This window comes from Leucobacter japonicus, from assembly GCF_001273855.1.
GTDB classification, from domain to species: Bacteria; Actinomycetota; Actinomycetes; order Actinomycetales; family Microbacteriaceae; genus Leucobacter; species Leucobacter japonicus.
The window spans coordinates 1-57,671 of sequence record NZ_JHBX01000106.1 but is presented as its reverse complement, the minus strand read 5'-3'; the positions used below and the strand labels follow the sequence as shown (position 1 = coordinate 57,671).

Sequence of the window (57,671 nt, the reverse complement as noted above, 5' to 3'; positions counted from 1 at the left end):
CGGTGGTCTTCGTCGAGCAGTCGCAGCGCCGCATCCCGGTGCAGTACGCGAAGCGAGTCGTGGGCCGGCGTACCTACGGGGGCAGCAGCACCTACATCCCGATCAAGGTCAACATGGCGGGTGTGATCCCCGTGATCTTCGCGTCGGCGATCCTCTACCTGCCGATGCTCATCACGCAGTTCAACCAGCCCAAGATCGGTGAAGACCCGAAGCCGTGGGTCGTCTGGATTCAGAACAACCTCGTGCTCGGCGACCAGCCGTTCTACATGCTCGTGTTCTTCCTGCTCGTCATCGGGTTCACCTTCTTCTACGTGCAGATCACCTTCAACCCTGAAGAGGTCTCCGACAACATGAAGCAGTACGGCGGCTTCATTCCCGGTATCCGTGCTGGTCGTCCGACTGCCGAGTACCTCAACTACGTGCTGACGCGCATTACGAGCGCTGGCTCGCTCTACCTCGGTGTCATCGCACTGCTTCCGCTCGTCGCCCTGTCGTTCTTCGGTGCGAACCAGAACTTCCCCTTCGGCGGTTCCTCGATTCTCATCATCGTGGGCGTCGGCCTTGAGACGGTGAAGCAGATCGACGCCCAGCTGCAGCAGCGCCACTACGAAGGGCTTCTCAAGTGACCGAGACCACCACCACGCGACTGCTCATCATCGGCCCTCCCGGGGCCGGCAAGGGCACGCAAGCCGGCAAGATCGCGGAACGCTACGGAGTGCCGGCGATTTCGACCGGTGATATCTTCCGCGCGAACATCAAGGGTGGCACGGAGCTCGGCAAGCAGGTGCAGGCCATCATCGAACAGGGTGAACTCGTCCCCGACTCGCTGACGAATGACATCGTCGCCGACCGTCTGACGCAGGCCGACGCGGCCGCCGGGTTCTTGCTCGACGGGTATCCGCGCACCGTTGATCAGGTGCACTCGCTCGACGGCATGCTCGACGGCTCTTCGCTCGATGCGGTCGTGCTGATCGAAGCCGATGTCGACGAGGTCGTTGCCCGTTTGCTCAAGCGAGCTCAGGTCGAGGGCCGCGCAGACGATACCGAAGAAGTGATTCGCCACCGGCAAGACGTGTACGCCGCGCAGACTGCGCCGCTCATCGAGCTGTTCTCGGAGCGGGGCATTCTCGTCTCCGTCGACGGAATCGGCAGCGTGGATGTTGTCGCAGAGCGTATCGCCAGTGGGCTCGACGCTCAGCTCGGCGCCCGCGTCGCCTCCTAGATCGTGAGTCCGCGCGGGTTCCTGCGCCGGTCGATCTACAAGTCTCCGGCGCAACTCCGATTGATGATTGAGCCCGGGCTCGCGACAGCTGCAGCGCTTACCGCGATGCGCGAGGCGGTGCGACCGGGAATCACGACGCTCGAACTCGACGCAATCGCGGAATCCGCAATTCGCGCTCGTGGCGGTGCGCCGAACTTCATGCTCGAGCCCGGGTACCGACACACCATATGCGCGAACGTCAACGAACACGTGGTGCACGCGATCCCGACCGAGCGTCCGCTCGCCGCGGGCGACATCGTGGCGCTCGACGCGGGTGCGGTGGTCGGCGGGTGGCACGGCGATGCGGCGTTCACCGCGGTGCTTCCTGACTTTGCCGACGATGCGCGCACTGCGGCGAACCAGCGTCTCAGCGAAGTGACCGAGCAAGCGATGTGGCACGGCATCGCGCGGCTCGCCACTGCTAAGCACCTCAACGAGGTCGGGGCCGCAGTGTCGAGCTACGTGCGGGCACAGAGCGACTACGGGGTGCTTGAGGACTACATCGGGCACGGTATCGGTCGCGCCATGCATGAAGACCCCCCGGTGTTCAACGTGCCGACGCGACGCCGGGGCCCCGAAGTCAAGCCGGGACTGGTGGTCGCGATTGAGCCCATCATCTCCGCAGGGGGCATCGAGACGGACATCGAAGACGATGACTGGACCGTGACCATGTCTGACGGATCGATGAGCGCTCAGTGGGAGCACACAGTCGCCGTACATGAGCGTGGCATCTGGGTGCTGACGGCCGAAGACGGGGGAGCCAGTGGGCTCGCTCCACTGGGCGTGCATCCGGTGCCGATTCCCTAGCCCTGCTGAACCATTCGTTCGCAGCGCGACGGGCCGTTCTCGGCTTTACAAAATGAGACACGCCCGGTACGCTTGATCTTTGGTGCTTTGCGCCTGTTTTTGCGTTCTCGTTTTCGAGACGGTTGAGCAGGAGTCAAGCATTCGCATGACCAGTACACCTACGCAAGCGATAGTGAGGCTATGGCCAAGAAAGACGGCGTCATCGAGATCGAGGGACACATTGTCGAGGCTCTGCCCAACGCGATGTTCCGCGTCGAGCTGACCAACGGACACAAGGTGCTCGCTCATATCTCGGGCAAGATGCGCCAGCACTACATCCGTATCCTCCCTGAGGACCGCGTGATCGTGGAGCTGACGCCCTACGATCTGACCCGCGGCCGCATCGTCTACCGCTACAAGTAGGTCGCTGGGAAGTAACGACTCGCGGCACCCCGCGAGTACGAGGACAGCGAAATACACGAAGGAAACATCATGAAGGTCAACCCCAGCGTCAAGCCGATCTGCGATCACTGCAAGGTCATCCGTCGCCACGGGCGCGTCATGGTGATCTGCAAGAGCAACCCGCGCCACAAGCAGCGCCAGGGCTAAGTCCCGGCGATGGCGGCTGAGGATTCGTCCGCAGTCGGCACGCGCTCTCGCAGAGCACACAACTGAATTACCGATCCAGCGCATCGAAGAACCCACCGGGTCACCGGTGGGGGACACCTCGGGACAGAGGCCCGGACCCCCGGTGCGCACCACACCTCTACAATCCGCAAGGAGAGCCAACATGGCACGTCTCGCAGGAGTAGACATCCCACGCGACAAGCGCGTTGAGATTGCACTCACTTACATCTACGGCGTCGGGCGCACCAGCGCACTGAAGACCCTCGCCGACACCGAGATCGACGGCAATATCCGCGTCAAGGATCTGTCCGACGAGCAGCTTGTCGCGCTTCGCGATTACATCGAAGCCAACTTCAAGGTTGAGGGCGATCTCCGCCGCGAGGTCACTGCTGACATCCGCCGCAAGGTTGAGATCGGCAGCTACCAGGGGCTCCGCCACCGTAAGGGCCTGCCTGTGCACGGTCAGCGCACCAAGACGAACGCTCGTACCCGTAAGGGCCCGAAGCGCACCGTCGCCGGCAAGAAGAAGTAATCGCCGGTCCGTTAGACCTACACACAGAGCTTTTCAGGAGAACACTCAATGGCTGCACCAAAGACCGCGGCTCGCAAGCCGCGTCGCAAGGATAAGAAGAACGTTGCTGTGGGCCAGGCCCACATCAAGTCGACGTTCAACAACACGATCGTTTCGATCACTGACACCACCGGTGCTGTGATCAGCTGGGCTTCCTCGGGCGGCGTGGGCTTCAAGGGCTCGCGCAAGTCGACCCCGTTCGCCGCGCAGCTCGCCGCAGAGTCGGCTGCTCGCAAGGCACAGGAGCACGGCATGAAGAAGGTTGACGTCTTCGTCAAGGGTCCGGGTTCGGGCCGCGAGACCGCGATCCGCTCGCTGCAGGCCGCCGGCCTCGAGGTGGGCTCGATCAACGACGTGACGCCGCAGACCCACAACGGCTGCCGTCCGCCGAAGCGTCGCCGCGTCTGAGTGGAACGCTGCGCCGGCTCAGGCCGGCGCAGCTGCCGCTCCCGGCGGCGATCCGCCTCTTCTCGCGCTGGCTTTCCCAGCGCTTCAGGCCACTTCACTCCCGATACCGCATGAGTCATATAGCGGACTCCAGCGAAAGGATCACACACCGTGCTGATTGCACAGCGACCCACTCTGACTGAAGAATCCATCTCCGAGTACCGTTCGCGCTTCGCCATCGAGCCGCTCGAGCCCGGCTTCGGCTACACGCTCGGCAACTCGCTGCGGCGCACGCTGCTGTCGTCGATTCCCGGCGCAGCGGTCACCAGCGTCCGCTTCGAGGGCGTTGCTCACGAGTTCACGACCATCCAGGGCGTGACCGAGGACGTCACCGAGATCATCCTGAACATCAAGGATCTCGTCGTCTCGAGCGAGCATGATGAGCCCATCACCGCGTACCTGCGTAAGACGGGAGCCGGCGAGGTTACTGCTGCCGACATCTCTGCTCCCGCCGGTGTCGAGGTGCACAACCCCGAGCTCGTCATCGCGACGCTCGGTGATTCGGCGCAGTTCGAGCTCGAGCTCACCATCGAGCGCGGCCGCGGCTACGTCTCTGCAGCGCAGAACCGCAATGAGGATGCCGAGGTCGGTCGTATTCCGGTCGACTCGATCTACTCGCCCGTGCTCAAGGTGACCTACCGCGTCGAGGCGACTCGTGCCGGTGAGCGCACCGACTTCGATCGCTTGGTGGTCGATGTTGAGACGAAGCCGGCGATCGGCCCCCGCGATGCCATCGCATCGGCCGGTTCGACGCTGGTCGAGCTGTTCGGTCTTGCACGCGAGTTGAACACCGCCGCCGAGGGCGTCGAGATCGGCCCCGCGCCGGTCGAGGTCGTCACCGAGGGCGAGCTGTCGATTCCGATCGAGGATCTCGATCTGTCGGTGCGCAGCTACAACTGCCTGAAGCGCGAGGGCATCAACACGGTGAGCGAGCTCGTAGCGCTCTCCGAGGCCCAGCTGATGAACATCCGCAACTTCGGCCAGAAGTCTGTATTCGAGGTGCGCGACAAGCTCACCGAGATGGGCCTCTCGCTGAAGGACGCAGTGCCCGGGTTCGACGGCGCGCAGTTCTACAGCTACGAAGACGACAACAACTAACGATCCGGCATCGCTGGCCTGATCGCACACTTACTGGAGTAAACAATGCCCAAGCCCAACAAGGGCCCCCGCCTCGGAGGCGGCCCCGCACACGAGCGTCTGATGCTCAACCAGCTGGCTTCGCAGCTCTTCGAGCACAAGCGCATCCAGACGACGGAGACGAAGGCCAAGCGCCTCCAGCCCGTCGCCGAGCGTCTCGTGACCTTCGCAAAGCGCGGAGACCTGCACGCACGCCGTCGCGTCATGCGTCAGATCCTCGACAAGTCGGTCGTGCACGAGCTCTTCACCGAGATTGCGCCGCTGGTTGAGAACCGCGAGGGCGGCTACACCCGCATCATCAAGACCGGTTTCCGCAAGGGTGACAATGCTCCCCTCGCAGTGATCGAGCTCGTGCTCGAGCCGGTTGCTCCGAAGCCCAAGGCGAAGAAGGCAGCCGCTGAGAAGCCGGCCGCCGAGGTCGTCGAAGAGGCTCCGGCCGAGGAGACCGCGGAGGTCACCGAGGCTGCTGAGGAGACCACCGAGGCTGCTGCCGAGGAGAAGGCCGAGTAATTCGAGCCCGGTTCCGTCACGAAACCCCCGTTGCATTGCGACGGGGGTTTCGTGCGTTCTGGCACGACACGCCCGTTCATCGGCGTGCACGTGCCGTTCACCCGCAGGGCAACCGGCAGGGGCATGGACGTAACTCCCGCACCGTAGCGTCGTGATGGTCGCCTGGTCCACGGGCTGACACAAGCCGCCGGATCACGCCGGCGCCCCGGAGTCGCACGATGCGGTTCCGTCAGTCACGGAGAAACTGGTGCCCCAGAAACGATCACAACGCCTGTGCGCCGCAGCTGCCATTGCAGCTGTCGCGGCAGTACCGCTCATCGCGACACCCGCGTACGCCGCCCCCGATGGTTCAGGGGTGGTGATCAATGAGATCTATGCTGCCGGTGGCAACGGGGGAGCCGTTCTGAACGCCGACTTCGTGGAACTCGCGAACCCCACGGCATCGCCGATCAGTCTCGAGGGCTGGTCGCTCCAGTACCGGTCAGGGACGTCGACGAACCCGGCATCGGGTTCGAACGTGATGCCCCTGCGAGGGTCGATTCCCGCGCAGGGTTCGTTCCTGATCACTGGAACGGTCGGGGCGAACGGCGCGGCGGTTGCCGGCGCGGATCTCACGACGAGCCTGGCAGCGGGTGCCGGCGGTGGTCAGATCGTGTTGGCGAAGACGACGTCGCCCATTGCGGTCGGTGCCGAAGGCGATGCCACCACCGTTGCCGACTTCGTGGGCTACGGCAGCGCCACACGGTTCGAGGGGGCGGGGGCAGCCCCGGCTCCCTCGACCACGGCAAGCATCGAACGCACGGCGACGGCCGACTCGGATGACAACGCTGCGGACTTTGTCACTGTCGCCCCATCACCCACGGGATCGGGGCAGGAGCCCACGGTCGATCCCGAACCTGAGGTGCCGGCCGATGTCACCCCGATCGCCCAGATTCAGGGCACCGGACCGACGAGCCCGCTGGCGGGAACACAGGTCAAGACCCGCGGTATCGTGACCGCGGTGTACCCGACGGGCGGTTTTGCCGGCTACACGATCCAGACCCCGGGAACCGGTGGCGATGTCGATCCGGCAACGCACACCGCTTCGGAGGCGGTCTTCGTCTACTCGAGCGCAACGGTCGCGGAGGCGTCCGTGGGCAGCTACGTCGAGGTGACCGGTGCGGTTTCGGAGTTCAACGGGCTGACCGAAATCACGGTGGCCGCGGGCGGGCTGGTGCCGGTCGCGGAAGAGGTCGCACCGGTCGTGCCGGCCGCGATCCCGTTCCCGAAGAAGGATGCCGAGCGCGAGGTCTTCGAGAGCATGCTCATCGCGCCGCAGGGCGCTTTTACGGTCTCTGACACGTACGACACCAATTTCTACGGTGAGATCGGCCTCGCTGCCGACAGCGCGCCGCTGCTCAACCCGACGGCCGCCGGCCTGCCGGGCAGTGAGGCGTACACGGCGGCTCAGTCGCGCAATGCCGAGATCGGCGTACTGCTCGACGACGGCGCGAGCATCAACTTCAACTCGACGGCGAACAAGGCGGTGCCGCTGCCGTATCTCTCGACCACGGCACCCGTGCGGGTTGGTGCTCCGGTCACCTTCACTGCTCCTGTGGTGCTCGACTACCGCAACGGAGCCTGGAAGTTCCAGCCGACCACGCAGCTGACGCCCGACAACGCGGCGACGGTGCAGCCGGCAACGTTCGCGAACACGCGCACGGAACACCCGGATGAGGTCGGCGGCGACGTGCGGCTGGCCGGCTTCAACGTGCTGAACTACTTCACGACGTTCGGCGTCGACGTTGCGGGCTGCGAGGCCTACACGGATCGCGCGGGCAACAAGATCGCCGTGAGCAAGGGCTGCGATGCTCGTGGTGCCTGGGACCAGGCGAACTTCGACCGTCAGCAGGGCAAGATCGTCGACGCGATCAACGCGCTCGATGCGAACGTGATCTCGCTCGAGGAGATCGAGAACTCGGCGCGGTTCGGTCAGGATCGCGATGCGACTCTGGCGAACCTCGTCGCTGCGCTGAACGCCGATTCGGGCCTCACCGGTGGGGACTGGGACTACGTGCGATCGCCCGCCAAGCTGCCGCAGAACGAGGACGTGATCCGCACAGCCTTCATCTTCAAGAAGGATTCGATCGCGCCGGTCGACGCATCGGTGATTCTGACCGATTCACCCGCGTTCGCGAATGCGCGCGAGCCGCTCGCGCAGCACTTCTCCGTGACGGGAACCGACACCGATTTCGTGGTCGTCGCGAACCACTTCAAGTCGAAGGGCGACAGCACCCCCGCGGCAACCGGTGACAACGCCGACCTGAAGGATGGCGTCGGCGCATTCAACGGCGATCGTACCCGCCAGGCCGAGGCACTGGTGAGCTTCGCGGCCGACATGGAGGAGCAGGCGGGCACTGACCGCGTCTTCCTCGTGGGCGACTTCAACTCGTACGCGGGCGAACAGCCGATCCAGACGATTCTGGGGGCCGACTACGTTAGCCAGGGCGCAAAGACCGGCAAGGAGACCTACACCTACGACGGTGCGGTGGGATCCCTCGACTACATCTTCGCCTCGCCGAGTGCGGAGAAGCTCGTCACCGGGGCCGACGTCTGGAACATCAACTCGGTCGAAGCCGTCGCACTCGAGTACAGCCGCTACAACTACAACGCGCTCGACCTGTTCGCCGAGGGCCCGTATCGCTCGTCCGACCACGACCCGATCGTGGTCGGCATCTCGGCCGAGGGCGCTGCGTCGGAAACCAAGCAGCTCAACTTCCTGAATATCAACGACTTCCATGGGCGTATCGACGCCAATACGGTGAAGTTCGCGGGCACGGTCGAGGGACTGCGCGCGGAGTACCCCGACAGCAGCGTGCTGCTCTCGAACGGCGACAACATCGGTGCATCGCTCTTCGCCTCATCGGTGGCGCAGGATCAGCCGACGCTCGACGTGCTGAACGCGCTGGGCGTCGCCGCGTCGTCGACCGGCAACCACGAGTTCGATCAGGGGTACGACGACCTCGACGGGCGCGTGAAGGCTGCGGCGGAGTTCCCCTACCTCGCAGCAAACGTGACGCGCGACGGCAAGCCCGCCGTGCAGGAGTACGAGATCATCGAGGTCGACGGCGTGAAGGTCGGCGTCATCGGCGCGATCACGCAGGAGACGCCGGCACTCGTCTCGCCCGGTGGCATCGAGGGGCTGACCTTCGGTGATCCGGTCGCGGCGGTGAACCGCGTCGCGGCGCAGCTCACCGATGGTGACCCGGAGAACGGCGAGGCCGATGTGATCATCGCCGAGTATCACGAGGGCGCTGCCGGTGGCAATGCCGAGCAGTCGTCGCTCGAGCAGGAACTCGCCGCGGGCGGCGTGTTCGAGCGCATCGTGAATGAGACGAGCGCGTCAGTCGATGTGATCTACAACGGCCACACGCACGCCGAGTACGCCTGGAATGCTCCGGTGCCCGGCGCGACCGACGGCAGCACCCGACCGGTGCTGCAGACCGGCAGCTACGGCGCGAACGTCGGCCAGGTCGTGCTCGACTACAACTCGGCTACGGGCGACACGAACGCCACCGTCACCCGCAATGTGCCGCGCGTCACCACCGATGACGCCGTCTTGGTTGCGGGATCGCCCGTGGTTGCCGAGGTCGACGGCATCGTACGAGAGGCGCTCGCGAACGCCGCTGAGATCGGCAACCAGCCGATCAGCGAGGCGACCGCCGACATCACGACGGCCTTCACCGGCGAGACGCGTGATGATCGCGGCTCGGAGTCGACGCTCGGCAACTTCGTCGCGGACGCGCTGCTCTCGAGCCTGTCGTCGTCAGACCGTGGCGGTGCCGAGATCGGCGTCGTCAACCCGGGTGGACTCCGCGCGGAGCTCGAAGCCGGTGAGATCACCTACGCCGAGGCGAACGCGGTGCTCCCGTTCCTGAACAACCTGTGGACCACGACGCTGACCGGCGCGCAGTTCAAAGTGGCGTTGGAGCAGCAGTGGCAGCGCACGGCCGAGGGTGCGGTGCCGTCGAAGCCGTACCTGCAGCTCGGCCTGTCGAAGAACGTCAGCTACACGTTCGATGAGACGCGCGAGGAAGGGGACCGCATCACCGGCATCATGGTGAACGGGGCGCCGATCGATCCGGAGCGCGAGTACCGGATCGGATCCTTCAGCTTCCTGCTGCAGGGCGGCGACAACTTCCGCGAGTTCGCAAACGGAGTGGACACCAAAGACACGGGTCTCGTCGATCGCGACGCCTGGATCGAGTACCTGCGCGCGAACAGCCCGGTGTCGCCGAGCTACGACCGTCGCTCGGTGCCGATCAGCGGTCTGCCGACCGGCTCGGTCGAGCCCGGGCAGACGCTCAGCCTGCAGTTCTCGAAGCTGGATCTGACGTCGCGCGGCGTGCCCGTGAACACGCAGGTCTCGGCCTCGATCGCTGCGGACTCGGGTGCCGTTGCTCGTGCGGCTGCTGAAGCCGTCACCCCGCTCGCCACGGCTCCGGTCGTGGGTGGCGCGGCGACCCTGGAGTTCGCGATCCCGGCAGACCTCGCGGGGGCCGCAACCCTCACCATCGCCACCGATGTCAGTGGCACGACCGTGACGGTGCCGGTGCAGGTCGACGCCCCGGTCACCGGTGCGGAGGGCGGCGCCAACGGCACGGCGGATGGTGCCGCGGATGGCGCCGCAGACGGTGCAGGAGCCGCTGCCGACGGAGCATCGGGCGCGGGAGCCGCGGCCGAGGGCGCCGGATCGGCGGCCGGTGCGGGCACGAGCGGAGCCGCGGGCACGAACGCCGCGAACGCGACTGACGGTTCGCAGGCTTCGGGATCGGGGGCTTCCGGCACCTCTGCGAATGGATCACTGGCGTCGACCGGTGGCATGAGCCCCTGGTTCGCTGCAGCAGGTGCAGTCGCGCTGCTGGCGCTCGGCGGTGCCGTGCTCGTCGCACGTCGCGCGCGCATGGAGCGCTGACGGCCGGGTGATCCTCACCTGAGCCACTGGCTCGGTTCGGCCCCGCACCTCGTTCGAAGGTGCGGGGCCGAACTCGTCTCACCGGCGGGGGAGCCCGTACCCGATGCCCTCGCCGGGGCGCTGCAGATCGTCGAGTGCCTGCTGCACGCACGCCGCGTAGAGCTCGCCCCCGCTGGGGTTGGGGTGAATGCCGTCACCGGCGAGCGCCGAGCTGGGAGCGCGAGAGATGGAACCGTTCCAGTCGGCGACGACGACGCCGCGATGGGCATCGGCGTATTCGGCGAGTGCTGCGTTGACGCCGGGAATCCAATCTCGGTCGGCATGGGCGTTCACGAGCACGAGCGGGCGCCCCTGCGCGCTCGCGCGGAGCGCATCGAGCTCGGCAGTGTCGACCGGACCGTTGGTGCCAAGGCCCACGACGAGCACCTGCCTGAGCCCGCCGTCTGACGCCAGGCGCTCGGAGAGCTCGACGCCAACGCCCATGCCGCGCGAGACCTCCGCGTCTACGGAGATACCGGGGAAGTGCGCCTCGAGTTCGGGCAGGCTCGCGAGCATCACGGAGTCGCCGATCGCGTTCACCTCCGAACCGGTCGGTGTTGCGGGGGTCGCGGGTGCGCTCCCCGCGGCCTCATCCTCTGGAACGGGAGCAGCAGGCGACGGGGTCGCGGCTGCGGAATTCTGCACGGCTCGGCCGCGGTCGACGGCGGCCGAACCTGAACTCACTTTCGGCGCCGTGGCGACCGCCACACCCGCAGCCGGCACCGTGGTGAGGAGAACGACCCCGAGCGCGATCGCCACGGTGCGATGGCGCGCGGTGTGATGCGCGGGGTGGAGGAGCATCGCCAGCGATCGGCGCAGCCCGAACCTCCGCACCGGCTCTTCCACGAAGCGGTACGACAGTGCGGCTGCTGCGATGGTTGCGGCGAGAGTGCACCCCGCGATCCACCATGGCGACACCGCACCGAGCCACGCGGTGATGATGAGCAGCAGCGGCCAGTGCCACAGATAGATGCCGTACGAGCGCTCGCCGATCCAGCGCAGTGGGCGTGCGTCGAGAGCGATGCCCGCCCAGGCGCCCGGGCGTGACACCGCCCACACGGTGACGAGGGCGGCGACGGTCGCCAGCTGGAAGCCGCCCGCAAAGCTCTCCGCGCCCGCTTCGGTGATCGTGAACGCGAGCCAGCCGAGCGTGGCGAGTCCGGCGCACGTGAGTACGGCGAGCCCGAACTGCGCGACACGACCGAGCGCCGCCGGAGCTGTGCTCAGGGCGCCGGGCGCGGACGCTTTCGGCGCGGTAAGCATGGCAAGCGCGGCGCCCAGCAGCAGTCCGAACGTGTGCGTGTCCGACCCGAAATACACGCGCGTCGCGTCGGCTCCGGTCGCCGCGAGGGTGGCCATGAGCAGGGCTGACGCGACGCCGAGCAGGAGGAGCGGAAGCGCGCGCACCCATCGACGGCGAAACCTCACCAGCGCGAGCAGCAGGAGCGGAAGCACCAGGTAGAACTGCTCTTCGATCGAGAGCGACCAGGTATTGCGGAAGAGTTCGGGAGTGTCTGCTGAGAAGTAGTCGGCCCCCGCCGAGATCGACGTCCAGTTGCTCACGAACAGGGCGGCGCCGACGACCTGACGTCCGATGCCGACGAGCAGGTCGCGCCCGACGAGCAGTGCCAGTGCGGTGCAGGTCACCAGCACGAGGCCGAGAGCCGGCAGGAGGCGCCGAGCGCGCCGACGCCAGAATGAGCCGAGGCGCACCCTGCCGCTGGTGCGGTGTTCGCGCAGCAGCAGGGTCGTGATCAAGAAGCCGCTGATCGCGAAGAAGACGTCGACGCCCAGAAAGCCACCGGGCAAGGCCGACGGGAACAGGTGGTAGACGAGCACCAGGCAGACCGCGATCGCACGGAGACCATCGAGGCCGCCGAGACGGAACGGGCGTGCGGCGGGTGGGGCTGTCTGCTGCGGAGTCATAGGCGAAGGATCGGGTGCGCGGGCGCGCACCTCGGCCATCCAGTGTACGCACGCGACACGAGTGCGCGCTGCGTCTGGCAGGATCATGGGTATGCCCGACGCCGATCTGACTCGCCTGCGCCTCGACCTGGCGTACGACGGCACGGACTTCGCCGGGTGGGCGATGCAGCCCGGGCTGCGCACGGTGCAGGGCGAGATCGAAGCGGCGATCGCCCAGTTACTGCGCGTCGAAGCTCCCGATTCCGTCCGGCTGACGGTGGGCGGCCGCACCGACGCGGGCGTCCACGCACGCGGCCAGGTCGCGCACGTGGATGTGAGCGCTGCGCACCTGGAAAAGTGGGCGTCGCGGCGGCGCCCGGGTGATCCGGCACCGAGCGAGACCGAGCTCATGCACGTGCGTGCACGCAAGCTCACCGGGGTGCTGAAACGCACGGCACCCGACGTGGTCATCCACTCGGTACGGGCGGTGCCCCCGGAATTCGATGCCCGGTTCGGGGCGCTGCGGCGCCGATACGAGTACCGTCTGCGGGGCGACGGGATGCGGCAGGATCCGCTCACCTCCCGATTCACCGCGCAGATTCCGAGAGTGCTCGATCTCGACCTGATGCAGCGCGCCGCCGACGAGTTGCTCGGGCTCAATGACTTCACGACCTTCTGCAAGGCGCGCGAGGGGGCGACGGCGGTGCGCGACCTGCTCCGCTTCGACTGGCGTCTCACCGATGACGGCGCGTATGCGGCCCGTATCGAGGCAGACGCGTTCTGCCACTCGATGGTGCGCGCGCTGGTCGGTTCCGTGGTTGCCGTCGGCAGCGGACGCCTCGCGCTCGATGACCTGCGCGAGCTTCGCGATGCGCGGACGCGCACGAGTTGCTTCACGGTGATGCCGGCGCTGGGCCTCTCCCTGGAAGAGATCGCCTACCCGGCCGACGACGCACTCGCCGAGCGCGCCGCGGCGACCCGTGCGCGCCGCGAACCGCTGGCGAGCGTCGAACCGGGGGAGTCGACCTCCTCGACGCACTGATCCGGGGGAGTCGCGGCACGATCCTGTGCTAAGCTCGTTCCTTGGTGCGCAAGCACCCGATTTGTTGAGCCCTCCATCCGCGCGAGCACCCGTCAGGGACCACGCACCGGAGCGGGATTCACGAACTCCTCCAATTCGACAGAAAGCAGCACTCAAGTGACTCGCACGTATTCACCGAAGGCCGCAGAGCAGAAGCACGACTGGCTGATCATCGACGCCACCGACGTGGTGCTCGGCCGCCTCGCTTCGCACGCAGCAGCTCTGCTCCGCGGCAAGCACAAGACCACGTTCGCCCCTCACATGGACATGGGCGACTACGTCATCATCATCAACGCCGACAAGGTCGTGCTGACGGGCAACAAGGCCGCCAACAAGCGCGCCTACCGTCACTCGGGCTACCCGGGCGGCCTCCGTTCGGTCAGCTACACCGAGCTGCTCGACAAGAACGCCGACCGCGCAGTGGAGAAGGCCATCCGCGGCATGCTCCCCAAGAACTCGCTCGGAGCCGATTTGTTCCGCAAGCTGAAGGTGTACAAGGGTGCCGAGCACCCGCACGCTGCTCAGCAGCCCACCCCCTACACCTTCGGCCAGGTCGCGCAGTAATCGCGCCCCGAAACCTCAGAGAGAGAATTCACAGTGACTGAAGAGCAGACCGTGGCCCCCGAGAGCTACACCACCGAGACGCCGGCCGGCCAGGCCACCGTCGCGACCCCGCGCCCCGCGCTCACCGTTTCGGGTGGAGCCGTCGGCCGCCGCAAGCAGGCCATCGCCCGCGTGCGCCTCGTTCCCGGTGCCGGCACCATGACCGTCAACGGTCGCGAGCTTGCCGAGTACTTCCCGAACAAGCTGCACCAGCAGCTCATCACCGATCCGTTCACCGCACTCGAGCTGGGCGGCTCGTACGACGTGATCGCCCGCATCGTCGGCGGCGGCCCCTCGGGCCAGGCCGGTGCACTGCGCCTCGCGATCGCGCGTGCGCTCAACGAGATCGACGCCGAGCACAACCGCCCGACGCTGAAGAAGGCCGGCTTCCTGAGCCGCGACGCTCGCATCAAGGAGCGCAAGAAGGCCGGTCTCAAGAAGGCGCGCAAGGCGCCTCAGTACTCGAAGCGCTAATCCGGAGCTTCCTGCACATGGGACGCCTGTTTGGCACCGATGGGGTTCGAGGGCTGGCTGGGGTCGATGTGACCGCCGAGCTGGCCCTCAGCCTCGCACGCGCTGCGGCTCTCGTTCTCGGGCGTTCTGCCCGGAGCGAGAGCCGTCGTGCTGTCGCCGTCGTTGCACGCGATCCGCGTGTCTCCGGTGAGTTCATCGCGGCCGCCGTTTCGGCCGGGCTCGCCTCAGCCGGGGTCGACGTGCTCGACGCCGGGGTGATCCCGACGCCGGCCGCGGCGTACCTCGTAGCCGACACCGGAGCCGACTTCGGCGTCATGGTCTCGGCCTCGCACAACGCGGCCCCCGATAACGGCATCAAGTTCTTTGCCGAGGGCGGGCGCAAGCTCCCCGACGACGTGGAAGATCAGATCGAAGCCGCGATCGATGGTGCGACCGTCGCCGTCACCGGCCGCGAGGTCGGCCGCATTCGCCGATTTGCCGATGCCGAGGACCGCTATTTGGTGCACCTGTTGGGCACGCTTGAGGGCCTGCGGCTCGATGGCATCCACGTCGTGCTCGACTGCGCGCACGGCGCCGCAGCTGGCATCTCTCCCGACGTCTTCACCGACGCCGGCGCACAGGTCACGGTGATCGGCAATGATCCCGACGGCTTCAACATCAACGACGGCGTTGGCTCGACCTACCTCGAGCCGCTGCGCGCGGCCGTGCGCGAGCACGGCGCAGACCTCGGCATCGCCCACGACGGCGACGCTGACCGTTGCCTCGCGGTCGACGCGGCCGGTGACGTCGTGGACGGCGACAAGATCATGGCGATCCTCGCGCTGTCGATGGCACGTCGTGGCAAGCTCGAACGCAACACGCTCGTCGCCACCGTGATGTCGAACCTGGGGCTCAAGCTCGCGATGGCCGACAACGGCATCGACGTGGTCGAGACGGGAGTCGGCGACCGCTACGTGCTCGAAGCCATCAATGCCGAGGGCTACTCGCTCGGCGGGGAGCAGTCGGGCCACGTCATCATGAGCGATCATGCGACGACGGGCGACGGCATCCTCACGGGACTGCACATTGCCGCCGAGATCGTGCGCAGCGGGCAGACTCTCGCCGAACTCGCGCAGTGCATGACGGTGTACCCGCAGGTGCTCGTCAACGTGCGCGGCGTCGACCGTACCGGTGTGCACGGCGATGAAGTGCTGCAGCAGGCCGTCAGTCAGGCCGAGATCGCGCTCGCAGGTAAGGGGCGGGTGCTGCTGCGCCCCTCCGGCACCGAGCCGGTCGTGCGCGTGATGGTCGAGGCCGAGCACGAGGAGCAGGCTCAGCGTCTCGCCGACGACCTCGCACAGGTTGTGCTGGAGCGTCTCGCCGTCTGAATCGCATCCGTGCGCAAGAAGCGCCCGGACCCGCCACGTGCGGGCCCGGGCGCTTCTTGCGTTTCGGCTCAGTACCAGTGCGGGTCGCGTGCCTGCCAGGTGTTCCACGCATTGCACGGGGTGCCGTAGACCGATTGGATGTACGCGAGACCCCAGTCGACCTGGGTGTTTCCGTTCGTCAGCCAATCTGCCCCGGCAGTCGCCATCTTCTCTGCGGGCAGTGATTGGGGAATACCGTAGGCGCCGCTCCACGGGTTCAGCGCGTCAGCGCGCCAATCGGACTCGCCCGTCCAGAGCGAGACGAGGCACGAGAATTGGTCATCGCCCCACCCATACGCTGGCAGCACCGAACGGGCGTGCGCCTGAGCGCCGGCGGGATCCACGACGACCGAGCCGCCGCCTGATCCGCCGGAGCCTGATCCGCCGGAATCGCCTCCGCCTCCGTTTGAGCCGCCGCCTGCGCCGTCATTCTCCTGCTGCTCCTGCAGTTGCCGCGCGGCCTCCTCGCGCGCACGCTCCTGTTCGGCGGCCTGCTCGGCGACCTGCACGCCGATCTGATAGCGCCGCTCGACATCGGCGGTGGTGCCGCGCAGCGACGCCAACTGCGCGTACATCGTGTCGCTGCGTTCGTCGGCGAGGGCGACAGCCTGCTGCGCCGTGTGCGCTGCCGCTGCGGCATCGGCGGCGGCAGCATCGGCGGCCTGGGAGAGGCGCTCGCGTTCTGCCGCAGCATCGGCGGCCTGCTCGTTCAATGAGGCGGCGGTATTCACTTGCGATTCCGCCCGCTCGGCGATGCCGTTCCAGGTGCCCGACACCTGTGTCGCCATCCCGATCTTCGCCATGAAGTCTTCGGGGTTCTGCGCGTCAGCGAGCGCGCTGGCACTCGCAAGCCCCGTACCGTTCGTGTACAGCCACGACACCATGCGTCCGAGTGCCTCATCGTTGTCGGCGAACTCATGCTCGGAAGCGGCGATCTGCTGCTGCAACGACGCTTCCTTCGCTTGTGCGAGCTGCAGGTCGTGGTTCGCCGCCCTGGCGGCTGCCGTAGCATCGGCTGCCGCCGCGGTCGCCGTGCTGGCCTCGCCTTGCGCCCGCTGGAGCGCACGCTGCAGCGTTGCGTACTCGGCCTGGGAATCGGTTTCCGACTGTTTCGCCGCCTGAACGTCTTCCCAAGTCGGGTAGTCATCGGTGCTCTGCTCCACCGCAAGGGCCGGAAGAGTGCCGGTGACGATGATCGCGGCCGCGAGCGCGGCTGCCGCGGTGTGGCGGAGGAGACGGGGGCGACGCATGGAGCCCAGGGTAGACCTTCAGGCTGAGGCCTACACCTTTCTCAGGAGCACCTTCTGCACCCGGTGGTCCGATTCCTTGCGGAGCACGAGACTGGCGCGTGCGCGTGTCGGTCGGATGTTCGCGACGAGATTCGGCTCATTGATGTTGTTCCAGAATTCGTCTGCCACCGCGACGGCGGCGTCATCGTCGATCGAGGCGAAGCGCTTGAAGTGCGAACTCGGGTTCGCGAACGCGCTTTCGCGCAGTTGCAAGAAGCGATGCCGGTACCAGCGTTGGATATCGGCTGTGCGCGCGTCGACATAGACGGAGAAGTCAAAGAGGTCGCTCACTGCGAGCGGATGATCCATCGACGCGGGCTGCAGCACGTTGAGGCCTTCGACAATGAGAATGTCGGGGCGTCGCACAACGGTGAACTCATCGGGCACGATGTCGTAGACGAGATGGCTGTAGTGCGGTGCACGCACCTCGGCGACGCCGGCTTTGACCTGGGAGACGAATCGCAGGAGCGCTCGGCGGTCGTAGGATTCGGGGAAGCCCTTGCGATGCGCGATGCCGCGCCGCTCGAGCTCGGCGTTGGGGTAGAGAAACCCATCGGTCGTGATCAGTTCGACCTGAGGGGTCTCCGGCCAGCGGGCGAGCAGATCGCGCAAGATGCGCGCGACGGTCGACTTGCCGACGGCGACCGAACCGGCAATGCCGATCACGAACGGGCTCGGCTGCTCATCCGCGCGCTGCAAGAATCCGCGGGTGCGCTGGTGCATCTCGCGTGCGGCGATCGCGTACTGGTTGATGAGCCGGCTGAGCGGCCGGTACACCTCGGAGACCTCGGCCAGGTCGAGGGGCTCACCGAGCCCGCGGAAAGCCGCGATCTCGCCCTCGGTGAGCGGCATCGGGGTCTCGCCCGCGAGCCGCGCCCACTCGTCGCGATCGATCTCGGTGAACGGCGAGGTGAACTCGGGCCGCACGAGGGTGTGGGTATCCGTGGAGACGTCGCCACCGCGAGGCGTCAAGGTGTTCTTGGTCATCGTGCATCAATGGTGCCACTAAACTAAGGCCCATGTGTGGAATCGTCGGATATGTCGGCCCTAACGACACCGTTGAAGTACTGCTCAACGGACTGCGTCGCCTCGAGTACCGCGGCTACGATTCGGCCGGAGTCGCAGTCGTGGACTCCGCCGGAACGCTGTCGGTGCGCAAGCGCTCGGGCAAGCTCGCCCGCCTCGAAGACCTGCTGGAGGCCAGCCCGCTCGATGCGGCGGGCACCGGTATCGGACACACCCGTTGGGCCACGCACGGCGGCCCGACGGATGTCAACGCGCACCCGCACCTGGGCGACGACGGCAAGCTCGCGCTCATTCACAACGGCATCGTCGAGAACTTTGCCGAGCTGCGCACTGAGGTGGAGGCCGCTGGCGTCGAACTCCTGAGCGAGACAGATACCGAGGTGGTAGCGGCGCTGCTGGGCGTAGAGGTCGCTCGCCAGGGCGATCTCGAAACCGCGTTCCGCTCGCTGGTCGGGCGCCTGCACGGCACCTTCACCCTGCTCGCGATGCACCGCGATGAGCCCGGCAAGATCGTCTCGGCTCGTCACCATTCGCCGCTCGTCGTTGGCCTCGGCGACGGCGAAAACTTCCTGGGCTCGGACGTCGCCGCATTCGTGTCGTCGACGCGTCGCGCCGTCGCCGTGGGCGAAGATAACATCGCCATCATCACGCCCGATGAGGTGCGGATCACCGACTTCGCTGGGAACCCGGTCGAATTCGACGAGTTCGAGGTCGAGTGGGACGCGGAAGCGGCTGACAAGGGTGGCTGGTCGTCGTTCATGGCGAAGGAGATCACCGAGCAGCCCGACGCCGTCGGCAACACCATTCGCGGGCGCCTCTCGGCCGCCGGCGTCGACATCCCGGAGCTCACGGCGTTGGGCGACGAACGCCTCGCGAACATCGAGCGCATCATCATCATCGCCTGCGGTACCGCCGCGTACGCCGGTCAGGTCGGCGCCTACGCGATCGAGCAGTGGGCGCGCGTGCCCGTCGAGGTGCAGCTCAGCCACGAGTTCCGCTACCGCGACCCGGTGCTCTCCGACCGCACGCTCGTGATCTCGGTCAGCCAGTCGGGCGAAACCATGGACACGCTCATGGCCGTCAAGTACGCCCTCGAACGCGGGGTCACCACGATCTCGGTCTGCAACACGCAAAGCGCGACCATTCCGCGCGAGTCGGATGCCGCCGTGTACACGCACGCCGGGCCCGAGGTCGCGGTCGCCTCGACCAAGGCGTTCGTCGCGCAGATCACGGCGCTCTACTTGATCGGGCTCCACCTGGGTCGCGTCCGCGGAGCGCTCTCGGCTGAAGACCAGGCCCAGGCCGTCGAGCAGTTCGAGGCACTGCCCGCAAAGGTCGCCGAGGCGGTCGACACGCACGATCAGATCGCGCAGCTTGCGCACTGGATGGCCGACACCCGTTCGGTGCTGTTCCTGGGACGTCACGTCGGGTTCCCCATCGCACTCGAGGGCGCGCTCAAGCTCAAGGAGATCGCTTACATTCACGCCGAGGGCTTCGCCGCCGGCGAGCTGAAGCACGGGCCGATCGCGCTCATCGATCACGGTCAGCCGGTGTTCGTACTGGTGCCGAGCCCGCGCACCTCGCCGCTCATGCACTCGAAGGTCGTCTCGAACATTCAGGAGATCCGGGCGCGCGGCGCGCGTATCATCGCCATCGTGGAGAAGGGCGATACCGCCGTACTGCCGTACGCCGATGACGTGGTCCGCCTTCCGCTGGCAGATGCATTCTTCGAGCCGCTGCTGCAGGTCGTTCCGCTGCAGTGGTTCGCGCTCGAGCTCTCGTCGGTGAAGGGGCTCGATGTCGACCAGCCGCGCAACCTCGCGAAGTCGGTCACGGTCGAGTAATCGAAGTACCCGCGCCGAACGAGATTCGGTGCGGGGCGTGTGAGGAGCAGGTCATGATTCTCGGGATCGGGGTCGACACGGTCGACATCGCCCGGTTCGAGCGCACGCTCGCGCGTTCGCCGAAGCTGCAGGATCGCCTGTTCACGGTCGGCGAGCGCGAGCGTCCGCTGCATTCACTCGCGGCGCGTTTCGCCGCGAAGGAGGCGCTCATCAAAGCGCTCGGCGGTTCGGGCGAGCTGCGCTGGCACGACATGGAGATCACGCGCGAGCGGGATCGCCCCCCGCAGTTCGTGCCGAGCGAGCGATTGCAGCGCGCGCTTGCTGAGCGTGGTGCCGGGCTGCCGCATGTCTCGATGACGCACGACGGCGGGTTCGCGACGGCGTTCGTCGTACTCGAAACCGCGCCCACTGCCGGAGTCGCGGAGTGAGCGCGCAGCGCACTGTCGAGACGCGGCACCCCGATGACCCCGACGCGATGCACGACCTCGGGGTGCAACTCGGGCGTGTGCTCCGCGCCGGCGACCTCGTCATTCTCACGGGGCCGCTGGGCGCGGGGAAGACCACGTTGACGCGGGGGATCGGTGAAGGGCTCGGAGTGCGCGGCCCGGTGCAGAGCCCGACGTTCGTGCTCGCTCGCACCCATCCCTCCCTGAGCGATGGCCCGCCGCTCGTGCACGTCGATGCGTATCGTGTGCGCGATGCCGAAGAACTCGACGATCTCGACCTCGACTTCGAGGGGGCCGTCGTGGTTGCCGAATGGGGGGCCGGTGTCGTCGATACGCGGTCGCACTGGATCGAGATCGTGATCGAGCGCCCGGTCGGAAGCGCCGACGATGATGGATCGGGTGACTCGGCTGGCGCTCCGCCTCAGGACTGGTCTGAGACGCTGGTCGAACCTCGAACGGTGACGATCTCTGCGTGGGGTGCCCGATGGGCAGAAGGAGTGCTGCAATGAGCGAGGTCGCTCCGGAACTCGGCGAACACGTGCTGCTCGCCATCGACACCGCGATCGGCACGAGTGTGGCCGTGGGGGCGGCCGGCCGGGTCACGGTGGCCTCGAGCGATGACGCGCGCGGTCACGCCGAAGCCATCGGACTGCTGCTGGAACGGGCATTTGCCGAATCCGGCGTCTCTCCTGCCTCGGTCACCGGCGTCGTCGCCGGGATCGGGCCCGGTCCGTTCACCGGCCTGCGCGTCGGCATCGCCGCCGCGCACGCGTTCGCGACGGGGCGGCGCGTGCCGCTGCTTCCCGTGCAGGGGCATGAGGCGGTGGCGCTTGAGGTCTTGGAGCAGGGGGCTGCTTCGAGCCTCCGCGTGGTGCAAGACGCCCGTCGACGCGAGCTGTTCGTGACGGAGTTCCGTGCGTTGGACTGGGCCGGAATTCCCGAACCGGTCGCGGGGCCTCAGCTCTGGACTCGCGCGGACTTCGCCGAGCAGCCGGGTGACGTCTGGCCCGAGCGCATTCCCGCGGCGTCGCTGGTGCGTCTCGCCGCGCGCCGGCTCGCGTCGGGCCGGGCATTCGACGACGATCGTGCGCGATACCTGCGGGCTCCGGATGTCGTGCAGCCCGGTGCCCCGAAGCGCGTGTCGACGTGACGAACGGCGATCCGGCACCCCTGGTGATGCGCGACGCGACCCTGGAAGACGTGCCGCAGATCTGGGCCCTCGAGGCCGAGGTCTTCGGCGCGGAGGCCTGGAGTGAATCGATGATGCGGGAGGAAGTCACCGGTGACCACCGCACCTACCTCGTGCTCACCGATGCCGGGGGAGCGGTGCGCGGCTACGCCGGGCTCCTCGCCGTGGGAACCGAAGCCGATGTGCAGACGATCGCGCTCTCGGCGTCTGCGCGTGGCGCGGGTGACGGGCGCCGTTTGATGAACGCACTGCTCGACGACGCCGATGCGCGTGGCGTTCGAGAGGTCTTCCTTGAAGTGCGCGCGGACAACCCGGTCGCGCAGCGGCTGTACGTCTCACTCGGGTTCGCCGAGATTGGTGTGCGCCCCCGCTACTACCAGCCAGATGGCGTGGATGCCGTCGTGATGAAACTTGAGATGCGGCACCGCGAGGGCCGCACGAACGGAGAGGCGGAACGGTCATGACGGTGCACGAACCGCTCGTGCTCGGCATCGAGACGAGCTGCGACGAAACAGGCGTCGGCATCGTGCGCGGGCGCACCCTGCTCGCAAACGCTATTGCGTCGTCGATGGATGAGCACGCGCGATTCGGAGGCGTCGTGCCCGAAGTGGCGGCGCGTGCGCATCTCGAAGCCATGACGCCGACGATCGAGCGCGCACTCGCCGATGCCGGTGTGCGGCTCGATGAGCTCGATGCGATCGCGGTGACCTCCGGCCCCGGGCTCGCGGGTGCGCTGATGGTCGGCGTCTCCGCGGCGAAGGCGCTCTCGATCGCGCTCGATAAGCCGCTCTACGCGGTGAACCATCTCGTCGGCCATGTCGGCGCCGACCTGTTGCACGGCGAGGGACTGCGCGAAGCCGTCGGCGCGGTCGGAGAACTCGAGCTGCCGACCATCGCGCTGCTGGTGTCGGGCGGGCACACCTCGCTGCTGCTCGTGCGGGATCTGGTCGGCGACGTCGAACTGCTCGGGGAGACGATCGACGACGCAGCGGGGGAGGCCTTCGACAAGGTGGCGCGCCTGCTCGGACTCCCGTATCCCGGTGGCCCGCAGATCGACCGGGTCGCCGCTGACGGCGACCCGAACGCGATTCGTTTTCCGCGCGGCCTCACCCGCTCCAAAGATTTGGAGCGTCACCGCTACGACTTCTCCTTCTCGGGGCTGAAGACCTCGGTCGCGCGCTGGGTCGAGCAGCAGGTGTCTGCCGGAGCCGAGGTTCCCGTCGCCGATGTCGCGGCGAGCTTCCGCGAAGCGGTGGCAGACGTGCTGCTCACGAAAGCGATTGCCGCGTGCCACGATCTCGGCGTACCCCGCCTGCTGCTCGGCGGAGGAGTCGTCGCGAACGCACGCGTGCGAGAAGTTGCGGCAGAGCGCGCGGCGGCTGCGGGTATTCACCTCCGCGTGCCGCCCCTCTCGCTGTGCACCGACAACGGTGCGATGATCGCGTCACTCGGGGCACAGCTCGTCGCGGCCGGGCATGCGCCCTCGGGGCTCGGGTTCGGGGCGGACTCGACACTGCCGGTGCAACAGGTGCAAGTCGGGTGAATGGCAGTCGGCGACGAATTTCGTCGTCGTGCCCGCAGGAAATGCGTGCATCAGTCGAACCTGAGCGTTATCTTTGAAGAGCGAATTGGGGAATACGCCTCATCGATGCTTGATCGAAGGAGAATCATGTCCGACAACCTGCCTGGCAACGAACCCGCTGCGGGCCCGGTGCCGCCCGCCGCTCCGAACGCATCATCGGTGCCTCCGGCTCCGTCCGCGCCCGTTGCTCCGGGAGTGCCGTCCTACGCCGGAGCTCCGGTGCAGAAGAAGGGTCTGGCGCTCACCGCGCTGATCCTGGGCATTCTGAGCCTCGTCTTCTCGTGGGTGCCGATCGCTGGCGCTGTGGGCGGCATCATTGCGCTCATCCTCGGCATCGTGGCGCTCCGCAAGGGGCAGTCCAAGGGACTGTCGCTGACCGGCATCATCACCGGTGCTCTCGCACTGATCATTGGTGCGATCGTGACGATCGGATTCTTCGTCGCGCTGAGCCTGGGTCTGGGCGCTGCTCAGGAGTGCCTGAACGGGGCTGACACCGTCGAGATCGCGGGTCAGACTGTCTCGTGCTCGAGCATCGACTCGTCGGCATACTAAACCGCGACTCCGCGAATGGCCCCGGAAGCTTCGGCTTCCGGGGCCATTCGCGTCTGCGGCAGACGCCTGCAAGCAGCGCTCGTCAGCAGCGCTCGGTCAGCAGCGTGATGTGCTTGCCGGCCGCATCGCGCGTGAGCACGAGTGTCGCGCTGCGATCGCCTCGGAGTTTCAGCCGCGTGCGCAACTGCGCGGGGTCGATGTCGGCTCCGCGCTTCTTGATCTCAAGTCTTCCGATACCGCGAGCCGCGAGCTCGCGCCGCAGATCTTTCTCGCGAGACGGCAACGTATCGAGCACGCGGAAGGACTGCACGAACGGTGACGCAGTGAGCGTGTCGCTGGTCAGGTAGGCGATGTGCTCATTGAGCATCCCGGCACTGAGCTCATCGGCAACGGCTCCGATGAGGCGCGCGCGAATCACCGCACCATCGGGTTCGTGCAGGTAGGAGCCGAGCGTGCGCCCCGGTGCATCGGGAGCATCCGCCGCCGCTGTGAGTTCGTGGGTCTCGGCACCGCGATGCAGCAGCGCGGCACGCTTCACGCCCGTGCGGGCCGCACCGCCGAACCACAGCGCGGTTTCGACGACCTGCCCGTCGACCGAGACCCATTGCGCCTCGGCATCGTCGGGGATGAGGTCACGGTCGAGCCCCGGCCCCAGCTTCACACCGACAGGCAACCGGTCTGCGAGGCCGAATGCGAAGTCGAGGGACGGCGAGTAGTCGTCGGGGGAGGCGATGCGGCGGGTGTCGCGATGCCCGGCGGTGCGACGAGCCGGATCGAGAAAGGCGCCGTCGGCGCGATCGAGAGAGAATTGCGTCGCATCCCCGCAGAACACCTCGGGTTCCGGTGCCCCGGTGCTGCGGGCGACGACCCCGAGGTTCGCTGCGGCGAGCCGCGCGGTGAACGGATCGAGTTCGACGGCGAGGGGCGAGATGCCTGCCTCGAGGAGCGCAATCGACTCCGTGCCGATCCCGCACCCCAAATCTGCGACCCGAGTGCACCCGGCGTCGCGGAATCTGGCGGCGTGGCCGCGAGCAACAACCATGCGGCTCGCCTGCTCGAGGGCGGCAGGGGTGAAGAGCAGGGACCGCGACAGCTCGCCGAACTTCGCGGACGCCTTGCGCTGCAGTGCGCCCTGAGTGAGGACCGCGGCGACGAACTCGGGGGTAGACCCGGCGGCGCGCAGACGACGGTTGAGCGAATCCGCGGTCTCGCCGGCTTCGAGGGCGTCTCCGACCAGCGCGAGCGCTTCGAGGCCGTCCGGGGTGAGCAGAGCGTCCCAGCCCGGCAGGGCGGTGGCAGCAGTCGGCCCCGGGACTGGATCCCGGGGCCGGTGCGGCTCATGAGCCGATGCGTGCATGCGGCTCAGTAGCTGTAGGGGTCGTACCCCGAGTCGAACCCGGAGAACGCGGCTCCGAGCGACGCGATCATCGTGATCACGAAGCCGACGTACAGCACGACGAAGAGGGCGACAAGTACGAAGTAGGCGTAGCCGATGATCAGCCCGGTGAGTGCGATGCCTCGACCGGCATCGCCTGTGCGCTTGATCTGGCTCAGGCCCATGTGGCCGAACACGATTGCCGCGACCGGCGCGATGAACGCGAGGATGATTGCGAGCAGCGCGAAGGTGTTCGTCTGCGCAAGCGTGGTCGCCGTCGACGCGGGCACGGGCTGCCGGTACGGCTGCGCGGCATACCCCGTCGGCGCTCCGTAGGGCGCCGCCGCGCCGATGGGGGCGGTGGGCGCCTGCGGGAACGGTTGCGTCGGCGCGGCAGACTGGGTGAGATCGGGGAGCGGGGTCGTCGGCTGCTCCGGGTACTGGGGTGTGGACATTGCGGCTCCTCCAGAACGATTCGGTGCGACGGACCCGTCGAGGCGCCATCGCGGGCGTACTCCACATTGTAGGCGCGGCGTTCGCTGTCGGCGATCCTGGCTGACACGGTTGGCACTCCCCTTGCACGAGTGCCAACCGGAGCCATAGACTCGAACCTAGACGCGCTCGCATGGGGTGAGCGCGAACTCACTTTCAGACATTGGAAAGAGGTCAACCGTGTCGGTCGCCATCAAGCCGCTCGAAGATCGAATCGTTATCAAGCAGGTCGAGGCAGAGCAGACCACTGCTTCCGGTCTCGTCATTCCCGATAGCGCCAAGGAGAAGCCCCAGGAGGGCGAGGTCGTCGCAGTGGGCCCGGGCCGCGTCTCCGATGCAGGCACCCGCATTCCGCTCGACGTCACCGTGGGCGACGTCGTGATCTACTCGAAGTTCGGCGGCACCGAGGTCAAGGTCGGCGGCGACGACTACCTCGTGCTCTCGGCTCGCGACATTCTCGCGGTCGTCACGCGCTAAATATCGCTTTTCGGGCAGCGGCCCCGATGATCCGGACGGATCGTCGGGGCCGCTGTCGTGTCGGGGGCGTCGGCGGTCGTAGACTGATTCGATGGGGCAGACGCGTGCAGGGCTCGGATTCGGTCTCGGCGCGTACCTCTGGTGGGGCGCATTCCCGTTCTACTTCGGCCTCATCGCGATGGTCGGTCCGTTCGAGGTGGTGCCGTGGCGCGTCGCCACGTCGCTGATCTTCTGCGCGCTGCTCGTCACCGCGACGCGCAAGTGGACTCAGGTACTGACGATCCTGCGCACACCGCGCCTGCTCGGCTGGTTCGCCCTCTCCGCGCTGTTCTTGTACGCGAACTGGCAGATTTTCGTGATCGGCGTCATGACCGGACACGTGCTCGAGACGGCGCTCGGCTACTTCATCAACCCGCTCTTCACGATCCTCATCGGCGTGATCGTGCGCAAAGAACGCCTGACCCGCTTGCAATGGGTCGCTGTGGGCATCGCCGGCGTCGGGGTGCTCATCGCCGCGATCGCCTACGGATCGTTCCCGTGGATCGCGCTCGGTATCGCGCTCTCGTTCGGCCTGTACGGTGCGGTGCACAAGCACGCGGGGGAGTCGGTCGACGGCATCACCGGCCTCACGATCGAGACGATCGTCACGCTGCCGATCGCCGCCGTGCAGCTCGCCATCATCGCCGCGACGACAGGGATCACCGCGTTCTCGTTCGGTGCCGATATCACCGTGCTCGTGCTGCTCAGTGGCATCGCGACCGCAGTGCCGCTGATTCTGTTCGGCGAGGCCACGCGGCGATTGCCGCTGTCGTACATCGGATTCCTGCAGTTCCTCACACCGATTCTCAGTTTCCTCTACGGCACGTTCGTGACGCACGAGGAGATCACGGTCGGGCGTTGGATCGGTTTCATCGGGGTGTGGATCGCGCTCGTGATCCTCATCATCGACATGGTGCGCACGCTGCGACGTTCGCCGTCGGCGCAGGTGACCACCGCCCCCATACCTTTAGACTGAGATGCAGCACGGGTGCCGCATCCGGCGACCCGCGAATCTCTGACAGACCCACTCCCAGATAGATAGAGGTTCCATGGAACAGCGTGACCCCTTCGCGTTCACCGGCCTGACCTACGACGATGTGCTGCTGTTGCCGGCGCACACCGACGTCATCCCGAGCGAGGCGGATACGTCCACCCAGCTCACGCGGCGCATCCGCCTGAACATCCCGCTGATCTCTGCAGCGATGGACACGGTCACCGAAACCCGCATGGCGGTGGCCATGGCGCGCAACGGCGGCCTCGGCATTCTGCACCGCAATCTCTCGATTCAAGATCAGGCCGAGATGGTCGACCGGGTGAAGCGCAGCGAAGCCGGCATGATCACGAACCCGGTGACGACGTCGGTCGACGCGACGGTGGCCGAGGTCGACGCGCTGTGCGGCGAGTACCGCGTTTCGGGGCTGCCCGTCGTCGATTCGAACGATGTGCTGCTCGGCATCATCACGAACCGAGACATGCGATTCATCGACCCGAAGGATCGCTCGCAGGTGCGGGTGGCCGATGCCATGACGAAGATGCCGCTGATCACCGGCCCGCGTGGCATCTCGCGCGAAGACGCAGCAGCGATCTTCCGGCAGCACAAGATCGAGAAGCTGCCCCTGGTCGACGGCGAGGGGCGACTCACCGGGCTCATCACGGTCAAAGACTTCGACAAGGAAGAGCAGTACCCGCTCGCGACCAAAGACGAGGCGGGTCGACTTCGCGTCGGCGCGGCCGTCGGCTTCTTCGGAGATGCGTGGAAGCGCGCGGGCGCGCTGGTCGATGCGGGCGTCGACGTGCTCGTCGTCGACACTGCGAATGGTGACAGCAAGGGCGTGCTCGACATTATCGCCAAGATCAAGGCCGACCCGGCGTTCGCCGCGGTCGACGTGATCGGCGGCAACGTCGCGACCTACTCGGGTGCGAAGGCGATTGTCGACGCCGGCGCCGACGCGGTGAAGGTGGGCGTCGGGCCCGGCTCCATCTGCACCACGCGCGTTATCGCGGGCGTGGGCGTGCCCCAGGTGACCGCGGTCTACGAGGCTGCGAAGGCCGCGACGCCGGCCGGCGTGCCGGTCATCGCCGATGGCGGGCTGCAGTATTCAGGCGACATCGCGAAGGCACTCGTTGCGGGCGCATCATCGGTGATGATGGGTTCCCTGCTCGCGGGCACCGACGAAAGCCCGGGCGACCTGGTATTCGTCGGGGGCAAGCAGTTCAAGAACTACCGCGGCATGGGATCGCTCGGCGCGCTGCAGACGCGCGGCGAGCGCACGTCGTACTCCAAAGACCGCTACTTCCAGGCCGACGTGCCGAGCGACGAGAAGCTGATTCCCGAGGGCATCGAGGGCCAGGTGCCCTACCGCGGCCCGGTCGGTGCCGTCAGCCACCAGATGATCGGCGGGCTGCGGCAGTCGATGTTCTACGTGGGTGCGCGCACCATCGTCGATCTCAAGGAGCGCGGCAACTTCGTGCGCATCACCGCAGCGGGGCTCAAGGAATCGCACCCGCACGATGTGCAGATGGTCGTCGAAGCGCCGAACTACAAGCGCTAAGCCGTACACGTCGCGGGCCCGGGTCGGATTCGATCCGGGCCCGCGACGTATCCGGCTGGATCGCCGACACGCGTGGGGGCACTGCGCCGAGGGTGAACCGGCGGGTGAAGTTCCGAATCGGCACTGCTGCAGCGGCGTCCGTTTCACTAGGCTCGCGCTCATGGTTTTTTCTCAGGAAACGCATCCGACGTTCAGATTCGCGTGGCGTCGATGGAGCGGCGCGATGCTCGCGTGTGCGCTCGTCACCGGTCTTGCCGTGTCGGCGATCGGAGCTCCGGCGCCGGCGCACGCGGTGAGCGATGCGGATCCTGCGACCACCACACCGATCGCCGAGGCGCTCGACGCCCCGGTCGAGGGGGCGATTCCAGAAGACGCGGCTCCTGCGGATCCTACTCCGTCGACCGAGACGGTGCCCGAGGTCGAATTCGCTGCACCAGGCGTGTCGTTGTCGCCGGCCAGCATCGAGCTCGGAGACGCCGCGGTCACCGTCGCCGTGCAGATCGCCTATGCGCCGGGTGATCCCGCAGCCGATCGTGAACCATTCAGTGAACTGCGCAACGGCACTGCGGTGAAGTCGGTCACGGGGTGGCAGCGGTCGACGGGAGAGACCGGTGAACTCACGTGGACGACATCGGTGACGTTCGACGGCAGCGACCGAATCGGGGTCTGGACCCTGACGGGCCCTGACCCGCTGCTCACCGGAACGATCATGGCACTGCCCGAGATGCTGCGCGCCACCGCCGCGCCGACCGTTTCAGGTACCTTCGCGGTGGGCTCGACCCTGCAGGCGACCTCAGGTACCTGGGCACCGAGCGTGCCGCAGGCGCCGAACGTTGCACTGCAGTGGCTCCGTGGCGGCGAGGCGATCCCGAATGCGACCGCGGCGACGTACACCCTGACGGCTGCGGACGCTCAGGCGAAGATCAGCGTGCGTGCCACGGCGACGCGCGCAATTCCGGGGGTCGACATTCCCGTCACCGCGGTGTCGGTCTCGGCAGAGCGCACGATCGGGGTGGGGCAGACGCAGGCGGGCCAGGTCGCCATCAGCGGCACCCCGCAGATGGCGCAGGAGTTGACCGCGACGACATCGGGATGGGCGACGGGTTCGGCGCTGAGTTACCAGTGGAAGCGCGATGGGGCAGTGATTCCGGGTGCGACGCAGAACCGCTACCGGCTCGTCGCGGGTGACGTGAATCGTGCCATCTCGGTGACCGTCACCGGGCGACTGGCGGGTTACGCGGACGTCTTGCGCACCTCGGCAGCTTCGAAGGCCGTTATGCCGGCTGCACTCCGCACCGCGACCCCGAAGATCACAGGCACCGCGGTCGTCGGAAAGACGTTGCAGGCGAGCGCTGGCACCTGGACCACCGGGGCCAAGCTCACCTATCAGTGGAAGCGCAACGGTGCTGCGATCCGCGGCGCGACGAAATCGTCGTACACGCTCGTCGCAGCCGATGGCGGCGCGAAAGTGACCGTGACTGTGGCGGGGACGTTGGCGGGATACCGGAGCGCGAACGCGACCTCCACAGCATCGACGGTGCTGCGCCTGCTGACCGCCGCGACGCCGACGATCAGCGGCGCAGTGCAGCCTGGTTCGACCGTCACCGCGCACGTTGGGGCGTGGAAGCCAGTCGCCCCAAAACTGACGTACCAGTGGTTGCGTAACGGCACCGCGATTCGAGGCGCGACCGGAGCGAGCTATCGTCTGGCGGCTGCCGATGCCGGAACGCAGATCTCGGTTCGCGTGACCGGAACGAAATCGGGATACCAATCGGAGACACGCACGTCGGGAGCGAAGCGCGTTCCCCAGACGATGCTTGTCGGAACACCTCGGATCTCGGGCAACGCAACCGTCGGGTCGAAACTCTCCGGATCGGCGGGTTCGTGGACCTCGGGCGCGACCCTGCGCTATCAGTGGTATCGCAGCGGCATCGCCGTGCGGGGCGCCACCGGTACGAGCTACTCGGTGGGAGCCGCCGACGTCGGGCACACCATCACCTGGTCGGTCGCCGGTTCGAAGAACGGGTACGTCTCGGCGTCGCGCACAACCGCGCCGACGCGCACAGTGGGGTATCCGTCGCGCGCGCCATCCACGAGTGGAAACTGCCCGTCATGGGCTCCGATCAAGGGCAATGCGAGTTCGAAGATCTATCACCTGCCGAGCGGAGCCTATTACTCGCGCACGAAAGCGGAGGAGTGCTTCTCGACGGCGCGCGCGGCCGAGCAAGCGGGGTATCGGGCGTCGAAGCGTTGATACGGGGTGCGGCGGGTTCGCATCAGCCCGTGGGTGCGGAGCGAGGCCGGCATGGGCCTGCCGCGCTCGGCGCGTTCAGCCCGCTCCAGATAGACTGATCGGGTGAGCAACGAGATCGAGATCGGGCGCGGCAAGCGTGCACGCCGCGTGTACACCTTCGATGAGATCGGCATCGTGCCCACGCGGCGCACGCGCGATCCTGAACTCGTCTCGACCTCCTGGTCGATCGACGCGTTCCACTTCGACATTCCGGTGCTCGGTGCACCCATGGACTCCGTCATGTCGCCGGCCGCGGCCATCGCGCTCGGTGAGCTCGGCGGCCTCGGAGTGCTCAACCTCGAGGGCTTGTGGACGCGTCACGAGAACCCTGAGCCGCTGCTTGAAGAACTGGCGCAGATCACCGACGAGCGCGCCGCCATCGCACGCATGCGCGAACTGTACGCCGCGCCGATCCAACCCGAACTCATCACGGCACGACTGAGCGAGATTCGCGAAGCCGGCGTCACGGTCGCAGGTGCGCTGTCACCGCATCGCACCGCCGAGTTCACCGATACCGTCGTCAAGGCTGGTGTCGACCTGTTCGTGATCCGCGGCAACACGGTTTCGGCGGAGCATGTCTCCGAAGAGGGGCGCGAACCGCTCAACCTCAAGGAATTCATTTACGAACTCGATGTACCGGTGATCGTGGGCGGCGCAGCGACCTATCAGTCAGCACTGCACCTCATGCGCACCGGAGCCGCGGGCGTGCTCGTCGGGTTCGGCGGGGGAGCCTCGTCGACGACGCGCGCCACGCTGGGGATTCGGGCTCCAATGGCAAGCGCGATCGCCGATGTTGCGGGCGCTCGCTCCGATTACCTCGACGAGTCGGGTGGCCGGTATGTGCACGTGATCGCCGACGGCGGCCTCGGCACGTCGGGCGACCTGATCAAGGCGATTGCCTGCGGCGCAGACGCCGTCATGCTCGGTGCCGCACTGGCAAAGGCCTCGGATGCTCCCGGCCGCGGGTGGCACTGGGGGCAGGAAGCGCATCACGAAGATCTGCCGCGCGGCAAGCGCGTCGCGGTCGAGCCGGTGGCTCCCCTGGCCGAGATCGTGAACGGCCCCGCGCACGTCGCCGATGGGAGCGCGAACCTCGTCGGTGCGCTGCGCCGGGCGATGGCGACGACCGGCTACTCGGAGCTCAAGGAGTTCCAGCGCGTCGGCGTCGTATACGCCGAGCGCTAAGCGAGCATTTTGGCACGCAGTAAGCCGGAGTACCTGGGCGAGCCGACGCTCGCTCAGGTCATGTGGCGACCGCGCTGGATTCTGGCACTGCTGCTCGCGCTCGGCATCGCCGTCGCTTTCGCCGCGCTCGCGCAGTGGCAGGCGGGGGTCGCCGTGCAGAATCAGACGCAGCAGCAGGTGGATACCGAGTCGGTGCGTCCGCTGTCAGAGGTCACCTCGTTCGACCGAGGCGTTACCGACGCGGGGGCCGGGGTCGTCGTGCAACTCGACGGAACATTCGTGCCCGAAGACTTCTCTGTGGTGTCTCCACGCGATAACGACGGCCGCACCGGAGCCTGGGTCGTGGGGCACCTTATCACCAGCGGCGAGCACGCCGAGGCAGGCGCGAGTCTGTCGGTGGCGGTGGGGTGGGCGCCCAGCGCCGACGACGCGCGACGCATCGCCGAGGAACTGTCGGGTGATCCCGCATTCGCTGCCACCGCATCGCTCACCGGGCGATACATGCCGCCGGAGGGGCCGCAGGTGCCGGATCGCGATGAAGATCCACAGACCCAGCACACCATGGTGCCCGCCGCGCTCGCCAATCAGTGGCAGGTCGTCGACGGCCCCGTCTACTCGGGGTATCTGGTGCTGCACGATGACTCGGGCTCGCGTCCGTTGCTCGACGCAGCCGGCCTCGATCCTGTCGATTCGGTCGCGCCGCTGCCGGCCGAGACCGTCAACTGGTTGAACGTCTTCTACGCGATCGAATGGGTCGTGTTCGCCGGGTTCGCCATCTTCTTCTGGTACCGCCTCGCGCGGGATGCGTGGGAGAAGGAACACGAACTCATGCTGCTCGAAGCTGGCGCAGACGCCGAATCTGACTCCTAACCCCTCCTCCGACGTCGTGCGAGCGGTGTCAGAGGCCCGCCGTAGAATGGATCCCATGCAGTTGCAGCCCAAGCCCGCCGATTTCCCGCGCATCCGTAAAGCGCTGAGCTTCTACAAGGTCACCTCGGTGATCACCGGCGTCATGCTGTTGCTGCTGTGCGCAGTCATGGTGATGAAGTACGCGTTCAACGTGCAGCTGTTCCTTTTCACCCCCGACGGGTTCGCGCACTTCTACGAACTCGCTCCCGAGGGGCTCGAATCCGACTTCCAGGCGAACGGGTTCGATCTGTTCAAAGCGATTCTCATCGCCCACGGCTGGTTCTACGTCGTGTACCTGATCTCCGACTTCCTGCTGTGGAGCCCGATGCGCTGGGGCTTCGGCAAGTTCCTGCTCATCGCTCTCGGCGGTGTGATTCCGTTCATGTCGTTCTTCCTCGAGGCACGCATCGTGCGCCAGGTGAACGGCACCCTCGCAACACTCGGGAACGCGACCGACTCGGCCGCCGGCCCCGCCTCGACCTCATCCGCTGCGGCCTCGTCCGCGACTTCCTGAAAGGCTCACTGGAGCGAACATGACGATTCAGTCGGAACAGCCGGGGCACCGCCCCGTACTCGTCGTCGATTTCGGTGCGCAGTACGCGCAGCTGATCGCGCGACGCGTGCGCGAGGCCGGAGTGTATTCGGAGCTCGTACCTCACACCATCACCGCGGCAGAGGTGCAGGCGCGCAACCCGCTCGGCATCGTGCTCTCGGGCGGGCCGTCATCGGTCTACGAAGCGGGCGCCCCGTCATTCGATGACAGCGTCTTCGAGCTTGGCGTTCCCGTGCTCGGCATCTGCTACGGCTTCCAGGTCATGGCCCGTGCACTCGGCGGCACCGTCGGCAACACCGGCGACCGCGAATACGGAGCCACCGATGCGACGCTCGTCGGCGACGGCGGCGCGATTCTCGGCGGCCAGCCGGCGGAGCAGAACGTCTGGATGAGCCACGGAGACGCCGTGCAAGAGGCCCCCGCGGGCTTCGAGGTGCTCGCGAAGACGGCCGTGACCCCGGTCGCTGCTTTCGGTTCGGCCGAGCGCAAGCTCTACGGCGTGCAGTGGCACCCGGAGGTGAAGCACTCGGATCACGGCCAGAAGATCCTCGAGAACTTCCTGCACCACGTCGCGGGTATCGCTCCCGACTGGAACGCCGGCAACGTCATCGCCGAGCAGATCGAGCTCATCCGCAAGCAGGTCGGCAACGCACGCGTCATCTCCGCACTGTCGGGCGGCGTCGACTCCGCCGTCTCGACCGCGCTCGTGCACGAGGCGATCGGCGACCAGCTCACCGCAGTGTTCGTCGATCACGGGCTGCTGCGCAAGGGCGAGCGCGAGCAGGTCGAGAAGGACTACGTCGAGTCGACGGGTGTGCGCCTCATCACTGTGGAAGCCGCAGACACGTTCCTGGGTCACCTCGCGGGCGTCACCGACCCCGAAGAGAAGCGCAAGATCATCGGCCGCGAATTCATTCGCGCGTTCGAGCAGGTGCAGCGTGACCTGGTCGCTGAGGCCAAGGCCGAGGGCGAACCCATCAAGTTCCTCGTGCAGGGCACGCTGTACCCCGATGTCGTCGAGTCCGGCGGCGGCTCGGGCACTGCGAACATCAAGTCGCACCACAACGTTGGCGGCCTGCCTGAAGACCTCGACTTCGAGCTGATCGAACCGCTGCGCGCCCTGTTCAAAGACGAGGTCCGCGCGATCGGCCGTGAGCTCGGTATTCCCGAAGCGATCGTCGGCCGCCAGCCGTTCCCCGGCCCCGGCCTGGGCATTCGCATCGTCGGTGAAGTCACCCGCGAGCGCCTCGAGGTGCTGCGCGAGGCCGACGCGATCGCTCGCGCCGAGCTGACTGCCGCGGGCCTCGACAACTCGATCTGGCAGTGCCCGGTCGTGCTGCTCGCCGACGTGCGCTCCGTGGGCGTGCAGGGCGATGGCCGCACGTACGGTCACCCGATTGTGCTGCGCCCGGTCTCGTCGGAAGACGCGATGACCGCCGACTGGACCCGCGTGCCTTACGACGTGCTGGCCCGCATCTCGAACCGCATCACCAACCAGGTTCCGGAGGTCAACCGAGTGGTACTCGACGTCACGTCGAAGCCGCCGGGAACCATTGAGTGGGAATAAACGGCGAGAGCCCGGCTTCGGCCGGGCTCTCGCCGTTTGGTCCCGCTCTGATCAGCACCGTGTGGAACTCGGCCGCGTGCGCGGCCGAGTGGGAGTGAGCGTTTAGGGATTGCCCATTTCTGGGCAATCCTCGCTCACTCCGGGACCGTCGCGGTCTCGGCCGCTCGCAGAGCGGGAAGGTGAGAGCCCGGCTTCGGCCGGGCTCTTCCCGTTTCTGCGGTCGGAACCGCCCGCGGCCCGATCGACCACTGGCCCACGAATGCTCCCTTGCTCACCGAGCCCCTCTGAAGTGCGCGTGCACATGGCAGGGGCTCGGCGAGAAAGGGAGCATTCGGCGTTCGGAGCTCCCGCCCGCACGCACGAAAACGGGCCCGGCGCCGAAGCGCCGAGCCCGTTCGAGTGCGATGCGAATCGCTAGTTGTTGCCGCGCAGAATCGCGAGGATGCGCAGGATCTCGACGTACAGCCAGATCAGCGTCACCATGAGGCCGAAGGCCGCCGACCAGGCCCACTTCTCGGGCACGCGGTTGCGCACGCCGTTCTGGATCAGCTCGAAGTCCATGACCAGCGAGTAAGCGGCCAGCAGCACGGCGAGGCCGCCGATGACGACGCCCAGCGGAATGCCGAAGATCGTTGCACCGCGCATGCCCCACGGATCCTGGTTGACGCCGGTGAGCATGAGCACGACATTGACGACAGAGAATGCGAGGTAGCCGAAGATCGCGACCATGAAGATCTTGTTCATCTTGGGGCTGGTGCGCACCTTGCCGCTGCGGAAGAGCAGCAGCGTCACCGCGAATACGGCGAGCGTGCCGATCACTGCCTGCGAGACGATACCTGGCCACTGGCCCTCGAACACGCCCGAGATGCCGCCGAGGAAGACGCCCTGGAACACTGCGTACAGCACGATGAGGGGCACGCTGGGCTGCTTCTTGAACGAGTTCACGAGGCCGAGCACCAGGCCGATGATCGCGGCCGGGAGCGCGAGCGCCGGAACGAACCAGCCGACCGCACCGAATGCGAGCACGATGACGAACAGCAGCACGGTCTTGGAGATCGTGTTCTCGTAGGTCATCGGCTTGTCGGAGGGCGCGACCACGGGAGGCTGCTGCGCCCCGAAGCCGGCGTCGGTGGCGGGCGTATCGACACCGGGGCGCTGCGTCTGCGCAGCGGGCTGGTCGTAAATGCGGCGCAGCTCGTCAGCGGTAAGTGTCTTACCGTTGAGTGCGGGGTTGTTACTGAGAGCCGGATTGCTCATGCGTCGGAATCCTTTCCAGGCGTATGGGACACGCCCAGTCTACGGAGTGAGCGCTTCGGATGCGCTGTGACTTTTGGACGCCGTTCACCCAGGGCGTAGCGCCGCAGCTCTAGGCTGGGCACATGGTCAGCTCACGCCCCAGCCCACTTGTCATCGGTCATCGCGGGGCATCTGGATACCGCCCGGAGCATACGCTCTCCGCCTACCGTCTCGCGTGCGAGCTCGGCGCTGATCTGGTCGAGCCCGACATCGTTGCGACGAGCGATGGAGTGCTGGTCGTGCGGCATGAGAATGAGATCTCCGGGACGACGGACGTGGCGGATCACCCGGAGTTCGCCGACCGCCGCACGTCGAAGGTGGTGGACGGCGAGCGGCTCGAGGGCTGGTTCACCGAAGACTTCAGCTGGACTGAGCTCGAAACGCTGCGCAGCAGAGAGCGGATGCCGCGTGTGCGCCCCGACAACACTGCGTTCGATGGGCAGGAGGGGATCCTGCGCCTCAGCGATGTCTTTGCGGTGGTCGATGCGCAGAGCGCAGCGCTCGATCGTGAGATCGGGGTCGTGGTTGAGGTGAAGCACGCGCGCTTCTATGCCGATCGCGGCATCGATCTCGCTGCGCTTCTCATCACCGCGCTCGCGGCCGCCGGATGGGACGACCGGCCGGATCGCCTGGTCATCGAATCGTTCGAGCTGGGCGTGCTCGACCGCCTGCGCAAGGCAGGCGTACGCGCCGCATTTGTCTTTCTCGCTGAGCACTTCGGGTCACCGGCAGACGAGCCAGTCGGCGATGCACCGCCGCGCAGCTACGCCTGGTACCGCAGTGACGCCGGTCTCGATGCGCTCGCGGCGCGCGTGCACGGCATCAGTGTTGCCAAAGAGAACCTGCTGCGCCGTGATGTGCTGGGCCGGGCGATCGGGCCGACCAACCTTGTCGACCGTGCCCATGCGCGCGGCCTTCGGGTGTTCACCTGGACGCTGCGACCCGAGAACCGTTCGCTCAATGCGCGCTTCCAGACCGATGCGGGGCGCATCGAATGGGGCGACTGGCATTCCGAGTTCGCGATGATTGCGGCCTCGGGAGTCGACGGCATCTTCGTGGATCACCCGGATCTCGGCGTGATGATCCGCGACGGCGTTACGAAGACCTCGGCGGGGTGACGCGTCTGCCGCGCACCAGCACCACGGCGAGCGCGAGTGCTCCGGTACCCGCGGCTGCGGTCACGAGGCCGAGTGCATCGACGGTGACCCAGAACGCGCCGCCGAAGGCCGCGAGGGCGGCGATGTACACGGCGACGTCGCCCGCTTTCCGCGACGCATAGCCCGCGGGCACCTGTTCGAACCGCGCGAGTGGCACGGCGAGGGCGATGACGGCGGCGACTACGACGACGTAGACGATCGGTCGGGTCGCCCACCACACCGGAGACGCGGGTGTCGGCCCGCCGCCGGGCAACAGCAGCCCGAGACCGGTGATCGCGATGATCAGGGGCAGATGCCACAGGTACACCGTCATCGCACGCGCTCCGATGAGGTACGCGACGCCCTGCACGGGGCGCAGACGCATGAGGGAGCGCAGCCCGGGTCGCAGCACCTCGAAGAGCGCGATCTGAGCGATGCCGAGGCACACGAGCGAGATGGTCGGCGGGTTCAGGTTCTGCAGCATGTCTGCCGAGTCCCAGCCCGCGGCGACGCTGGCTCCGAGCGCAGCGTACGCGGCCGCAGCGATGGCAACGAGCAGCCACACCCCACCCGGCTGGGCGCGAAGCCGCTCGGTCGATCCGTCGAGCAGCACGAATCCGAGCTGCTGCACGAACCACCACACGAACGCGAAGTTCAGCCAGCCGATGGCCTCGATTCCGGTGGCGAGCCGGATCGCATCGACGCCGATCGCCAACACGGCAAGGGTGATCAGCGTTTGCCACCGCCAGCGCGCATGCAGCGCGGCGAAGACCGGCACGACGCACTGCGCGAGCAGAAACGCGGCGAGAAACCAGATCGGCGTTCCTGCGCCGGAAGCGACGGCGTCGAGCAGTGCCGCATCGATGCCTGCGGCACGGCCCGCGAGCAGCACGACGAGCCAGAAGGCGAAGAACGGGAGCGCCGGGCGGGCGAGTCGCACGACGCGTCCGCGCACGAAGGCCATCGCGGTGGCCCCGCGGGCGCGCGAGCTGCGCCACGAACGGAGCCCGGTGAAGCCGCCGAGTAGGAAGAAGAGCGGCATGATCTGACCCACCCAAGTGGCCGCCGCGAACCAGGGCTGCGCCTCGAGCGGCCGCGAGAGCTGCACGCCGCTTGTTCCGACGCTGGCTCCGATCATCAAGAGATGGATCAGGACGACCAGCAGCAGGCTCCCGATACGCGCCGCATCGATGGACAGATCACGATCGGCAGGAACAACGATCTGCCGCGGGCGCGCATCGGGTCGAGTCACGACTCGCGATCCGCCCGTTCGCCCACCAGATTGGCGTGCATCAGGCGACGGAGCTCGTCACCCGAGAACCCTCGGTCGAGCAGGTACCCGAGTTTTGCGGTCGCGGCTTCGACGGTGAGGTCGCCGCCGTCGATGACGCCGGCTGCGGCGAGTTCGCGACCGACCGCGTAGCGATCGAGATCGACCCCTCCGGTGACGCACTGGGTGACCGCGACGACCGGAAGCGCGGCGCAGAGCTCTCGCAGCGTGCCGAGCATGCCGGGTCGCGCCATTGGCCCGTTACCGCTGCCGTAGCACTCGAGCACGAGGCCATGCGGGCCGCCGCCGACGGCGGCGCGCAGGTCATCGGCGGTGACGGCCGGCACGAAACGGAACGACAAGACGCGCGCGGGGGCCGAGGCGGTCTCGCCGCGCGGAGTGGCTGCCTCTGGCGGCACGCCGGAGCTGTGCGCTGCGAGCGGCAACTCGGCCCGGAACGCGGTGAGTGAGACGCTGTCATGCTTCGTCGTGCGTACCGCCGGCAGCAGGGAACCACCGAAGGCGATCGCAGCGGGTGAGCCGTGGGCCGCTTTGACGGCAGCGCGAATGGCGAGCGCCAGGTTGTCACCGGCATCGGTACCGGGCGCGCCGTGCGGCAGCTGGCTACCGGTGATAACGATGGGCACGCCGAGGTCGGCGAGTTCGAAAGCGAGGCGCGCCGCGGTGTACGCGAGCGTATCGGTGCCGTGCGTGATCACGACCCCTCGCGGGCGCTGTGTGCGCACGCGAGCGCGCACGGCGCGGGCGATCTTCGGGGCGGTTTCGGCGTCGGCGTTCGCGCTGTCGATGGCGGGGGAGAGATGGTTGACCCGATGATCGATGCCCAACGGGGCGCAGATGCGATCGACGAGGTCTTCGAGCACATCGGCGAAATCGGGATCGGGGGCGAGCCCGCCGTCGGTATTGCGCATGCCGATCGTGCCGCCGGTTGCGAAGACGAGCACGGAGGGGCGCGCGGAAACAGACATGCCTTCTATTGTGCGGGATCGCGAGGGGTCAAGCGTGCATCGCGCCGCACGCGGCCGAATGTCGGGGGCTGCTCGTAGACTGATCCGTACGATGAGCGAATTCGAACTTCTGGACCCCTCGGGCATTCCGATCGGCGGCAGCGCAGGCGGCTCTGACCCGTTGGTCGACGGCCTGAACCCGGCCCAGGCGCGTGCGGTGATCGCGCGAGGGCCTGCGCTGCTGATCGTCGCCGGCGCTGGGTCGGGCAAGACCCGCGTGCTGACGCACCGCATCGCCCACTTGATTCGCGAGAAGGAGGCCTGGCCCAGTCAGATCCTCGCGATCACCTTCACAAATAAGGCCGCGGCCGAGATGCGCGAACGCATCGAGGGGCTGCTCGGCGATGCGTCGCAGGGCATGTGGATCTCGACCTTCCACTCGGCATGTGTCCGTATCCTGCGCCGCGAGGCCGAGCGTTTCGGCTACGTGTCTGGCTTCACAATTTACGACTCCGCCGACTCGCGCGCACTGCTCAAGCGCATCATCAAAGAACTCGACGCCGACACCTATGGCTTCACACCGGCCAATTCGGGCTCCAAGATCTCGCGTCTGAAAAACGAGCTCACCGATGCCGATAGCTACTCGAGCACGATGAATGACAGCGACCCGCGCGAGCGGCTCTTCGTCGAGATCTTCAAGATGTATGAGCAAGAGCTGCGACGGGCGAACGCCTTCGACTTCGACGACCTGATCGGGCAGACGGTTCATCTGTTCCGGGCGCACCCCGATGTCGCCGCGATCTATCAGCGACGGTTCCGGCACATTCTCGTTGATGAGTACCAAGACACCAACCACGCGCAGTATTCGCTCATTCGTGAGCTCACGCGGGCGATCGAGCCCGAAGAGGTCGAGCGGCTGGTGCCGCCCGCCCGCGATCGGGAGCTCGATGCCGACGGGCGCATCGCCGCTGCAAGCCTGACCGTGGTCGGCGATTCCGACCAGTCGATCTATGCCTTCCGCGGTGCCGATATCCGCAATATCGTCGAATTCGAGCGAGACTTCGCCCGGGCCGAAGTGGTCAAGCTCGAGCAGAACTACCGGTCCACTCAGAACATCCTGTCGGCGGCGAACGCGGTCATCGGCAACAATTTCGATCGCCAAGAGAAGCGACTCTGGACTTCGGAGGGCGACGGCGAGCGCATCGTCGGGTTCACCGGGTACTCGCAGCACGACGAAGCGCGATTCGTTGCTGAAGAAATCGAAGATCTGCACCGGGGCGGTCTCGCCTACGGCGACGTCGCGGTGTTCTACCGCACGAATTCGCAAACGCGTGCGCTCGAAGAGCTCCTCATCCGCTCGGCGATTCCGTACCGCGTGCTCGGCGGCACGAAGTTCTATGAGCGCGCCGAAGTGAAAGACGCGATGTCGTACCTCACGAGCATCGCGAACCCCTACGACCCGATCGCCTGGTCACGACTCATCGGCGCACCGAAGCGTGGCATCGGTGCGATGGCGGAAGCGCACCTCGCGAACTTCCAAGAGGCGCACGGGCTGTCGTTCCACGAAGCGATGCTGCGCGCAGATGAAGTCTCGGCTCTCGGCCCGAAGATCAAGGGCGCTGTGCGCCAGCTCGCCGATCTGCTGACCCGAGCCGCTCGAATGGCCGTGGGTGGGGGCGCGACCGATGTCGCCGGTGAAGCAGCGGTGCCGGCTCCGGTCGGCGACCTGCTGAAGCTGATCCTCGACGAGACCGAGATGATCGAGAAGCTCCGGGCGAAGCGCGATCCGCAAGACGATGCGCGAGCGGAGAACCTCGAAGAACTCGTCGCGGTGGCCCGAGAGTTCGATGCGAAGCAGCCGGGAGCGGGCCTGCTCGCGTTCCTCACCGAAGTGAGTCTGGTGGCGGCGGCCGACGACCTCGATGATTCGAGCGGCACGGTCTCGCTCATGACGATGCACACCGCGAAGGGCCTCGAGTTCAAGGCGGTGTTCATCACGGGCGTCGAAGAGGGGCTGCTGCCACATCAGATGTCGGTCGACGAAGTCGGCGGTATCAGTGAGGAGCGACGGTTGATGTACGTCGGAATCACTCGCGCCCGGGAACGCCTCTATCTCACGCTCGCCTCGACGCGTGCGACATTCGGCGACGTCTCGGTCGCGATGCCGTCGCGCTTCCTGCAAGAGATACCCGAGGGGCTCATCGACTGGCGACAGTCGCCCGGTGAGGTGACGGGTCGCGGCGGCACCGCCTCGCGCGCGCTCAACGCTCCGCGCAGTTCGACCGCCTCCTGGTCATCGCGCACCCGCACCGATTCATCGGTGTCGTTCGCCGGGGTCGGCGGCGGGAGCGGCTCCGGTGCTGCAGCGGTCAGCGAACCAGCCAGCGGCAACATGCAGTCGGCTCTCGACAAATGGCGCGAACGGAAGCGCCTCGCGAAAGAAGCGCAGGCGGCCGGTGGCGGGTTCCCCAATCTTGTCGGGGGAGCGGTGCGCGACAACGGAGACCTCGAACTGGCGTCCGGAGATCGCATTCAGCACGAAGAATACGGGGCAGGGCGGGTTACCGGAATCTCTGGCATCGGGTCGAAACGCATCGCGCACGTCGTCTTCGACTCTGTCGGCGAGCGCAAACTGCTCGTGAAGCTCGCACCGATCGAAAAGGTCGACGAGTAGACGCCGCGACCTCGTTCCGAATCCCGGTGTCGAGGTCGCTTCGGAATCGGGGTCGGCTAGCCGAGCAGCTTGCGGTATTCCTCAGCAACGCTCATGAAATCGCTCTCGTCGGCATCGGTGTCGCCGCTGCCCGCTGACCACACCGCCATCTGCGCCGACATCGCCCCGTGCACGAGCGCGAGCGCCAGCATCGACTCGCGTTCAGGTGAATCGAGCTTGGCGTGCTCGGGTCGCGCGCGCAGCCAAGCCGTCGCGACAATGTTGAGCTGATATCCCGATTCGAGCAGCGACACCATCGTCAAACGACCCGCTTCGAGCTGCTCGGTCATGAGTCGCAGTCGATCACGCGCCACTTCTGCGTTGATGTTGCGGTGCCCAATCGCTGCGAAGAGCAGGCGGAAGAGCCCGAGCGGAAGATTGTCGGGCGTGCTGTCGAGCACGGAGAACGCGAGGTCACCCTCGGGAATCTCGATCGCGCGGCCCACAATCGCGTCATCGCGCGAGGGGAAGTAGTTGAAGAACGTGCTCCGCGAAATATCGGCCCGCTCGCAAATCGCGTCCACGGTGACGTTCTCGACGCCGAGTTCGAGGGCGAGCGCGACTGCCGAAGACTCGATCGCGTTTTCGGTACGGCGGCGCTTGCGGGCGCGCAGCCCCTCGGGTGGGGCGGCCTCGATGGTGCTCACGTGATTGCTCTCCCGCTGCGCCGACTCGAGCGACTCCCCGGAGTGGGAGGGGCGGCGACGCAGTGCGATCGAGTGTAATCACGATCTCTGAGAAAACGGGAACGATCCCGTCAGTAATTTAAGGACGGCAGAGGATTTTCACCCCAACATTGTGTAGCCTGTGGGTCTGACAGTTGGGGAAATCGGGGGGTTTGCAACAACGTCACAGAGGAGGGGCGACCCGTGTCCTGGTTCCGCATGCTCGTGCAGAGGCAGAATGCCCACTCGTGGTATGTCGCGTTTGCGGCGTTGCTCATGAGCTTGACGCTCGTGGTCGATCTGCTCTTTCACCACTACATGGCGCATCGATGGTTGATCTGGACCCTGTTCGTCGTGAGTCTCGCCGGTGGCATCGGCGCGCTGCTCTCGGGTGCACGAATTCCGCGGTGGATCGGTGTGGTTGCGGTGTGCGTGTTCTTCGTCGCTCAGGGCTACTTTTTGAGTCTGCGCGACGATCCGCAATCGGTGATCTCTTCGGTGCAGCAGTTTCCGATCGTCGCGTTCTATCTCGGGTGGTTCGTGCGGCCGAAGGTCGCCGTGCCGCTTGCCCTGTTCGGACTCGTCGGCTTCGCCATCGTCATGTTCTCAAACCCGTTGTTTGGTGCGAACGGCAGTATCGGTGCACCCGTTGCCGTGCACGCGCTCCTGGGGCTCATCTTCTGTTACGGCGCCGGGCTGTATCTCTGGCGCAGGGAGGTGCGCATCGAGTCGGCGGACCCGCTGACTGGGGCATTGACGCGCGCACGATTCCAGGAGCGTGCAGCTCATCGCATCGACCGGGCGCGTGCACCGCTGAGTCTCGTGGCGATTGACTTCGACGACTTCAAGACGTTGAACGACACCCACGGTCATGCGGCGGGGGATGTGGCACTCGAAACGACGATCGGCGTCTGGTTCGAGGAAGTACGCGTCGGGGATGTCATCGGGCGCATCGGGGGAGATGAATTCGCTCTGCTGCTCCCGGCGACCGATGCGGCGACTGCGGCAGGCATTGCCGAACGGCTGCTCACGGCATCGCCTCATGCCTGGTCATGGGGAGTTGCGGAACTCCAAGTCGGAGACGACACCGCGTCGCTGTGGCGTCGCGCGGACGCGGCGCTCTACGAGCAGAAGCGCGAGAAGCGGCAGGCGCACTATGGATAGACGCCGGTTGTACCCCGATCTCGCGAGCCTCGGCTCGGAGATATGGATGCGGTTTGTGCGCTGGCAGACCCCGTTCTCCTACATGAGCGCCGCGATACCCGCTCTGCTCGCGGTCGTCTTCGTGTCCGACCTCATCGTCGGTCACCAGCACATGAACCGCTTGATGGTGACCATGTGGCTCGTCTTCTACGGCGTCGCAACCGCGCTGCCCCTGGTACTCGGGCGCAGATACCCGCTGTGGGCGGGGGTGGTGATGTTTGCTGTGATCGAGACCTGGTCGACCTACTTCCTGCTGTTTTCTTCGCACGCGCATGCCGAGATCAATGCCCTCCTGGAACTCCCGTTCGTCGCGCTGTATCTTGGGTGGTTCTACCCGCCGGTCTTCGGTCGTGTGCTCATGGTCATCGGCGTGATCCGCATGCTGATCATCCTGATGGTGAACCCGGACCTCGGCATGGGCCTCGCCGATCCGAATGTCATGGTTGGCTACGCGATCCTCATCGCGATCTTCTGCTACGTGGGGGCTCGCACCGTGCAGCGTCAGCTCCATCGTGAGGCGCGCACCGATTCGTTGACCGGCGCACTGAATCGGCGTGGATTGGGCGAGCTCGCGACGGTCGTGCGCAACCGCGCGGCGCGGGCGGGGGAGCCCGTGGCCGTCGCGATGATCGACTTCGACGATTTCAAGGGGCTCAACGATGCGGGGGGCCACATCGCCGGTGACGCCGCGTTGATCGAGTCAGTCGAGGTCTGGACCGTGCTCGTGGGGATGCGCGGCACGTCGGGCCGGTCAGGTGGCCTCGTCGCACGGCTCGGCGGCGATGAGTTCGCCCTCGTGCTGCGCAGTGGGCCCAGCGAGCTCGAACAGGCGCTGGACTCGATGCGAGCGGCATCGCAGTTTGCGTGGTCATGGGGTATCGCCGAGGCGGTTCCCGGCGAGCCCCTCGACATCGCCCTTGCACGCGCTGATGACGAGCTGCTCCGTGCGAAACCAGCACGCGGTAAGGGTTCGATCACTTCGCGGTGATAGGCTTTTCGTCGGTCGAGCTAGCTCGACATCGAGACATTTTTCTGCCTCGGATCACCCCGACTCCCAAGCAAAGGACAGTACGTGGATCTGTACGAGTACCAGGCACGAGATCTATTCGAACGATACGAGGTGCCGGTACTCGCCGGCATCGTCGCCGACACCCCTGAAGAGGTGCGTGCGGCCGCCGAGAAGATCGGTGGCGTGGTCGTCGTAAAGGCGCAGGTAAAGGTCGGTGGCCGCGGCAAGGCCGGCGGCGTGAAGGTAGCGAAGACGCCCGACGAGGCCTTCGAAGCGGCTCAGGCCATCCTGGGGCTCGACATCAAGGGCCACACCGTCGAGCGCGTGATGGTCGCGGCGGGTGCTGACATCGCCCAGGAGTTCTACTTCTCGGTGCTGCTCGATCGCGCAAACCGCACGTACCTCTCGCTTGCATCGGTCGAGGGCGGCATGGAGATCGAGCAGCTCGCTGTCGAGAAGCCGGAGGCGCTCGCCCGCATTGCAGTGGACCCGATCACCGGCATCGATGCGGTGAAGGCTGAAGAGATCGCTCGCGCGGCGAACTTCCCCGAAGAGCTCGTCGCCAAGGTCGTGCCCGTCTTCCAGAAGCTCTTCGCGGTGTACGCGGGCGAAGACGCGACGCTCGTCGAGGTGAACCCGCTCGTGCTGACTGGTGCAGGTGACATCGTCGCGCTCGACGGCAAGGTCTCGCTCGATGAGAATGCCGAGTTCCGCCAGCCGCAGCACGCCGAGCTCGCTGACAAGTCGGCGGAGGATCCGCTCGAGGCCAAGGCCAAGGCGCAGGATCTCAACTACGTGAAGCTCGACGGCGAAGTTGGCGTGATCGGCAACGGTGCAGGCCTCGTGATGTCGACGCTCGACGTCGTCGCTTACGCCGGCGAGAACCACGGCGGCGTCAAGCCCGCCAACTTCCTCGACATCGGTGGCGGCGCGTCGGCCGAGGTCATGGCGGCGGGGCTCGACGTGATTCTGGGCGACCCGCAGGTGAAGTCGGTGTTCGTGAACGTGTTCGGCGGCATCACGGCATGCGACGCCGTTGCCAACGGCATCGTCGGCGCGCTCGAGAAGCTCGGCGATGCGGCGAACAAGCCGCTCGTCGTGCGCCTCGACGGCAACAACGTCGAAGAGGGCCGGGCGATCCTGAACGCGGCGGCGCACCCGCTGGTCACCCAGGCCGCCACCATGGACGAGGGCGCCGACAAGGCCGCCGAGCTCGCCAACGCCCGCTGATCCGAGACGAAAGACTGTAGGAGTAGAACCACCATGTCGATCTTCCTGAACAAGGATTCCAAGGTCATCGTCCAGGGCATCACCGGCGGCGAGGGCACCAAGCACACCGCGCGCATGCTCGCGGCGGGCACCAACATCGTTGGCGGCGTGAACGCGCGCAAGGCGGGCACCACGGTGTCGCACGTTGACGCGCAGGGCAACGCCGTCGAGCTGCCGGTGTTCGCGACCGTGGCCGAGGCCATCGCTGCGACGGGCGCCGACGTGTCGGTCGCATTCGTGCCGCCGGCCTTCACCAAGGATGCCGCCATCGAGGCCATCGATGCCCGCATCGGCCTGCTCGTCATCATCACCGAGGGCGTGCCGGTCAAGGACTCGGCCGAGCTGTGGGCGCACGCCCAGGCCACCGGCAACGAAACCCGCATCATCGGCCCGAACTGCCCCGGCATCATCACGCCGGGTGAGGCCCTCGCCGGCATCACCCCCGCGACCATCACCGGCAAGGGGCCGATCGGCCTCGTGTCGAAGTCGGGCACGTTGACCTACCAGATGATGTATGAGCTGCGCGATCTGGGCTTCTCGACCGCGATCGGTATCGGCGGCGACCCGGTCATCGGCACGACGCACATCGACGCGCTCGCCGCGTTCGAGGCTGACCCTGAGACCCAGGCCATCGTGATGATTGGTGAGATCGGCGGCGACGCCGAAGAGCGCGCGGCCGAGTTCATCAAGGCCAACGTGACGAAGCCGGTCGTCGGCTACGTCGCCGGCTTCACCGCGCCCGAAGGCAAGACGATGGGGCACGCTGGCGCCATCGTCTCGGGTTCGGCCGGCACCGCTCAGGCGAAGAAGGAGGCCCTTGAGGCCGCCGGTGTCAAGGTCGGCAAGACGCCGACCGAGACCGCCGAATTGCTGCGCGAGGCTTTCGCCCAGCTGTAAACAGCACCCGAACGTCGGCGGGCCGGTCACTCTGGGGTGGCCGGCCCGCCGTGCTGTCTCCGGGGGCGCGGGCCGACAATGCGCAAGCGGCACGCCCGCAGGGGTGCGTCTCGGCTCGGCAGAACTCTTGCGGAGTAAGCTTCTGACGATGAGATCCTTGGTGACCGCGGTGATCGCCGCAATCGAAGCCGCCGCGGTGGCGATCGCCGGGCTCGCCGTTGTCGCGGTTCCTGGGGTGCTGCTCTGGGTCGTGACGTTTGGGCTCTCCGCCGAACCGGCATCGGTCACGTCGGCGGTCACCGGAGTGTGGCTGCTCGCGCACTTCGTGCCGCTGCACTTCGCGGTGCCCGCCGAGGCGGCACTTGCACTGGGGCTTGCCCCTGAAGCGCTGCAGTTCACGCTTTCGATCGCCCCGCTCGGCATCACCCTCGTCACCGTGCTGCTCGCGCTGCGCTCGGGTTGGCGTTTTGCGGCTCGCGGAGGTGTGGGGGCATTCGGTGCGCTGGGCGGCGCGGCTGGGTTCGGCGGCATCGCGTTCGCGGCAGCGGCGCTCGCCGCACCACTGCTGGTGTGGCCGCACGCACTTGCTGCCGCGGTTCCGGCCGCCGTATTCGGGGCGTCCTCGCTCACCGCCTTCGTCGTGCGGGCCGCGATCGACGGGCACGATTGGTGGCACGCGCTGGTGCGCCAGGCGCAGCGCGGCTTGGAGGCCCTCGGCTGGTCGGGTGCGGCCTCGCTCCCGACTCGCGGCGCCGAAGCGCTTCGACTCGCTGCAGCATCGATCGCGCTAGTTATCGGGCTCGCCTCGGTCGCGTTCTCGATTGCCGTGATCACGAGTTACGCCGATGTCACCGCACTGACGCAAAGTCTGCAACTCGACCCTCTCGGCTCGTTCACCGTCTTCATTTCGCAGCTGGCGCTGGTGCCGACGGCGATTGTCTGGAGCTTGTCTTGGCTTGCCGGGCCCGGGTTCGCGATCGGAGTCGGCAGTTCGACGACGCCGTTCGAAACGCTCCTCGGCCCATTGCCGGCGCTGCCGATCTTCGGGGCGATCCCGTCGAGCTGGGGCGCGTTCGGTGGAGTGGCACCCGCCATCATCGTGCTCGCCGCGATCGTGCTCGGCGTGCGGTTCGCGAGGCGGCCCGCGCAGCGCCGTTCGAGGTTGACGGTGGTGCTGGCCGCACCGGTCATCGCGAGCCTCTGCACCGGTCTCGTCGCGGTGGGGCTGGCCTCGGCCGCCGGGGGTGCGATGGGGCCGGATCGCCTCGCCGAGAACGGCCCTCACCCTTGGGCACTCGGTGGGTTTCTCGCTCTCGAGGTCGGCGCCGGGCTGCTGCTGGGTGCGCTGGCGGGTCGCATGGATGTGCAGCAGGTGCGCTCCGCGATCCCCGAGCGCGTCACGGACGCGACGCCGGCGCTCGCGGGGTTGACGCTGGGGCGTCGTCGTCGCACTGAGCCAGTCGAGGTAGACGTCGTTTCGGCACGCCTGGCCGCTGCAGGTGCCTTCGACGCCCCAGCTGCCTTCGAGACGGTGGAGCTCGAGCGGTCGGCCGTCGACGATGCCCATCTTGACGACGAGTATCTGAACGATGCGTCCGTCGACACCGGGAACGATGAGACGGCGGCGTTCGAGACCGGGCGCATCGGAGATGCTGAGTTTGAAACGGCTGAGTTCGAGACGGCTGAGCTCGAGACTGCGCAGTTCGAGCGAGCAGACTTCGAGACCGCGCAGATCGACGCAGACGATCTCGAGACGGCGTCGAGCGCCTCGACGCCGTCCGAGAGACGGCCGGAGTCCGAGCAGACCTCGCGCGATGCCAATGCTGACCACAGCAGCGTAGACCCGGAGTTCAGCGAAGCCGACCTGCTCCGCGCCTACGCCTGGGACGCGGCACCCGAAACCACTGACGCATCGTCTGATGCGGAAGACCGCAGCGAGAAGCGCTCCGGTTGGCGTTGGCCGGGCGGCGGGCACTAAGGTAAGAGGGCAATCCACGGGAGTCCTGACGCGCAGGGCTGAGAGGGAGCACGCGAGCTCCGACCGTCAACCTGATCTGGTTCATGCCAGCGGAGGAAGGAAGCCCTCAATGACGCCTATCCACTTTTCCCGTCGCGCGCGACGATCGGCACTTGCCACGGTGTCGGCAGCGGCCGCACTCGGTCTCGTGCTGACGGGCTGCACCACCGGTGCCGCCGACGAAGCCGATGCGAAGACGGTGACGCTGATCGTGCACGATTCGTTTCCGAACGACGACTTCGCGAAGGCCGCGAGCGCGGCAACCGGCTACGACGTACAGGTCGTCTCGGCCGGCGATGGCGGCGAGCTCACCAACAAGCTGGTGCTCACGAAAGGCGCACCCGTCGCCGACGCGTTCTTCGGAGTCGACAACATTTTCGCGTCGCGGCTCGTCGACAACGGCGTGGTGAAATCGTACGTGCCCGAGGCGCTTCCACAGAGTGCACTCCAGTACGCGGTGGAAGCCGAGGGGCCGAGCGCGCTCGGCAACGAGTACGTCGAGCGCACCGGCATGATCCCGGTCGACCACGGTTCCACCTGCATCAACATCGACACCGCCTGGTTCGCCGAGCACGGCGTCGCCGAGCCGCAGACCTACGCCGATTTGACGAAGCCCGCCTACCGCGACCTCACGGCGCTGCTCGACCCGACCGCATCGTCGACCGGCGGCTCGTTCCTCGTCGGCACGGTGTCGGAGTTCGGCGAGGACGGATTCGCAGACTACTGGCAGCAGCTCGTCGACAACGGCGCCCGCATCGAGCAGGGCTGGAGCGACGCCTACTACGGTCAGTTCACGCAGGGCGGTGAAGACGGCACGCGTCCGATCGTGGTGTCGTACGCATCGTCGCCGGCGTTCACCGTGAATGACGCGGGCACCGCGTCGAGCACCGCCGCGCTGCTCGACACCTGCACGCAGCAGGTCGAGTACGCCGGGGTGCTGCGGGGCGCCGCCAATGAGGCCGGAGCCGAGGCTGTCGTCGACTACCTCGTCTCGCACGAATTCCAGCAGACCATCCCCGAAGCGATGTACATGGTGCCCGTCGACAGCTCGGTGGAACTCCCCGAAGCATGGGCGAAGTTCGCACCCGAGCCTGCGGCCGACCAGACGCACGATCTCACTTCGGCGCAGATCGAGGCCGGGCGCGAGGGGTGGCTGAAGACCCTGGGCGACCAGATCGGACTCTGACATTCTGCGACGCGGGGGAGGCGCGACGTCACGGGCGAGCACCAGCCCGTGGGGTGTCGCGGCGTGGACGGCGGCGACGGCCGTGCCGCTCGCCTTTCTCGCGCTCTTCTTCCTGTGGCCCGTCATTTCGCTTATCGCGACGGGGTTCGTCGATGGCGGTGCGCTCGACTTCAGCGGCATCCCCGAGGTGTTCGGCGCGGCGCGCACCTGGCGGGTTATCGGTCAGACGCTCGCCCAGGCCGGCGTCGCGACGCTGATCTCGCTCGCGCTGGGTGTGCCCGCGGCGTACGTGCTCTACCGCCTCGACTTTCCGGGGCAGAGCCTGCTGCGGGGCTTTCTCACCGTTCCGTTCGTGCTGCCGTCGGTGGTGGTGGGCGTCGCGTTCTCCGCGCTGCTCGGCGCGGGCGGCCCGCTCGCGGGGTGGGGCCTTGACCGGAGCTTTGCCGCGGTCGTGCTCGCGCTCGCGTTTCCGAACGTGGGCGTGGTGGCGCGCACCGTGGGCGGATTCTGGGCGAGGCTCGACGCCACCTCCGAGCAGGCGGCGCGGGTGCTCGGCGCCTCCCGGGCGCGCGCCTGGACCCTCGTGACCTTGCCCGCGCTCGGGCCAGCGCTCGCCTCGGCGGCGTCGCTCGTCTTCCTGTTCTGCTCCACGTCGTTCGGTATCGTGCTCATTCTCGGCGGCTCGGCGTTCGCGAACGTGGAGACGGAGATCTACCGGCTCACGGTGCAGTACCTCGACCTGCGGGGCGCCGCCGTGCTGTCGATCGCGCAGTTCGCGATCGTCGGGTTCGCGCTCGTGGTGTCGTCACGACTGCGCAGAGCAGGCGAACGAGCCGTGCAGTTGCGTGAGGATCGTGCGCACGGGGCGCGCCCTCGTCGCGTCGATATCCCGGTGCTGGTGGTGTTTGGTGCGACCGTCGCGCTGCTGCACGCTCTGCCGCTCATCACCCTGCTCTCGCGGTCGCTGCGGGATCGTGACGGTGCGTGGACGCTGGCAAACTACGCGGCCCTGGTCGTGCCTCCCGAAGGGCTGCCGATCGACGGCTCGGTGTTCTCGGCGATCCTCGCGTCGCTCCGCATCGCAGTGGTGGCGGCGCTCCTCGCGATGGTGCTCGGGGCCCTGCTCGCGCTCGTGCTGTCGCGCCGGCCCCGATCCCGAACTCTGCGCCGCGGCATCGATCTGTTCGACGGCCTGGTCATGCTGCCCCTCGGGGTGTCGGCGGTGACCCTCGGATTCGGGCTGCTGCTCACGATGCATCGGCCGCTCGGCATCGGGTTGGATCTGCGCACCTCGACTGCGCTCATTCCGATCGCGCAGGCGCTGGTCGCCCTGCCGCTCGTGGTGCGCACCTTGCTGCCTGTGCTGCGGGGCATCGCCCCCGAACTGCGCGACGCCGCCGCCTCGCTCGGGGCGGGGCCGTTCGCGATGCTGCGCGCGATCGATGTGCCGCTGCTCGGGCGATCGACGGGGCTCGCGCTCGGCTTCGCGTTCGCAGCCTCGCTCGGCGAGTTCGGCGCGACCTCGTTCTTAGTTCGACCGGGGGAGCAGACGTTGCCGGTCGCGGTGGCGGCGCTTATTGGTCACCAGGCGCCGGGCAGCTACGGAGCGGGCCTCGCGGGAGCGGTGGTGCTCGGCGTGCTCACGGCGGGCGTCATGCTGCTCGCGGAGCGCTGGCGCACTGACGGGAATCGGGAGTTCTGATGCAGACATCTGCGGTGGACTGGGACGTGCTGATCATCGACGGCCGCTCGGGATCGGGCAAGACTCAGCTGGCCTCGGCCGTGCAGCAGCGATGCGCCGCAGCGGGCTGGCCTGCCGAGGTGCTGCACGTCGAAGAGCTGTACCCCGGGTGGGACGGGCTGGGTGCCGGATCGCTCGGCCTCGCACGGGCACTGCGCGAGGGCGGGTTCGCCGCCTACGACTGGATCGCCGAGCGCTTCGGTGCGCAGACGCCGCTGGTGCCCCGCCTCCCGCTCATCATCGAGGGGTGCGGAGCTCTGACGGCCGACAACGTGTCAGCGGCGCGCGAGTGGGGTGCGCGGGCCTCGGGGGAGCGTCGGGAGCCCCGCGTGCACAGCATCTGGCTCGAGTGCGCGACCGCAGAGCGCAAGGCGCGGGCGCTCGCCCGAGACGGGGACACGTACGCACCCCACTGGGAGCGCTGGGCTGCTCAGGAGGACGCGCACTACGCCGCGCACCAGCCCTGGCTGATCGCGGACGAGGTGCGGGAGTGCTGAGTCGCAGCGGCGGCGAAATCAGCTGCTCCGAGCGTCGCGTAGACTGATCCGGTGCTGAAAATCGCGGTTCTCATCTCCGGTGGCGGCAGCAACCTCAAAGCGCTGATCGACGCGACCGCCGACCCCGAGTTCCCCGCACGCATCGTCTGCGTCGGTTCCGACACCGAAGCGGCGGGCCTCGAGTACGCGCGAACCGCGGGCATCCCGACCTTCATCGTGCGCCCGCGCGACTCCGGCACCCGCGAGGAATGGGGTCAGGTACTCGCCGCCGCCATCCAGGAGCACGGCGTCGGCAGCGGCCCCGACGCCGGCCTCGTCGTCAGTGCCGGGCTCATGCGCATTCTGCCGCCCGGCTTCGTGCGCGAGTTCAGCCCGCGACTCATCAACACGCACCCGGCGCTGCTCCCGGCCTTCCCCGGCGCCCACGCCGTCCGCGACGCGCTCGCCGCGGGTGCCGAGCGCACCGGCGTCACCGTGCACGTCATCGACGAGGGCGTCGACACCGGCCCAGTGCTGCGCCAGGCCGCCGTCGACGTGCAGCACGGAGAAACCGAAGACGAACTGCACGAACGCATCAAGCAGCTCGAACGCCCGCTGCTCGTGCAGACCGTGCGCGACATCGCACTCGGGCAGCTCACCCTGCCGCGGGTCGGGTGATCCCGCACCGCCGCGGGTGACCCAGCGACCCCTCACACCCTTTCCGAAGCCAGCGAACACGAACCCGAGGAGCCCTTCCGCATGGCAGTTCAGAGCCACGATCCGAGCCTGTACGAACACCGCGACCAGATTCCCGTGCGCCGCGCGCTCATCTCCGTGAGCGACAAGACCCGCCTGCTCGACCTCGCCGCAGCGCTCGCCGCAGCCGGTGTCGAGATCGTCTCGACCGGCTCGACGGCCTCGACGATTCGCGACGCCGGCCACGCCGTGACCGACGTCGCCGAGGTGACCGGCTTCGCCGAGGCGCTCGACGGGCGCGTCAAGACGCTGCACCCCGCCGTGCACTCCGGCCTGCTCGCCGACCTGCGCCTCGCTGACCACCGCGCACAGCTCGAGACGCTCGGCTTCGCCGCATTCGAGCTCGTCGTCGTGAACCTGTACCCATTCGAAGAGACGGTCGCCTCGGGCAAGCCCGCCGCCGACGTCATCGAGAACGTCGACATCGGCGGCCCCGCAATGGTGCGCGCGAGCGCGAAGAACCAGGCGAACGCGGCCATCGTGGTCTCGCCGGCGCGCTACGACGAGATCATCGCCGCGGTGCAGGCCGGCGGCACGACGCTCGCGCAGCGCCGCTCGCTCGCGACCGAGGCGTTCGTGCACACCGCGCAGTACGACGCGGCCGTCGCCAACTGGTTCCTCGAGCAGGAGGACGCCGAATGGGGCGCTGCCGAAACGCTCGAGGCACCGTCTGACGAGGCATCGATCGACAGCATCTTCGCGACGACCGAGGGCTACGTCGGGTACGAGGTCTTCGGACTGCGCGAGTCGGTGCTGCGCTACGGCGAGAACAGCCACCAGCGCGGCGCACTGTTCACTGAGAACGAGGGCGCCGGCATTGCGCAGGCGACCCAGCTGCACGGCAAAGAGATGTCGTACAACAACTACGTCGACGCCGATGCCGCACTGCGCGCCGCGTTCGATCACGAGCGCCCGGCCGTTGCCATCATCAAGCACGCGAACCCGTGCGGCATCGCCGTCGCGCCCGAGGGTGCAGCCGATCCGATCGCCGCGGCGCACGAGCTCGCTCACGCCTGCGACCCCGTGTCGGCGTTCGGCGGCGTGATCGCCGCGAACCGCGTCGTCACCCGGGCCATGGCTGAGACGGTCTCCGAGATCTTCACCGAGGTCATCGTCGCACCGGGCTTCGAGCCCGAGGCGCTCGCGATCCTCACCCAGAAGAAGAATGTGCGACTGCTCGTGCTGCCCGCCGACTACACCCCGAATCCGGTCGAACTGCGGCAGGTGTCTGGCGGCTTCCTGCTGCAAGATGCAGATCACGCCTTCGCTCCGGCGGCCGAGTGGGAGCTCGCCACCGGTCAGCCCGCCGACGCCGACACCCTCGCCGATCTCGAGTTCGCATGGCGCGCGAGCCGAGCGGTGAAGTCGAACGCCATCCTGCTCGCCTCGGGCGGCGCCTCGGTCGGCGTCGGCATGGGGCAGGTCAACCGCGTCGACTCGTGCCGCCTGGCGGTCGAGCGTGCGGGGGATCGTGCGCGCGGGTCGGTCGCGGCGTCTGACGCGTTCTTCCCGTTCGCCGACGGACTGCAGGTGCTGCTCGACGCCGGCGTGCGCGCCGTCGTGCAGCCGGGCGGCTCCGTGCGCGATCCCGAGGTCATTGCAGCTGCCGAGGCGGCCGGGGTCACGATGTACTTCACCGGTGAGCGCCACTTCTTCCACTAAGCTGGGGCCTTCTCGCGGAATGGTCGCTGATCTGCAATTTTACTGGTGATTCATCAGTTGTGAGCAAGCCTCGCCTACGTTGCGCGGCGGGGTGCGGGCCGTCAGAATCAAGACGTGGAAATCGTCAAGGGAATTCTGATCGTCTTGCACCTCGTCGCCTTCGGTGCTGTCTTCGGCAGCACGCTGGCGCAGCTCTCAGCGGTCAAGGAAGCGCGCGCCCGCATCACGCCGGGCATTCTGCACGGTGCCTGGTTGCTGCTCGCAACCGGCCTGCTGCTCGTGGGCATGGTCTACGCGACCGGTGGCCAGCCGAACAACGCGAAGATCGGTGTGAAGCTGGTCGTGCTGCTCGTGCTCATCACCGTCGTGCTCATCGGCCGGAAGAAGCAGCCCACCTCGGCGGGCATGCTCGGCGCGATCGCCGGCCTCTCGCTCGTCAACGTGGCGCTGGCGGTGCTCTGGCACTGAGCCGCGGCTGAACGCGAACGATCCCCTCGGAGCAAGCTCCGGGGGGATCGTTGCGTGTGCGGCACCTGGCGGACGCACGATCCGCCCCGCCCATTGCGGATCGGGGTAACTTCGGACCAGTGCGGACGCTGAAAAGCGCCGGCACACCGGTCCGAAGTTACCCCAATCGCAGATGGGGCCGTGAGTGCGAGGCTGCGTTAGGGGCGGATGCCGGCGTCAGGGCCGTGCTCGAGTTCGAAGGCGCGACGTGCACGTCGGGCCCGCAGGATTCGCCGCAGTGAGAGGAGTGCGAGCGCGACCCAAATGAGCACGCCGATCCACAGCCACGCCGGGCCGAGTGCGGCTCGGTGAATGGCGAACGCGCCGGCGAGCACGGCCAGAACGAGCATCCACCAGCCGTATCGATGCTCGCGTTCGAACGCGAGGCGCTGCTGAATGAGGCTGGGCATGCTTCGACGGTACCGGAACGGAGCGGCCGCCTGCCACGCTGCTCTGCTACACCGCGACTCCGTCGATCCGCACCGCCCATTTTGGATCGGGGTAACTTCGGACCGGTGTGCCGACGCTTTTCAGCGTCCGCACTGGTCCGAAGTTACCCCAATCCGGCAAGCGCAAGCGCAGGTGCAGGGGCTGGGGCCGCAGGGCCGGGGGCGGGGCAGCGGCCGCAGGGCGGGGCTACCGCCAGCGGGCTCCCCACGACTGGGATTCGCCCGCCGGGGCGATGTGCTGCGGTAGGCCGAGCGGGTTGTCGTCGCGGAGTGCCTCCGGGAGGAGCGCGGCGGGGGCGTTTTGGAACGCGACGGGGCGCAGGAATCGCGTGATCGCTGCGGTGCCGACGGAGGTTGACGCGTCGTTGGTGGTCGCGGGCCAGGGGCCGCCGTGCTGCTGGGCGGGGGTGACGGCGACACCGGTGGGCCATCCGTTGAACAAGACGCGACCGACCTGGAGGGCCATCGCTCGAACGAGCGTGCCGAGTGCCGCGGCATTCTGGTGCGCAGCCGAGGCCTCCGCCTCGCCATGGTGCAGCGTCGCGGTCAGGTTCCCCTCGAAGAACTCGGGCAACAACGTTGCCAGATCGGTGTCGTGAGGCACCTCGACGATGATGGAGAGCGGACCGAACGCCTCGTGCGCGAGGGCCTGGTGTGCGAGGCGGAAGTCGTCGAGGCTGACGGCCACGATCGTGGGGGTGGCCCACCCCTGACCGGCGTCGTCGAATCGCACCCCGCCGGTGACGATCGCGCGCACGCCGGCCGCGCCGAGCACGGCGGTGCGGCGCTCGTCGTAGCTCTGCGCGATGCGCGGGTCGAGCAAGCGGTGCTCAGGGGTGCCCTCGGCGGCGGCGCGGATGCGATCCTGCCACTGCGCTGTCGCGTCTCCCGCCGACACGAAGACGAACCCGGGCTTCGTGCAGAGCTGCCCGGCGGACCCTGTGACGCTGGTGACGTAGCCGGTGGCGATGTCTTCGGCGCGCTCGGCGATGGCGTCGGCGGTGATGAAGACCGGGTTCACGCTGCCGAGTTCGCCGAAGAAGGGGATCGGTGCGGGGCGAGCAGCGGCGATGTCGGCGAGCAAACGTCCGGCCGCGATCGAACCGGTGAAGGAACCGGCACGCACACGCGGGTCTTGCAGGATCGCCACGCCGGCTTCGCGTCCGTGCACGAGCTGGAATGATCCCTCGGGCAGACCGGCCTCGCGAATCGCCGCAGAGGCCACACGCGCGGTGGCATCCGAGAGCTCAGGGTGCCCGGAGTGGGCTTTGACGATGAGG

At 67.3% G+C, this 57,671-nt stretch carries 53 protein-coding genes and 1 riboswitch (1 of these 54 running past the window's edge); of the genes, 42 read left to right on the top strand and 11 right to left on the bottom strand.

The annotated features are described in order from the left end of the window. The 10 genes from secY to AMS67_RS08005 all read left to right on the top strand — a co-directional run. Positions 1–626, top strand: partial view of a preprotein translocase subunit SecY gene (gene secY / locus AMS67_RS08050; RefSeq protein WP_053352807.1) — the 3' end only. 703 nt of this gene lie to the left of the window's left edge; 626 of the gene's 1,329 nt are visible here — the last part of the coding sequence; its start codon lies beyond the left edge, outside the window; its stop codon occupies positions 624–626. Beyond that, a complete protein-coding gene (locus AMS67_RS08045) occupies positions 623–1,222 on the top strand; it encodes an adenylate kinase (protein WP_053386928.1) in 600 nt (199 codons plus the stop codon). Before secY ends, AMS67_RS08045 begins: the two co-directional genes overlap by 4 nt. 3 nt (positions 1,223–1,225) lie before the next feature. Then, positions 1,226–2,068 carry a type I methionyl aminopeptidase gene (map, locus tag AMS67_RS08040; RefSeq protein WP_053386927.1) on the top strand — a complete coding sequence of 281 codons (843 nt, stop codon included), beginning with the start codon at positions 1,226–1,228 and terminating at the stop codon, positions 2,066–2,068. Between the two features lie 180 nt (positions 2,069–2,248). Then, positions 2,249–2,470, top strand: coding sequence for a translation initiation factor IF-1 (gene infA / locus AMS67_RS08035; RefSeq protein ID WP_010156420.1), 222 nt, complete (start codon positions 2,249–2,251; stop codon positions 2,468–2,470). 69 nt (positions 2,471–2,539) lie between these two features. After that, the gene (gene rpmJ / locus AMS67_RS08030) at positions 2,540–2,656 is read left to right on the top strand and encodes a 50S ribosomal protein L36 (RefSeq protein ID WP_005050492.1); all 117 of its coding nucleotides are present in this window, start codon (positions 2,540–2,542) and stop codon (positions 2,654–2,656) included. 181 nt (positions 2,657–2,837) lie between these two features. Then, entirely contained in the window at positions 2,838–3,206 is a 369-nt protein-coding gene (rpsM, locus tag AMS67_RS08025) for a 30S ribosomal protein S13 (protein WP_053352810.1), read from the top strand. A 48-nt stretch (positions 3,207–3,254) separates the two neighbouring features. After that, the gene (rpsK, locus tag AMS67_RS08020; protein ID WP_053352811.1) at positions 3,255–3,653 is read left to right on the top strand and encodes a 30S ribosomal protein S11; all 399 of its coding nucleotides are present in this window, start codon (positions 3,255–3,257) and stop codon (positions 3,651–3,653) included. A 150-nt stretch (positions 3,654–3,803) separates the two neighbouring features. Next, positions 3,804–4,790 (top strand): DNA-directed RNA polymerase subunit alpha, encoded by a 987-nt coding sequence (locus tag AMS67_RS08015; protein ID WP_053352812.1) that lies wholly within the window; start codon positions 3,804–3,806, stop codon positions 4,788–4,790. A 45-nt stretch (positions 4,791–4,835) separates the two neighbouring features. Next, complete coding sequence (gene rplQ / locus AMS67_RS08010; RefSeq protein ID WP_053386926.1) at positions 4,836–5,339, top strand: 50S ribosomal protein L17; 504 nt, start codon at positions 4,836–4,838, stop codon at positions 5,337–5,339. A gap of 247 nt (positions 5,340–5,586) precedes the next feature. Continuing rightward, positions 5,587–10,293 carry an ExeM/NucH family extracellular endonuclease gene (locus AMS67_RS08005; protein WP_053386925.1) on the top strand — a complete coding sequence of 1,569 codons (4,707 nt, stop codon included), beginning with the start codon at positions 5,587–5,589 and terminating at the stop codon, positions 10,291–10,293. Positions 10,294–10,371: 78 nt separating this feature from the next. Here AMS67_RS08005 and AMS67_RS08000 read toward each other — a convergent pair whose 3' ends face one another. Next, on the bottom strand, positions 10,372–12,258 hold the full coding sequence (locus AMS67_RS08000; RefSeq protein ID WP_053386924.1) for an acyltransferase family protein: 1,887 nt from the start codon (positions 12,256–12,258) through the stop codon (positions 10,372–10,374). Positions 12,259–12,349: 91 nt separating this feature from the next. Here AMS67_RS08000 and AMS67_RS07995 point away from each other — a divergent pair, with 91 nt between their 5' ends. From AMS67_RS07995 to glmM, 4 genes are all read left to right on the top strand, one after another. Beyond that, positions 12,350–13,279, top strand: a complete 930-nt coding sequence (locus AMS67_RS07995) for a tRNA pseudouridine synthase A (protein WP_053386923.1) — start codon at positions 12,350–12,352, stop codon at positions 13,277–13,279. Positions 13,280–13,435: 156 nt separating this feature from the next. Then, on the top strand, positions 13,436–13,882 hold the full coding sequence (gene rplM / locus AMS67_RS07990; RefSeq protein ID WP_053352817.1) for a 50S ribosomal protein L13: 447 nt from the start codon (positions 13,436–13,438) through the stop codon (positions 13,880–13,882). Between the two features lie 33 nt (positions 13,883–13,915). Next, positions 13,916–14,395 (top strand): 30S ribosomal protein S9, encoded by a 480-nt coding sequence (gene rpsI / locus AMS67_RS07985; protein WP_053352818.1) that lies wholly within the window; start codon positions 13,916–13,918, stop codon positions 14,393–14,395. A gap of 17 nt (positions 14,396–14,412) precedes the next feature. Then, positions 14,413–15,762: a phosphoglucosamine mutase gene (gene glmM / locus AMS67_RS07980; protein ID WP_053386922.1), complete on the top strand. Its 1,350-nt coding sequence runs from the start codon at positions 14,413–14,415 to the stop codon at positions 15,760–15,762. A 68-nt stretch (positions 15,763–15,830) separates the two neighbouring features. Here the strand turns inward: glmM and AMS67_RS07975 are convergent, their stop codons facing one another. Both AMS67_RS07975 and coaA read right to left on the bottom strand, forming a co-directional pair. After that, entirely contained in the window at positions 15,831–17,051 is a 1,221-nt protein-coding gene (locus AMS67_RS07975) for a coiled-coil domain-containing protein (RefSeq protein ID WP_053386921.1), read from the bottom strand. Between the two features lie 30 nt (positions 17,052–17,081). Next, positions 17,082–18,077: a type I pantothenate kinase gene (coaA, locus tag AMS67_RS07970; protein WP_082305386.1), complete on the bottom strand. Its 996-nt coding sequence runs from the start codon at positions 18,075–18,077 to the stop codon at positions 17,082–17,084. 32 nt (positions 18,078–18,109) lie between these two features. Between coaA and glmS the strand changes: the two genes are divergently transcribed. The 7 genes from glmS (at position 18,110) to AMS67_RS07935 (ending at position 23,729) form a co-directional block, all read left to right on the top strand. Next, a complete protein-coding gene (gene glmS, locus AMS67_RS07965) occupies positions 18,110–19,960 on the top strand; it encodes a glutamine--fructose-6-phosphate transaminase (isomerizing) (protein WP_053386920.1) in 1,851 nt (616 codons plus the stop codon). 53 nt (positions 19,961–20,013) lie between these two features. After that, positions 20,014–20,388, top strand: a complete 375-nt coding sequence (locus AMS67_RS07960; RefSeq protein ID WP_053386919.1) for a holo-ACP synthase — start codon at positions 20,014–20,016, stop codon at positions 20,386–20,388. Continuing rightward, on the top strand, positions 20,385–20,915 hold the full coding sequence (gene tsaE, locus AMS67_RS07955) for a tRNA (adenosine(37)-N6)-threonylcarbamoyltransferase complex ATPase subunit type 1 TsaE (RefSeq protein WP_370726588.1): 531 nt from the start codon (positions 20,385–20,387) through the stop codon (positions 20,913–20,915). Before AMS67_RS07960 ends, tsaE begins: the two co-directional genes overlap by 4 nt. After that, the gene (gene tsaB / locus AMS67_RS07950) at positions 20,912–21,556 is read left to right on the top strand and encodes a tRNA (adenosine(37)-N6)-threonylcarbamoyltransferase complex dimerization subunit type 1 TsaB (protein ID WP_241488027.1); all 645 of its coding nucleotides are present in this window, start codon (positions 20,912–20,914) and stop codon (positions 21,554–21,556) included. The genes tsaE and tsaB overlap by 4 nt, the downstream gene beginning before the upstream one ends. Before the next feature lie 26 nt (positions 21,557–21,582). Further along, complete coding sequence (gene rimI, locus AMS67_RS07945) at positions 21,583–22,059, top strand: ribosomal protein S18-alanine N-acetyltransferase (RefSeq protein ID WP_053387029.1); 477 nt, start codon at positions 21,583–21,585, stop codon at positions 22,057–22,059. Further along, positions 22,056–23,138: a tRNA (adenosine(37)-N6)-threonylcarbamoyltransferase complex transferase subunit TsaD gene (tsaD, locus tag AMS67_RS07940; protein WP_053386917.1), complete on the top strand. Its 1,083-nt coding sequence runs from the start codon at positions 22,056–22,058 to the stop codon at positions 23,136–23,138. Before rimI ends, tsaD begins: the two co-directional genes overlap by 4 nt. Before the next feature lie 126 nt (positions 23,139–23,264). Next, positions 23,265–23,729, top strand: coding sequence for a hypothetical protein (locus tag AMS67_RS07935; protein WP_053386916.1), 465 nt, complete (start codon positions 23,265–23,267; stop codon positions 23,727–23,729). A gap of 82 nt (positions 23,730–23,811) precedes the next feature. Here the strand turns inward: AMS67_RS07935 and AMS67_RS07930 are convergent, their stop codons facing one another. Together AMS67_RS07930 and AMS67_RS07925 are read right to left on the bottom strand one after the other, a co-directional pair. Next, positions 23,812–25,086 (bottom strand): class I SAM-dependent methyltransferase, encoded by a 1,275-nt coding sequence (locus AMS67_RS07930; RefSeq protein WP_162230834.1) that lies wholly within the window; start codon positions 25,084–25,086, stop codon positions 23,812–23,814. A gap of 5 nt (positions 25,087–25,091) precedes the next feature. After that, entirely contained in the window at positions 25,092–25,559 is a 468-nt protein-coding gene (locus AMS67_RS07925) for a DUF4190 domain-containing protein (protein WP_053386915.1), read from the bottom strand. 217 nt (positions 25,560–25,776) lie between these two features. Between AMS67_RS07925 and groES the strand changes: the two genes are divergently transcribed. The 8 genes from groES to guaA all read left to right on the top strand — a co-directional run bounded on the left by groES (position 25,777) and on the right by guaA (position 35,171). Continuing rightward, a complete protein-coding gene (groES, locus tag AMS67_RS07920) occupies positions 25,777–26,073 on the top strand; it encodes a co-chaperone GroES (RefSeq protein ID WP_053352827.1) in 297 nt (98 codons plus the stop codon). A gap of 91 nt (positions 26,074–26,164) precedes the next feature. Then, the gene (gene rarD / locus AMS67_RS07915) at positions 26,165–27,088 is read left to right on the top strand and encodes an EamA family transporter RarD (protein ID WP_053386914.1); all 924 of its coding nucleotides are present in this window, start codon (positions 26,165–26,167) and stop codon (positions 27,086–27,088) included. Positions 27,089–27,161: 73 nt separating this feature from the next. After that, complete coding sequence (gene guaB, locus AMS67_RS07910) at positions 27,162–28,664, top strand: IMP dehydrogenase (RefSeq protein WP_053352829.1); 1,503 nt, start codon at positions 27,162–27,164, stop codon at positions 28,662–28,664. Positions 28,665–28,824: 160 nt separating this feature from the next. After that, on the top strand, positions 28,825–30,918 hold the full coding sequence (locus tag AMS67_RS07905; protein WP_156316578.1) for a sunset domain-containing protein: 2,094 nt from the start codon (positions 28,825–28,827) through the stop codon (positions 30,916–30,918). A 102-nt stretch (positions 30,919–31,020) separates the two neighbouring features. Further along, complete coding sequence (locus AMS67_RS07900) at positions 31,021–32,142, top strand: GuaB3 family IMP dehydrogenase-related protein (RefSeq protein ID WP_053386912.1); 1,122 nt, start codon at positions 31,021–31,023, stop codon at positions 32,140–32,142. A gap of 9 nt (positions 32,143–32,151) precedes the next feature. Beyond that, positions 32,152–33,012 (top strand): SURF1 family cytochrome oxidase biogenesis protein, encoded by an 861-nt coding sequence (locus AMS67_RS07895; protein ID WP_241488026.1) that lies wholly within the window; start codon positions 32,152–32,154, stop codon positions 33,010–33,012. 55 nt (positions 33,013–33,067) lie between these two features. Further along, positions 33,068–33,565, top strand: a complete 498-nt coding sequence (locus tag AMS67_RS07890; RefSeq protein ID WP_053352832.1) for a DUF3817 domain-containing protein — start codon at positions 33,068–33,070, stop codon at positions 33,563–33,565. A 19-nt stretch (positions 33,566–33,584) separates the two neighbouring features. Further along, positions 33,585–35,171, top strand: a complete 1,587-nt coding sequence (gene guaA, locus AMS67_RS07885) for a glutamine-hydrolyzing GMP synthase (RefSeq protein WP_053386911.1) — start codon at positions 33,585–33,587, stop codon at positions 35,169–35,171. 414 nt (positions 35,172–35,585) lie between these two features. Here guaA and AMS67_RS07880 read toward each other — a convergent pair whose 3' ends face one another. Next, entirely contained in the window at positions 35,586–36,428 is an 843-nt protein-coding gene (locus AMS67_RS07880; protein WP_053386910.1) for a Bax inhibitor-1/YccA family protein, read from the bottom strand. A 122-nt stretch (positions 36,429–36,550) separates the two neighbouring features. Between AMS67_RS07880 and AMS67_RS07875 the strand changes: the two genes are divergently transcribed. Then, complete coding sequence (locus AMS67_RS07875) at positions 36,551–37,585, top strand: glycerophosphodiester phosphodiesterase family protein (RefSeq protein ID WP_053386909.1); 1,035 nt, start codon at positions 36,551–36,553, stop codon at positions 37,583–37,585. Here the strand turns inward: AMS67_RS07875 and AMS67_RS07870 are convergent. Beyond that, positions 37,563–38,855, bottom strand: a complete 1,293-nt coding sequence (locus AMS67_RS07870) for an acyltransferase family protein (RefSeq protein ID WP_053386908.1) — start codon at positions 38,853–38,855, stop codon at positions 37,563–37,565. The two genes, AMS67_RS07875 and AMS67_RS07870, sit on opposite strands and share 23 nt — an antisense overlap. After that, positions 38,852–39,862 carry an asparaginase gene (locus tag AMS67_RS07865; protein ID WP_075201279.1) on the bottom strand — a complete coding sequence of 337 codons (1,011 nt, stop codon included), beginning with the start codon at positions 39,860–39,862 and terminating at the stop codon, positions 38,852–38,854. Before AMS67_RS07865 ends, AMS67_RS07870 begins: the two co-directional genes overlap by 4 nt. 91 nt (positions 39,863–39,953) lie before the next feature. Here AMS67_RS07865 and AMS67_RS07860 point away from each other — a divergent pair, with 91 nt between their 5' ends. Next, positions 39,954–42,515 (top strand): ATP-dependent helicase, encoded by a 2,562-nt coding sequence (locus tag AMS67_RS07860; protein WP_053386907.1) that lies wholly within the window; start codon positions 39,954–39,956, stop codon positions 42,513–42,515. Positions 42,516–42,571: 56 nt separating this feature from the next. Here AMS67_RS07860 and AMS67_RS07855 read toward each other — a convergent pair whose 3' ends face one another. After that, complete coding sequence (locus tag AMS67_RS07855; RefSeq protein ID WP_053386906.1) at positions 42,572–43,201, bottom strand: TetR/AcrR family transcriptional regulator; 630 nt, start codon at positions 43,199–43,201, stop codon at positions 42,572–42,574. A gap of 222 nt (positions 43,202–43,423) precedes the next feature. Between AMS67_RS07855 and AMS67_RS07850 the strand changes: the two genes are divergently transcribed. From AMS67_RS07850 to AMS67_RS07800, 11 genes are all read left to right on the top strand, one after another. Beyond that, the gene (locus AMS67_RS07850; protein WP_241488025.1) at positions 43,424–44,383 is read left to right on the top strand and encodes a GGDEF domain-containing protein; all 960 of its coding nucleotides are present in this window, start codon (positions 43,424–43,426) and stop codon (positions 44,381–44,383) included. 46 nt (positions 44,384–44,429) lie between these two features. Next, entirely contained in the window at positions 44,430–45,410 is a 981-nt protein-coding gene (locus AMS67_RS07845; RefSeq protein WP_241488024.1) for a GGDEF domain-containing protein, read from the top strand. Between the two features lie 84 nt (positions 45,411–45,494). Continuing rightward, entirely contained in the window at positions 45,495–46,661 is a 1,167-nt protein-coding gene (sucC, locus tag AMS67_RS07840) for an ADP-forming succinate--CoA ligase subunit beta (RefSeq protein ID WP_053386904.1), read from the top strand. A 33-nt stretch (positions 46,662–46,694) separates the two neighbouring features. After that, a complete protein-coding gene (gene sucD, locus AMS67_RS07835) occupies positions 46,695–47,597 on the top strand; it encodes a succinate--CoA ligase subunit alpha (protein ID WP_053386903.1) in 903 nt (300 codons plus the stop codon). Between the two features lie 148 nt (positions 47,598–47,745). After that, positions 47,746–49,575: a cell division protein PerM gene (locus AMS67_RS07830; protein ID WP_156316577.1), complete on the top strand. Its 1,830-nt coding sequence runs from the start codon at positions 47,746–47,748 to the stop codon at positions 49,573–49,575. A gap of 6 nt (positions 49,576–49,581) precedes the next feature. Further along, positions 49,582–49,690, top strand: a riboswitch (TPP riboswitch). After that, the gene (locus tag AMS67_RS07825; protein ID WP_053386901.1) at positions 49,685–50,800 is read left to right on the top strand and encodes a thiamine ABC transporter substrate-binding protein; all 1,116 of its coding nucleotides are present in this window, start codon (positions 49,685–49,687) and stop codon (positions 50,798–50,800) included. It overlaps the preceding riboswitch by 6 nt. A gap of 82 nt (positions 50,801–50,882) precedes the next feature. Next, positions 50,883–52,502 carry an ABC transporter permease gene (locus tag AMS67_RS07820; RefSeq protein ID WP_053386900.1) on the top strand — a complete coding sequence of 540 codons (1,620 nt, stop codon included), beginning with the start codon at positions 50,883–50,885 and terminating at the stop codon, positions 52,500–52,502. Continuing rightward, positions 52,502–53,038: a nucleoside/nucleotide kinase family protein gene (locus tag AMS67_RS07815; RefSeq protein WP_053386899.1), complete on the top strand. Its 537-nt coding sequence runs from the start codon at positions 52,502–52,504 to the stop codon at positions 53,036–53,038. The genes AMS67_RS07820 and AMS67_RS07815 overlap by 1 nt, the downstream gene beginning before the upstream one ends. Before the next feature lie 51 nt (positions 53,039–53,089). Continuing rightward, complete coding sequence (purN, locus tag AMS67_RS07810; RefSeq protein WP_053386898.1) at positions 53,090–53,695, top strand: phosphoribosylglycinamide formyltransferase; 606 nt, start codon at positions 53,090–53,092, stop codon at positions 53,693–53,695. A gap of 81 nt (positions 53,696–53,776) precedes the next feature. Then, complete coding sequence (gene purH / locus AMS67_RS07805; RefSeq protein WP_053386897.1) at positions 53,777–55,435, top strand: bifunctional phosphoribosylaminoimidazolecarboxamide formyltransferase/IMP cyclohydrolase; 1,659 nt, start codon at positions 53,777–53,779, stop codon at positions 55,433–55,435. A 114-nt stretch (positions 55,436–55,549) separates the two neighbouring features. Next, positions 55,550–55,903 carry a hypothetical protein gene (locus AMS67_RS07800; protein WP_053386896.1) on the top strand — a complete coding sequence of 118 codons (354 nt, stop codon included), beginning with the start codon at positions 55,550–55,552 and terminating at the stop codon, positions 55,901–55,903. A 197-nt stretch (positions 55,904–56,100) separates the two neighbouring features. Here the strand turns inward: AMS67_RS07800 and AMS67_RS07795 are convergent, their stop codons facing one another. Beyond that, positions 56,101–56,352: a hypothetical protein gene (locus tag AMS67_RS07795; protein WP_053386895.1), complete on the bottom strand. Its 252-nt coding sequence runs from the start codon at positions 56,350–56,352 to the stop codon at positions 56,101–56,103. A gap of 226 nt (positions 56,353–56,578) precedes the next feature. Next, on the bottom strand, positions 56,579–57,671 hold a 1,093-nt coding region (locus AMS67_RS07790; protein WP_053386894.1), incomplete at its 5' end, for an aldehyde dehydrogenase family protein.

Coding starts and splice junctions, on each gene's coding strand:
- AMS67_RS07815 (WP_053386899.1), top strand. CDS start 52,502: ATGCAGACATCTGCGGTGGACTGGGACGTGCTGATCATCGACGGCCGC.
- AMS67_RS08000 (WP_053386924.1), bottom strand. CDS start 12,258: ATGACTCCGCAGCAGACAGCCCCACCCGCCGCACGCCCGTTCCGTCTC.
- AMS67_RS07845 (WP_241488024.1), top strand. CDS start 44,430: ATGCGGTTTGTGCGCTGGCAGACCCCGTTCTCCTACATGAGCGCCGCG.
- rarD (WP_053386914.1), top strand. CDS start 26,165: ATGGGGCAGACGCGTGCAGGGCTCGGATTCGGTCTCGGCGCGTACCTC.
- tsaB (WP_241488027.1), top strand. CDS start 20,912: ATGAGCGAGGTCGCTCCGGAACTCGGCGAACACGTGCTGCTCGCCATC.
- guaA (WP_053386911.1), top strand. CDS start 33,585: ATGACGATTCAGTCGGAACAGCCGGGGCACCGCCCCGTACTCGTCGTC.
- tsaD (WP_053386917.1), top strand. CDS start 22,056: ATGACGGTGCACGAACCGCTCGTGCTCGGCATCGAGACGAGCTGCGAC.
- sucD (WP_053386903.1), top strand. CDS start 46,695: ATGTCGATCTTCCTGAACAAGGATTCCAAGGTCATCGTCCAGGGCATC.
- rpmJ (WP_005050492.1), top strand. CDS start 2,540: ATGAAGGTCAACCCCAGCGTCAAGCCGATCTGCGATCACTGCAAGGTC.
- AMS67_RS07935 (WP_053386916.1), top strand. CDS start 23,265: ATGTCCGACAACCTGCCTGGCAACGAACCCGCTGCGGGCCCGGTGCCG.
- AMS67_RS07995 (WP_053386923.1), top strand. CDS start 12,350: ATGCCCGACGCCGATCTGACTCGCCTGCGCCTCGACCTGGCGTACGAC.
- rpsM (WP_053352810.1), top strand. CDS start 2,838: ATGGCACGTCTCGCAGGAGTAGACATCCCACGCGACAAGCGCGTTGAG.
- glmS (WP_053386920.1), top strand. CDS start 18,110: ATGTGTGGAATCGTCGGATATGTCGGCCCTAACGACACCGTTGAAGTA.
- rpsK (WP_053352811.1), top strand. CDS start 3,255: ATGGCTGCACCAAAGACCGCGGCTCGCAAGCCGCGTCGCAAGGATAAG.
- AMS67_RS07975 (WP_053386921.1), bottom strand. CDS start 17,051: ATGCGTCGCCCCCGTCTCCTCCGCCACACCGCGGCAGCCGCGCTCGCG.
- purH (WP_053386897.1), top strand. CDS start 53,777: ATGGCAGTTCAGAGCCACGATCCGAGCCTGTACGAACACCGCGACCAG.
- rplQ (WP_053386926.1), top strand. CDS start 4,836: ATGCCCAAGCCCAACAAGGGCCCCCGCCTCGGAGGCGGCCCCGCACAC.
- coaA (WP_082305386.1), bottom strand. CDS start 18,077: ATGACCAAGAACACCTTGACGCCTCGCGGTGGCGACGTCTCCACGGAT.
- AMS67_RS07930 (WP_162230834.1), bottom strand. CDS start 25,086: ATGCACGCATCGGCTCATGAGCCGCACCGGCCCCGGGATCCAGTCCCG.
- AMS67_RS07795 (WP_053386895.1), bottom strand. CDS start 56,352: ATGCCCAGCCTCATTCAGCAGCGCCTCGCGTTCGAACGCGAGCATCGA.
- AMS67_RS07875 (WP_053386909.1), top strand. CDS start 36,551: ATGGTCAGCTCACGCCCCAGCCCACTTGTCATCGGTCATCGCGGGGCA.
- AMS67_RS07830 (WP_156316577.1), top strand. CDS start 47,746: ATGAGATCCTTGGTGACCGCGGTGATCGCCGCAATCGAAGCCGCCGCG.
- AMS67_RS07825 (WP_053386901.1), top strand. CDS start 49,685: ATGACGCCTATCCACTTTTCCCGTCGCGCGCGACGATCGGCACTTGCC.
- rimI (WP_053387029.1), top strand. CDS start 21,583: ATGCGCGACGCGACCCTGGAAGACGTGCCGCAGATCTGGGCCCTCGAG.
- infA (WP_010156420.1), top strand. CDS start 2,249: ATGGCCAAGAAAGACGGCGTCATCGAGATCGAGGGACACATTGTCGAG.
- AMS67_RS07905 (WP_156316578.1), top strand. CDS start 28,825: ATGGTTTTTTCTCAGGAAACGCATCCGACGTTCAGATTCGCGTGGCGT.
- glmM (WP_053386922.1), top strand. CDS start 14,413: ATGGGACGCCTGTTTGGCACCGATGGGGTTCGAGGGCTGGCTGGGGTC.
- AMS67_RS07860 (WP_053386907.1), top strand. CDS start 39,954: ATGAGCGAATTCGAACTTCTGGACCCCTCGGGCATTCCGATCGGCGGC.
- AMS67_RS07960 (WP_053386919.1), top strand. CDS start 20,014: ATGATTCTCGGGATCGGGGTCGACACGGTCGACATCGCCCGGTTCGAG.
- guaB (WP_053352829.1), top strand. CDS start 27,162: ATGGAACAGCGTGACCCCTTCGCGTTCACCGGCCTGACCTACGACGAT.
- AMS67_RS07890 (WP_053352832.1), top strand. CDS start 33,068: ATGCAGTTGCAGCCCAAGCCCGCCGATTTCCCGCGCATCCGTAAAGCG.
- AMS67_RS07925 (WP_053386915.1), bottom strand. CDS start 25,559: ATGTCCACACCCCAGTACCCGGAGCAGCCGACGACCCCGCTCCCCGAT.
- AMS67_RS07880 (WP_053386910.1), bottom strand. CDS start 36,428: ATGAGCAATCCGGCTCTCAGTAACAACCCCGCACTCAACGGTAAGACA.
- AMS67_RS07865 (WP_075201279.1), bottom strand. CDS start 39,862: ATGTCTGTTTCCGCGCGCCCCTCCGTGCTCGTCTTCGCAACCGGCGGC.